A 56,118-nucleotide genomic window follows, 5' to 3' on the forward strand; every position below is an offset into this window, starting at 1 on the left:
TCAACAGGATCACGAGCGACAGCGCGGCCTTGCGGCCCGCGCGGTCCGCGTACAGCCCGAACACGATGCCGCCGATCGGGCGCATGAAGAACGCGACGCCGAACGTCGCGGTGGTGAGCAGCAGCGACGAGTATTCGCTGGTGGTCGGGAAGAACAGCTCGGCGATCACGACCGTCATGAAGCCGAACACCGTGAAGTCGTACCACTCGAGCGCATTGCCGATCACGGCGGCCACCACCGCGCGCCGGTTCAGCGCACGCTCGGGCCGGGTCGCTTTCGTTGAATTCGCAATCGTCGCCATGCGTGCCTCGTCCTCGTGGATACGCCGTGTCGGGCGGTTCGGCGCGCGCGGTGCCGCGGCGCGCTGGTGTGCAGCGAGTGTAGAAAGCGGCGGAACCGTTTTCAAGCAATAAAAAACGCCCGCCATCGAACGACAGCGAGCGTGTTGCGGTTTTCGCCACAATGCGGCATCGCACGACGCCGCACGGGCCTCAACCCATCTTCGAGAAAGCGCTGCACCAGCCCTTCGCCGACACCTGCTTGCCGGGGAACGCGCCGCACGGGCCCGCAGCCGAGCCCTTCTTGCCCTGATACAGCATGCAGGCCGCGCAATCCTGGCCCGCTGCGTATTTCGGGTACTTCGTCTTGTCGACCTTCGTGGCATCGGCCTTGTAGCCGAGCGCCGTCGCGGTCGGATCGGTTTCCGACAGCATCGGCGCATCGGCCAGCGCTTCGCGCGACAGCGCCAGCGCGGACACGGCGCCAATGCTCGTAATCAGGAAACTCCGACGGGATGTTTTCATGGGGGACTCGCTCCAACGTTATCGGTTTGAAAGCCGTTCTGGCGACGGCGTACGACAGAATAACGCCCAAGCGGATAAATGTGCGCGCCGAAATGCCGGAGATAAGGGATTTCACACGGGCTCGTCCGGCCGGCCCGCGCGGCGGCGGGCCGTGCGTCACGCGCGCGACACCATGTCGCCGACGCGCTGCGCGAGCGCGAGCGCGGCGGTGAGCCCCGGCGACTCGATGCCGAACAGGTTCACGAGCCCGCGCACGCCGTGCTGCGCGGCGCCCTGCACGATGAAGTCGGCCGGCGGCTCGCCGGGCCCCGCGACCTTCGGCCGGATGCCCGCGTACGCCGGCTGCAGCGCATCGTCGGGCAGGCCCGGCCAGAATGCGCGAATCGACGCGTAGAACGCGCCCGCGCGCGCCGGATCGACTTCGTAGCGCAACGAATCGCACCACTCGACGTCCGGGCCGAAGCGCGCCTGCCCGCCGAGATCGAGCGTCAGGTGCACGCCGAGCCCCGCGCGATCGGGCATCGGATAGATCAGGTGCGAGAACGGCGCACGGCGCGACAGGCTGAAATAATTTCCGCGCGCGAGATAGAGCGGCGGCACCCAGCGCGGATCGAGGCCGCGTGTGCGGCGCGCGAGCGCCTGCGCGCCGAGGCCCGCGCTGTTGATCACGCAGGTGGCGTCGATCTCGGCCGGCGCGGCGCCGCCGGTGCGCACGATGAAGCGCCCGCCGCGCAGCACGTCGATCGCTTCGACCGGCGATTGCAGCGCGCACACGGCGCCGTCGCGCTCCGCATCGCCGAGCAGCGCGAGCATCAGCTGGTGGCTGTCGACGATGCCCGTCGACGGCGAGAACAGTGCCTCCACGCATTCGAGCGCGGGCTCGAGCGTCTGCGCCTCGGCGCGCGTGAGCGGCAGCAGGTCGAGTACGCCGTTTTCGGCCGCGCGTGCGGCGATCGCCTTCAACTGCTTCACCTGCGCGGCGCTCGTCGCGACGAGCAGCTTGCCCGTGCGCCGGTGCGGCACGTGATGGGTGTCGCAGAATTCGTACAGCAGGTCGCGCCCGTGCACGCACGTCACCGCCTTCAGCGACCCGCGCGGATAGTAGAGCCCCGCGTGAATCACCTCGCTGTTGCGCGAACTCGTGCTCGTGCCGATCGCGTCGGCCGCCTCGAGCACGATCGTTTCACGCCCGCGCGCGGCGAGTTCGCGCGCGATCGCCAGACCGACGACACCCGCGCCGATCACGACACAATCCGTCTGCTCCATGGCTTTTCGCGCTGCTCGCGCGTCGAAGGGAGAGAGGGGAATTGTACGTCCCGGTTCGCCCGCTTGCCGAACGCGCGCGCATCGCGGCGCGACGATGCGGCCGACCGCGCAACGAATGCCACGCGCGCACGCCGCAGCCGTGCGCGCGTGGCCGCGTCAGAAGCCGATCGGCCGGCGCTTCGCCGCGCCTTCGTCGGCGCGGATGTCGGCCGGCGCGATCGCGTCGCGGCCGTCGAGCCGCGCGGCGCCGAACGCGTGCAGCAGCGCGCGGCGCATCGTGCGCGGCGGCGTCGCGGCCAGCACGTCGAGCGCGTCGTCGCCGAGCGTATCGGGAAAGCGCCGCCCCCACGCATGCGACGTGCGGATCTCGTCGTAGATCGTCTGCGCGATCCGGCGCGCGCCGGCCGCATCGGGCGGCGCGATCTCGTACACGTTCATCCGGTTGAGCAGCGGCTCGGGGATCGCGTGCGCGTCGTTCGCGGTCGCGATCCAGATCACGTTGCCCGCGTTGATCGGCACTTCCGCGAATTCGTCGACGAACGCGCGCGCGGTGTCGTGCTCGAGCAACGCATACAGCGCGCCGAGCGGATCGTATTGCGCATCGCTGCCGGCCTTGTCGATTTCGTCGACCGCGATCACCGGGTTCGCGTAGCTGCCGTTCACGAGCGCGTCGAACACCTTGCCGGGCTTCGCGTTCTTCCATTGCGACGATGCACCCGACAGGATCCAGCCCGCCGTCAGCGAACTCATCGGCACGTAGTGGTACGCGGTGCCGAGCAGCTGCGCGAGCGCCTTCGCGAAATGCGTCTTGCCGATCCCGGGCGGCCCGAGCAGCAGGATCGGCATCAGTTCGAGCCGGTCGTCCGTTTCGAGACACAGCGCGATCTGCTTGCGTACGTCATCGAGCGGCTCGCCGAAATTCGGCAACGCTTCGCCGAGCGCGTCGAACGACGGCATCCGGTTCGGCTTCACGCAGAAACGCAGATTCCCCGTCTTGAGCATCTTCTCGTAGGTCGAGCGCAGTGCGTCGCTTGCGCTCTCGTTCAGGTCGCCCAGCGCCGTCTCGACCTGCTCGAGGTCGTACACCGTGCTGAAGGACGCCACCGCCAGTTCCTGTTTCACCATCGCCGTCGTCATACCTACCTCGCTGCACTTGCCGTCACATACTCATCAGACCCTTACGATTTCAGTGTAGCGATCCCGCATCGCCATGCAAGCAAGCAGCCGGGTGCGTCTGCTGCTAACAGCGCGCGCACGCTGCACGGCCGCGCGCCGCGGCGTATGATCGAAAGTTCACGAGGCTCGCGCCGGGCTCGCCGACGGCGCCCGCGCGCCGCGCACACGCTGCTGCGCACCTCGCCCGACGCCTCGCCCGAAGGGTTGCCGATGTCCATCCCCGCTGCTTCTCCGCGCGTCGACGCCGACGCGATCCGTTCCGTCGACGCCGCGCTCAAGTCGCGTCGTTCGGTCCGGGCGTTCCTGCCGACGCCCGTGCCGCGCGAGACGATCGAGGCGATCCTCGAAGCCGCGAGCCGCGCGCCGTCGGGCACCAACATCCAGCCATGGCGCGTGTACGTCGCGACGGGCGCCACGCGCGACGCGCTCGCCGCCGCGCTCACCGCGGCCTACGACGATCCGGCGCGCGACGAGAAATACGTTGCCGAATACGACTACTACCCGCGCGAATGGGTGTCGCCGTATATCGACCGGCGCCGCAAGGTCGGCTGGGATCTGTACGGCCTGTTGAACATTCGCCGCGACGAGAAGGCGCGCATGCACGCGCAGCACGCGCGCAATTTCCGTTTCTTCGATGCGCCGGTCGCGCTGTTCTTCACGCTGGACCGGGTCATGACACGCGGCGCGTGGCTCGATTGCGGGATGTTCCTGCAAGGCGTGATGACGGCCGCCCGCGCCCGCGGCCTCGATACCTGCCCGCAGGCCGCGTTCGTGCCGTTTCACCGGATCGTCGCCGACCACCTCGGCATTCCGCCGAACGAACAGTTCGTCTGCGGGATGGCGCTCGGCCATGCGGACCCCGACGCGATCGAGAACCGTCTCGTCACCGAGCGCGCGAGCGTCGCCGAATTCACGCGCTTTTTCGCTTGAAAACGCATGACGCGGCCTTACCTGTCGAGCAGGATCGCATCGTGCTGCGAACCTGCCGCGGCACGTCCCGTCACATCGCGACCGAAATCGATCGGGCGTAAGATGTGCGTCCGTTCCCCGCTATCCCGCGTTTCCGGAGACGTTTCATGCTGAAACACGGCCTGGCCGTCCTGCTTGCGAGCGTCGTGCTCGCCGCCCATGCGCAGAGCCCCGCGCCCGCCGTCGTCGCATGGGAAATCCAGGTGGTGCGCGACGGTCAGACGATCGACACGTTCCAGCAAAACACCACCGTGGGCCAGTCCCGCACCGATACCCATCGCTATCCGGCCGCCGTGCCGGTGGGCTGCGGCAATGCCGCGCGCGTCGTGCCGACCGAGCGCTCGCGCTCGGTGTCGGTCGCCCCGCTCGCCGTCGATGCCAGCGCGAACACCGTGTCGCTCGGGCTCGACGTGCAGGAAACGCTCGACGACGAAAACGCGCGCGGCGATCCGTGCTTGCCCGCGTCGCCGCGGCAAATCGTCGCGAGCCACCCCGGCCTGTCGGTCGGCGGCGACGCCTGGACCGACTGGACGCTCGTCGAGCAGCATCCGCATCTCGTCTACCGCGTGCGCGCGCACGTCGCGAAGGACTGAGCGTCATGTCCGCCGACGCCCTCTCGCTGCCGTTCGCCGAACCGCACGCCGCGCCCGACGAAATCACCGCCGTCAGCTGGAACCTGCACAAGGGCCGCTCGCCGCTCGGCTTCACCGCGTGGAACGCGATGCGCGACTGGATGCAGTCGACGCACGCCGACGTGTATTTCCTGCAGGAAGCGATGGCGCGCCGCATGCCGCGCCCGATGCTCGCCCCGGGCTTCGGCGCGCCGATGGACGACGCGGTCGACGACGTGTGGCATTGCCAGGCCACCGAGATCGCGCAGGCGCTCGACTGGCAGATCGCGCTCGGGCCCAACGTGTTCAAGCCGTCGTGGCGGCACGGCAACGCGATCCTGTCGCCGCATCCGCTCGACCTCGGCGGCCGCTGGGACATCTCCGCGCACCGCTTCGAGCGGCGCGGGCTGCTGGTCGCGCGCGCGACGCTCGCGGGCGCACGCCCGGTCACGCTGCTGTGCGCGCATCTCGCGCTCACGCGCGCCGCGCGGCTGCGCCAGATGCACTGGATCGCGCACTGGATCGTGCGCAACGCGGGCGACGGCCCGCTGATGCTCGCCGGCGACTTCAACGACTGGCGCAACGATTCGGTCGCGCTGTTCGGCGAGATCGGGCTGTCCGAGGTCGCGACGCTGCTCGGCGAATCGGGCCGCACGTTCCCGGCGTTCTCGCCGGCGCTCGCGCTCGACAAGATGTTCGTGCGCGGCCTGACGCCGCTCGAATGGCGCGCGCCGTCCGGCGAGGCCGCATGGCTGTCGGACCATCTGCCGTACATCGCGCGCCTGCGCCTCGATCCGCAGTAAGTTGCCCGGTCGGGCGCGCCGCCGGTCACGGCGCCGCCGGAATGCGCCGGCCTCGGCGCGAAACGGGCGGCCGACCGACGAAAGGTCGTTGAAAGGATATGTTGCGCCAAATCCGCGCGGCCGCGGGGGTCAAGCCCGCGATCCGCGTCAACAGGGTAAAATAACGAGTTCCTCAAACGTCTGTCATCGAGAAGGCGCGTGTCCGACGCGCCGGCCGGCCGATCCGCGATCGGGCCGTCGCACTCGGTTTTTTGCCCGTTTTTGGGCCCGTTACACGCGTTCGCCACGCGCGTCCGTTTTCAAAGCCATGAGCAAATACGACACCGCCACCGTCCAATCCGTCCATCACTGGACCGACACGCTTTTCAGCTTCACCTGCACCCGTGAGGCGAGCCTGCGCTTCAACAACGGCGAATTCACGATGGTCGGCCTCGAAGTCGACGGCAAGCCGCTCGCGCGCGCCTACTCGATCGTCAGCCCGAACTACGAAGAGCATCTCGAATTCTTCAGCATCAAGGTGCAGAACGGCCCGCTGACGTCGCGCCTGCAACACCTGAAGGTGGGCGACAAGGTGCTGATCGGCAAGAAGCCGACGGGCACGCTGGTGGCCGACAACCTGCTGCCGGGCAAGACGCTGTGGATGCTGTCGACGGGCACGGGCCTCGCGCCGTTCATGTCGATCATCCGCGATCCGGACATCTACGACCGCTTCGACAAGGTGATCCTGACCCACACGTGCCGCCTGAAGGGCGAGCTCGCGTACATGGACTACATCAAGCACGACCTGCCCGGCCACGAGTACCTGGGCGACATCATCAAGGAAAAGCTCGTCTACTATCCGACGGTCACGCGCGAAGCGTTCGACAACGAAGGCCGGATCACCGACCTGATCGCAACGGGCAAGCTGTTCACGGATCTCGGCGTGCCGGCGTTCTCGCCGGAAAACGACCGCGTGATGCTGTGCGGCAGCACCGCGATGCTGAAGGACACGACCGACCTGCTGAAGCAGGCCGGCCTCGTCGAAGGCAAGAACAGCGCGCCGGGCCACTACGTGATTGAGCGCGCGTTCGTGGACTGATCGATCCCCCAATTTGCGCGTCATCAAGAACCGGAGCGAAGCTCCGGTTTTTTTTCGTCCCTACTTGGCGAATTCGTAACAAACTGGGACCATTCCATCTCAAATAGTTACATTTTGATACGTCATCGTGGGGTGGTCGGGTGTCAGTGTTTTTCCTACAACACCTTCATTCCGATTATTCACATTTACCCTTAAATGACCGCCTGACATGACCTTTTCGGAAATTTTGAGATATTATTCGGCGCGCGTGGTTGCCGTTCGGATGAGCGTGGAAGGGTCGGATGCAAGTGTTACAAGATGTAACTTTTGTTACCTCGGCATGGAGCGACTCCGTGGCGGCGACCGTCGTCGAAACGGCAGCCAGCCCACGCAGCCAGCCGGTGTCTGAACCGCTTTCTGACAGCAGGGAGAGTCATGGATACGTCGCTTAACGCGCCCTTGGGCGCCCACGCCCCGTTCCCGTCGCGGCAGCGCATGCCCGGCTACGCTGCTACGCCGCCCATGGCCGACGAAGCGTCGGGACGCGACGCGTCCGACGCACGGATCGCGGCACTTTCCGCCCAGCTTCTCGCCGCCGACGAAGCGGCCCGCCGCCATTTGGCCGGCGAGCTGCACGACGGGCTCGGCGCCGAATTGACCGCCGCCCGCTTCGCGCTGGCAAACGTTCAAACATGGCTGCCGGCCGATGCGCCGGAAGCCTGCCTGCGCGCACTGACGCTGGCGCAGCAGGCGCTCGACGCCGCGACCGACGCGAATCGCCGGCTCATCGACGAACGCGCCGCGCCGGCGCTCGACGCCGGCATGGTCGGCGCGCTGGCGTCGTGGATCGACACGCATGCGGCGCGCACCGGCCTGCGCACGAGCTTCGTGTGCGCGGCCGACGCACGCCTGACGCAGCTCGCCGGCGCAGGCGCGCTCGCGGTGTTCCGCGTCGCGCAGGAGGCGCTGTCGAACGTCGCGAAACACGCGCGCGCGACGGCGGTCGACGTCCGGATCGTCACCGACGGCACGCATCTGTCGCTGAGTGTCGCCGACGATGGGACCGGTTTCGCCCGGTGCCGCCGCAACGGCTACGGCCTGGCCGGCATGCGCGCCCGCTGCGAGGCGTTCGGCGGTAGCTTCGAGACGGCCACGCCAGCAACCGGGCGCGGCACGCGCGTCACCGCGCGCTTCGCGTGGGCTTCGCTGCTCGCGGTGTCCGGCGCAGCACGCCGCACGTCGCTTTCGTGAGGTCGCGATGAGCCTGAACATCCTGCTCGTGGACGATCACGCGATCGTCCGGCAAGGGATCCGCCAGTTGCTGATCGATCGCGGCGTCGCGCGCGACGTGACCGAGGCCGAGAGCGGCGGCGACGCGATGGCCGCCGTCGACAAACAGGAATTCGACGTGATCCTGCTCGACATCTCGCTGCCCGACACGAACGGCATCGAGGTGCTCAAGCGCCTCAAGCGCAAGCTGACGCGCACGCCGGTGCTGATGTTCTCGATGTACCGCGAGGACCAGTACGCGGTGCGCGCGCTGAAGGCCGGCGCAGCCGGCTACCTGTCGAAGACGGTCAACGCCGCGCAGATGATCGGCGCGATCCAGCAGGTCGCGGCCGGCCGCAAGTACGTGAGCCCCGCGATGGCCGAGGCGCTCGCCGAATACGTGTCGTTCGAGAACGAGCCGCTGCCGCACGAGAAGCTGTCCGATCGCGAATACCAGACGCTCTGCATGCTCGCGTCGGGCAAGCGGCTCACCGATATCGCGAACACGCTGTCGCTGTCGGTGAAGACGGTGAGCGTGTACCGGTCGCGGCTGCTCGAGAAGATGCGGCTGTCGAACAACGCGGAACTCACGTTCTACGTGATGAGCAACCGGCTCGTCGACATGGCGCCCGCGGCCGGCGCCTGATCCGATCCCCGGCCCACTCGAATTCGTCCGATCCGGCGACGCGGCGCATGCCGCGCCGCGCTCGACCGCACCCGTTTCGCGCACAAACGCTTGTTTTATCGGACGATTTCGCGGCGCCCCGCTGCGCCGCAGCGGGGCTTGTACGCCAAATCGGCTAAAATCATGGGTTTTCACTTAGTTGGCGCGCCGTGCCTGCGCGTGCTGGCGATTCATCCGCAATGTCCCTCTTCCGCAAGAAAAACGTCGATCGCATGATCGCCGGCGCGCAAGCCGCCGGGCTCAAGAAAGCGCTCGGCGCGATCGACCTCACCTTCCTCGGCATCGGCGCGATCATCGGCACCGGCATCTTCGTGCTGACCGGCACCGGCGCCGTCCAGGCCGGGCCGGCGCTGATGCTGTCGTTCGTGATCGCCGCGATCGCGTGCGGCCTCGCCGCGCTGTCGTACGCGGAGTTCGCGTCGACGATCCCCGTCGCCGGCTCGATCTACACGTATTCGTACGCGACGCTCGGCGAGCTCGTCGCGTGGATCATCGGCTGGGACCTGATGCTCGAGTACGGCCTCGCGTCGTCGGCCGTGTCGGTCGGCTGGTCGGGCTACCTGCAGTCGCTGCTGCAAGGCTTCGGGCTCACGCTGCCGACCGTGCTCACCGCCGCGCCCGGCGCGGTGCCGGGGGTCGTCACGTGGTTCAACCTGCCCGCGTTCCTCGTGATGATCGTGATCACGACGCTGCTGTCGATCGGCATCCGCGAATCGACCCGCATCAACAACATCATGGTGTTCATCAAGGTCTCGGTCGTGCTGCTCGTGATCGCGGTCGGCCTGTTCCACGTGACGCCCGCGAACTGGAAACCGTTCATGCCGCACGGCTGGAACGGCGTGTTCGGCGCGGCCGCCGTGATGTTCTTCGCGTTCATCGGCTTCGACGCGGTGTCGTCGGCGGCCGAGGAAGTGAAGAACCCGAAGCGCGACCTGCCGATCGGCATCATCGCATCGCTCGCGGTGTGCGCGGTGCTGTACGTGACGGTCGCCGCGGTCGCGACCGGCATTGTGCCGTCCGCGCAGTACGCGAGCATCTCGCACCCGATCTCGTACGCGCTGCAGATCGCCGGCGAGAAATGGGTGGCGGGCTTCATCGACCTCGGCGCCGTGCTCGGCATGCTGACCGTGATCCTCGTGATGAGCTACGGCCAGACCCGCATCATCTTCGCGATGTCGCGCGACGGCCTGCTGCCGGCGGCGCTGTCGCGTGTGCATCCGCGCTTCGCGACGCCGTTCCTGACGACCTGGCTGGTCGGCCTGTTCTTCGGGCTGATCGCCGCGCTGGTGCCGCTCAACGTGCTCGCCGAGCTGATCAACATCGGCACGCTCGCGGCGTTCTCGATGGTGTCGATCGCCGTGCTCGTGCTGCGCCGTACGCACCCCGAACTGCCGCGCGCGTTCCGCTGCCCGGGCGTGCCCGTGGTGCCGATCCTCGCGGTCGCGTCGTGCCTGTTCCTGATGCTGAACCTGCAGCCCGTCACGTGGGCCGCGTTCGGCATCTGGCTCGTGATCGGCCTCGCGATCTACGCGCTGTACTCGCGGCACCATTCGAAGCTCGCGCACGGCCACCCCGACGCGCACTGAGCATCCGTGATGGCGCGCCTTCCGCGGTGCGCCATCACGAGAACCCCACGCGGGGCCGGCACCGGCTCCGCACGTCCGTCTCTCCCGAACCTTCGGCCACCGCGCGATCGCTGTCCGATCGTCGCAATCTCTTGCCCGATTCTCCGGATTTGCCTGCCCGGCCGGCGCGCCGCCTGCACGCGCGCGCCGGGCGGTTCATAATCCCGCCATCGAACGACGGCGCCGCCCGACGGGCCGTCCGGCAACAGGAAAAAACGATGGAAAGCGTCGATCTCGATGTACTGAAATCCAGCGCGCGCTGGCTCGAAGAAGGGCGTCGCGTGCTGCTCGTGACGGTCGTGAAGACGTGGGGCTCGTCGCCGCGCCCCGAAGGCGCGATGCTCGCGGTGCGCGAGGACGGCCTGGTGGTCGGCTCCGTGTCCGGCGGGTGCATCGAGGACGACCTGATCGCCCGCGTGCATGCGAGCGGCATCGCGGCCGATGCGCGCCCGGAAGCGCTCAAGTACGGCGTGACGGCCGAAGAAGCGCACCGCTTCGGCCTGCCTTGCGGCGGCACGATCCAGCTCGTGCTCGAACCGCTCACGCGCGATAGCGGAATCGCCGCGCTGTGCGCAGAAGTCGAGGCCGGCCGCCTCGTCACGCGCACGATGACGCTCGCGACCGGCCGCGCGTCGCTGTCGCCCGCGCAGGCGACCGACGGGCTCGCCTTCGACGGCGAACGGCTCGTGACGATCCACGGGCCGCGCTACCGGATGCTCGTGATCGGCGCAGGACAGTTGTCGCGCTACCTGTGCCAGATCGCGGTCGGGCTCGACTACCAGGTGACGGTCTGCGATCCGCGCGAGGAATACACGGACGCGTGGGACGTGCCGGGCACGCGCGTCGTCCGCACGATGCCCGACGATACGGTGCTCGACATGAAGCTCGATGCGCGTTCGGCCGTGATCGCGCTCACGCACGACCCGAAGCTCGACGATCTCGCGCTGATGGAAGCGCTGAAGACGCCCGCGTTCTACGTGGGCGCGCTCGGCTCGCGACGCAACAACGCGGCGCGGCGCGAGCGGCTGCGCGAATTCGATCTGAGCGAAGCGGAGCTGGCCCGGCTGCACGGGCCGGCCGGCATCTACATCGGCAGCCGGACGCCGCCGGAAATCGCGATCTCGATCCTCGCGGAGATCACCGCCGCGAAGAACAACGTGTCGCTGCCGACGATCCTGCAGGTCGAAGGCGCGAAGGCCGCACGCGAAATCGCGGCGAACGGCGGCGCGGCCTGCGGCCTCTGACCGGCGGCGGCGGGCGGTAACGCTCCCGCCGGGCGCCGGCGCCGGCCGGCGCGAACGTCGATCAGCTCAGGCCGGCCGCCAGCGCGGCGGCAACCGAACCGACCACCAGCACGACGCCGACCGTACGGCGCTTGTTCAGCTCGGTCCACAGCAGCACGCCCGTCAGCGACAGCAGGATCAGCGAGCCTGCGATCGTGTCCATCAGCAGCACCCAGCCGAGATTCATCCCGACGCCGCGATGCAGGTTGTTCAGCGTGGTCAGGAACGTGTTGCCCGTACGTTTCACGGACACGTAGCCGTTGCCGACCCAGTACTCGCCCTGCAGGTTCTGGTGCGGCCCGAACACGCCGAATTGCCAGTGCTCGGGCTGCATCACGCGCTTGTCGCCCCACGCGACGGCCTGCGCAGGCTCCTTGCGCATGCGGCCCGGCTTGCCGTCGAAATGCAGCTCCTGCTGCAGCCATTTCGTCATCGCGGCGGGCGTCTTCGGCACCGGATCCGGCAGCGCGATCTGCATTTCCTCGACCTGCGGCTCGCCGGTCGAAATCTTCAGCGGCGGCGCGCGGTGATTCAGCAGCACGCCCGTCACGCCGAACAGCAACCCGAGCACCGCGCCCCACAGCCCGACCCAGCCGTGCACCTTGCGCAGCCACTTGATGAAGGTCGCGCGGCGCGAGCGCTGGCGGCGCGCGGCCAGTTCGTCGTCGGTCAGCGGGCGGCCCGCCGGGTGCAGCACGGTGACGCCGGCGCGCGGCAGGCCCGTCTTGGGCGGGTCGATCGTTTCGGGCGCGTTCACGCGAAAGTATCCATTCGTTCAAAACGACGGGCGGCGCGCAAGATGTACGCGCCGCCCGGGCAGCATGAAAATGAGAATGGATATCATTACATAAATCGCAAGCCGGCTCAATCCGTACGCGCACGAAGCGGGAGGTCCGGTGTACGCGCAAACGCGGAAGAAGGCATGCGTTGCAATCCGATGACGAACGATAGACGAAAAATACCGGCAGAACGATCCCGCAAGCCACGGACAGCCGTTCGTAAGAACCCGCCCGTCGGCTGACCGTTCAGCGCAACGGCGGCAGCGGAAAACGCGGCGCGGCGTCGTCCGGCGCGGGGTCGGCGCGATCGAGCGCGTACAGCCACGCGAGCAGGTCCGCGACCGCCTGGTAAAGCTGCGGCGGAATCCGGTCGTCGAGATCGACCTGCATCAGCAGCGACACCATCTCCGGCGCCGTATGCACGTACAGCCCGGCCTCGTGCGCGCGCGCGACGATCATCTCGGCGAGCACGCCGTAGCCCTTCGCCACCACGCGCGGCGCCGCATCGCCGCCTTTCGGATCGTAGACGAGCGCGGCCGCGCGCTTGCGGGACGTCATGCTCATGGCAGCGCCTCGTCATCGTCGCCCGGCACCGGCGCGTCGGGGCCGCCGGCCGCGCCGCGCGCGTATGCGGCGGCGGCGGCCTGCGCGGCGAACAGGTCGAAGCCGTCCGGCCCGTCGTCGACCGCGCGGATCGACAGCCCACCGACCCTGAGCCCCGATCCTTCGAGCCGCTGCCGCAGCGCGGCTTCGTGGCGCGTGAGACGGTCCGCGCCCGTCTGGTTCGCGCGCAGCCGCGCGACGAGCTGCGCGCCGTTCAGCACCAGTTCGGCATCGACCGTGCCGAGCGACGGCAGCGTCAGCGTCAGGCGCGTGCGCCACGCGATGCCGTCGCCCGGGTCGTCGCCGCCGCGCGGGGCGCGATGGCCCGGCTCGTCGGGTTCGATCGTCCAGTCGAGCCGCGCGCCCGGCCACGCCTCGCCGGTCCAGCGAAACTGGTCGGTCGCGAGTGCGTCGAGCTGCTGCCGAACGAGCGGCACGGCGGCCGGATGCACGGTCGCGAGCGGCTGCGCCTGCGGCTCGGACGATGCGGCGGCCAGCTCGGCCCGCGCGGGCGGCCAGCGCGTATCGGTGGGTGCAGCCAGCGGATCGGCGGGGTCGAGCGGCAACGATGCGCTCTGCCGGGCGGCCGCCGGCGCGGCCTGCGCGGGATCGCGCGCAGGCGCGCCGCCCTGGGCCGGCGGGAGCGCGCTCGCCCGCGCGGCGGCCGGCAGCGACGGGCGCTGCGCGAGCAGCTCGTCGAGCACGTCGGTCGACGCGTGCGGAACGGCTTCCGGGTCGGCCGGCGCGAGCGCGGTCGCGAGGCGCGCCTGCGGTTCGCGCAGCAGCGCCGCGAGCGGACGCTGGCCGGCCAGCCACTGCGCGAGATGGGATTCGTAGAAGAGGCCGCTTTCGCTCACGGCCTGCGCGAGCGCCGCGCGCAACGCCGCGACCGGCGGCGGCACGGCGGTTTCGCGCGCCGCCGCGGCGGACGACGCTTCAGCCGAAGCCGGCGTGGAGGACGCCGCGGGACCGGACGCAGCCGACGCGCGCGCCGGCATGGGCGTATCGGTGAGCAGCACCGCAGGATCGGCCAGCAGCGGCAGCCGACCGACGATCGCCGGCGTCGCATCGCCGCCCGAGCGCGAAATCGCGTCGAGCGTGCGCCCGACCTCGGACAGCGCGGTCTGCGTGGAAGCCGGCGGCGCGGCGGGCGGGCTGCCGGCCGGCGGCGAGGACGACGCGCCGGCCCCCGGCGTGCCGACCTGCGAGGTCGCGCCGCCGCCGGCGGGCGCCGATACGGTGCCGGTCAGCAAGCTGTCGAGGCGGCTCGCCAGCAGCGCGGCCGCAACGGAGTCGATACCGGTCATGATCGGAACCTGCTCACCTTGGGTCCGTTTGCATATGCAAACGGACGCTACACATCGTTGCGAATCCGGCGCGGCACGCCGGCGCCGCCCGCGGGAACGGCGCGCGCCACGTGCGGCACCGGGCCGGGGCGCCCGCCTCCCGGAACACGGCCCTACCCGCGCGCGCGATAGAGATCGGTCAATACCTGGGTCGAGCGCCGCGCCTCGAACAGCGCGGACAGCCGCGCGACGTCCGGGCTCGCGAGATCGCGGATCGCGGCGTCGTCGGCCAGGATGCGGCGGATCAGGTCGAGCTTGCGGCCGAGATCCGATTCGTCGAGCGCGACGCCCGGATCGGCCTCCTTCAATCCGTCCACGAGCTGCATGAATTCGGCCTGCAACCCCGGCAACGCGTTCCAGTCGGCGCCGCGCGCGGCGCACAGCATCCGGCTCGACACGGCGGCAAGCGCCTCGTAACGCGCGAAGTATTCGGCCTTGTGATTCATCGTGATGCTTCCGCTACCTGTTGCGCGGCCATCCGCGCGACTTCCGGGGCGATGCCCGTCCATGCTTCCTCGAGCGTCGCGAGCAAGCCGTCGACCTCGACCAGCATCGCGTCGCTCGCCTGCGCGTTCGCTTCCAGCAGGCGCCGGCCGATATACGCATACAGCGCATCGAGCCGGTCGGCGATCTCTCCGCCCGCGTCGCGGTTCAGCGACGCCTGCAGGCCGCTCTCGACGATCCGGATCGCCTTGCCGATCGCTTCGCCGCGCCCGGCTACGTTGTCCTGCTGCAAATGCATGCGCGCCAGCGCGATCGCCTGCCGCGCCCCCTGGTACAGCATCGCGATCAGTCGATGCGGGGAGGCGCCCATCACCCCGGTCTCGACGCCGACACGCGCGTACGCACTGGCTCCAGCGTGTCCTGGGGAAAACATGCGCTTCTCCTTTATTTGCCTTGGCTATGCGGGAGCCGCCGCCGTGCGTCGCACGGCGCGGCCTTCACCGGAGTTATCGGAAGGGATTTGAAAAGCTTTAGGTGCGCCGGAGCTGCCGCCGGGCAAGCGATGCCGGCCCCATTCAGCAAGCACAGAACCGTCCCGGGATGCCCGTCGTCGGATAGCCGCCCCCGGATGCCCGTCGTCGGATAGCCGCCCCCTCACACCGACATCTGCATGATGTCGTTGTAAGCGCTCACTAGCTTGTTGCGGACCTGGAGCCCGAACTGGAAGCCGATATTGGCCTTCTGCATGTCGACCATCACGTCGTTCAGCGAGATGTTCGGCGCGCCGACCTCGAACGCCTTCGCCTCGCCGAGCGCGCGCTGCTGGTCGCCGCTGATCTTGTCGAGCGACGCCTTCATCGCGCTCGCGAACGTGCCGGCCGTCGCCGCGCCCGAGCCGGCCAGCGCCGCCGTCGGGCTCGCGACGCCGCCGGACGCCTGCGCGGCCATCGACTGCATCTGTTGCAACACCGAACCGATTCCGCTGACGTTCGCAGTCATGCTGTCCCCAGACATAGAGAAGAGACCCGGACGCACCGGGCGATCCGCCGGCGCCGCACCACGCGCACCATGCCGGATCGCGAAAAAGGATAGCAGCGCGGCGCGCGTCAAAGCCGAGAAAGTACGGGGGAAACCCCGCTCTTTTCGGTCGATCGGAGTACGCCGCGGGTCACGATAATCGCATCGTGTCATTGTCCGCCCGCTCGCCCGAGCGAGCTCAGTCGCCCCGCTCCGGAGAAACTCGACGCATGGATTCGCAGGCCAACTCGCTGATCAACCCAGACGCCCGCGCGGGCCTCAGCCCGGCGTCCGGCGCCGCCGCGGCCGCCGCGTTGCCGGGCGCGGGCGGCGCAGGCGCGGACTTCGGGCTGGGCGGCTTCGCCGAACGCATTCCCGGCATCTCGCGAATGAAGGGCAACCCGAAGCTGCCGTTCGTGATCGCCGTCGCGTTCGCGATCGCCGCGATCACCGCGCTCGTGCTGTGGAGCCGGGCGCCCGACTACCGCGTGCTGTACAGCAACCTGTCCGACCGCGACGGCGGCGCGATCATTGCCGCGCTCCAGCAGGCAAACGTTCCGTACAAGTTCGCCGATGCCGGCGGCGCGATCCTCGTGCCGTCGAACCAGGTGCACGAAACGCGGCTGAAGCTCGCCGCGATGGGGCTGCCGAAGGGCGGCTCGGTCGGCTTCGAGCTGATGGACAACCAGAAATTCGGCATCAGCCAGTTCGCCGAGCAGATCAACTACCAGCGCGCGCTCGAAGGCGAGCTGCAGCGCACCATCGAATCGATCAACGCCGTGCGCGGCGCCCGCGTGCATCTCGCGATCCCGAAGCCGTCGGTGTTCGTGCGCGACAAGGAAGCCCCGAGCGCGTCGGTGTTCGTCGACCTGTACCCGGGCCGCGTGCTCGACGAGGGCCAGGTGCAGGCGATCACGCGGATGGTGTCGTCCGGCGTGCCCGACATGCCGGCGAAGAACGTGACGATCGTCGATCAGGACGGCAACCTGCTGACCCAGACCGCGTCCGCTTCCGGCCTCGACGCGAGCCAGCTCAAGTACGTGCAGCAGGTCGAACACAACACGCAGAAGCGCATCGACGCGATCCTCGCGCCGATCTTCGGCGCCGGCAACGCGCGCTCGCAGGTCAGCGCGGATCTCGATTTCTCGAAGATCGAGCAGACGTCGGAAAGCTACGGCCCGAACGGCACGCCGCAGCAGGCCGCGATCCGCAGCCAGCAGACCAGCAGCGCGACCGAACTCGCGCAGGGCGGCGCGTCGGGCGTGCCGGGCGCGCTGTCGAACACGCCGCCGCAGCCGGCTTCCGCGCCGATCGTCGCCGGCAACGGCCAGAACGCGCCGCAGACGACGCCCGTCAGCGACCGCAAGGACCAGACGACCAACTACGAGCTCGACAAGACGATCCGCCATACCGAACAGCCGATGGGCAGCGTGAAGCGGCTGTCGGTCGCGGTCGTCGTCAACTACCAGCCGGTCGCCGACGCGAAGGGCCACGTGACGATGCAGCCGCTGCCGCCCGCGAAGCTCGCGCAGGTCGAACAGCTCGTGAAGGACGCGATGGGCTACGACGCGAAGCGCGGCGACTCGGTAAACGTCGTGAACAGCGCGTTCTCGACCGCGAGCGACCCGTACGCCGACCTGCCGTGGTGGCGCCAGCCCGACATGATCGCGATGGCGAAGGAAGCCGCGAAGTGGCTCGGCATCGCGGCGGCCGCGGCGGCGCTCTACTTCATGTTCGTGCGCCCGGCGATGCGCCGCGCGTTCCCGCCGCCCGAGCCCCCCGCGCCGGTGCTCGCGGCGCCGGACGAAGCGGTCGCGCTCGACGGCCTGCCCGCGCCGGAAAAGGCGGCGGAGGAAGCCGATCCGCTGCTGCTCGGTTTCGAAAACGAGAAGAACCGCTACGAACGCAACCTCGACTACGCGCGCACGATCGCCCGCCAGGATCCGAAGATCGTCGCCACCGTCGTGAAGAACTGGGTGTCCGATGAACGCTGAAGGCTTGACCAAGAGCGCGCTGCTGCTGATGTCGATCGGCGAGGAAGAGGCCGCGCAGGTATTCAAGTTCCTCGCGCCGCGCGAGGTCCAGAAGATCGGCGCCGCGATGGCCGCGCTGAAGAACGTCACGCGCGAGCAGGTCGAGGACGTGCTGCAGGAGTTCGTGAAGGAAGCCGAGCAGCACACCGCGCTGTCGCTCGATTCGAGCGAGTACATCCGCTCGGTGCTGACGAAGGCGCTCGGCGAGGACAAGGCCGGCGTGCTGATCGACCGCATCCTGCAGGGCAGCGACACGAGCGGCATCGAAGGCCTCAAATGGATGGATTCGGGCGCGGTGGCCGAACTGATCAAGAACGAGCACCCGCAGATCATCGCGACGATCCTCGTGCACCTCGACCGCGACCAGGCCTCGGAAATCGCGTCGTGCTTCACCGAACGGCTGCGTAACGACGTGCTGCTGCGGATCGCGACGCTCGACGGCATCCAGCCGGCCGCGCTGCGCGAGCTCGACGACGTGCTCACGGGCCTGCTGTCCGGCAGCGACAACCTGAAGCGCAGCCCGATGGGCGGCATCCGCACGGCGGCCGAGATCCTGAACTTCATGACGAGCGTGCACGAGGAAGGCGTGCTCGAAAGCGTGCGCCAGTACGACGCCGATCTCGCGCAGAAGATCATCGACCAGATGTTCGTGTTCGAGAACCTGCTCGACCTCGAGGACCGCGCGATCCAGATGGTGCTGAAGGAAGTCGAGTCGGAAACGCTGATCGTCGCGCTCAAGGGTGCGCCGCCGGCGCTGCGCCAGAAGTTCCTGGCGAACATGTCGCAGCGCGCGGCCGAGCTTCTCGCCGAGGATCTCGACGCGCGCGGCCCGGTGCGCGTGTCCGAAGTCGAGACGCAGCAGCGCCGCATCCTGCAGATCGTGCGCAACCTCGCCGAGAGCGGCCAGATCGCGATCGGCGGCAAGGCGGAAGACGCGTATGTCTGATTCGGCGAGCGATCGCGTGGGCACCCTCACCGCGTACCAGCGGTGGGAGATGGCGTCGTTCGACCCGCCGCCGCCCCCGCCGCCGCCCGACGATGCGGCGGCGGCCGCCGCCGCGCTCGCCGAGGAACTGCAGCGCGTGCGCGACGCCGCGCACGCCGAAGGCCATGCGGCCGGCCACGTCGAAGGCCAGGCGCTCGGCTACCAGGCCGGTTTCGAGCAGGGCCGCGAACAGGGCTTCGAGGCCGGCCAGGCCGATGCCCGCGAACAGGCCGCGCAGCTCGCGGCGCTCGCCGCGTCGTTCCGCGAAGCCGTATCGGCGGTCGAACACGATCTCGCGTCCGAGCTCGCGCAACTCGCGCTCGACATCGCGCAGCAGGTCGTGCGCCAGCACGTGAAGCACGACCCGGCCGCGCTGGTCGCCGCCGTGCGCGACGTGCTCGCGGCCGAGCCCGCGCTGTCCGGCGCGCCGCATCTCGCGGTGAATCCGGCCGACCTGCCCGTCGTCGAAGCGTATCTGCAGGACGAGCTCGACACGCTCGGCTGGAACGTGCGCACCGACGCGTCGATCGAGCGCGGCGGCTGCCGCGCGCACGCCGCGACCGGCGAGGTCGACGCAACGCTGCCCACCCGCTGGCAGCGCGTCGCCGCCGCGATCGGCAAGGTGAGCACGTGGTGACGCGCTTGCCCGACGCGCTCGCGCACGACGGCATGACGCCGCTCGAACGCGAGCTCGCGCTCGCGTCGTTCGGGCCGGCGGCCGCGCACGATCCCGCCCACGACACCGCGCCGCATCCAGCGGCCTCGGCCGCCGCCCCGCGCGCGCCGCACAATCCGCATCTCGCACACTGGCGCACGCACCTGAACGGGCTCGCCGCGCGCAGCCACCACGCGTTGCCGCTGCGGCCATGCGGACGCCTCACGCGCGCGGCCGGCCTCGTGCTCGAGGCGATCGGGCTGCGCCTGTCGGTCGGCGCCGAATGCACGATCGAACTGCCGCCCGGCAGCACGCTGTCGCACGCGGAAGCCGAAGTCGTCGGTTTCGCCGGCGACCGCCTGTTCCTGATGCCGACCACCGACGTCGCCGGCGTCCTGCCCGGCGCACGCGTGTGGCCGCGCGAAAGCGCGCCCGTCACCGATCCCCTCGCGGGTGCGAAGCGGCTGCCGGTCGGCTGGGAGATGCTCGGGCGCGTCGTCGACGCGTCGGGCCGCCCGCTCGACGGCCTCGGCCCGCTCGCGTCGAAGGTCGACGCGCCGCTGTCGGCGCCGTCGATCAACCCGCTCGATCGCGAGCCGATCCATCACGTGCTCGACGTCGGCGTGCGCGCGATCAACGCGCTGCTCACCGTCGGCCGCGGCCAGCGGATGGGCCTGTTCGCGGGCTCCGGCGTCGGCAAGTCGGTGCTGCTCGGCACGATGGCGCGCTACACGAGCGCGGAAGTGATCGTGATCGGCCTGATCGGCGAACGCGGCCGCGAAGTAAAGGAATTCATCGAACAGATCCTCGGCGAGGACGGGCTCGCGCGCTCGGTCGTCGTCGCGGCCCCGGCCGACGTGTCGCCGCTTCTGCGAATGCAGGGCGCCGCGTACGCGACGTCGCTCGCCGAGTATTTCCGCGATCAGGGCAAGCACGTGCTGCTGCTGATGGATTCGCTCACGCGCTACGCGATGGCGCAGCGCGAGATCGCGCTGGCGATCGGCGAGCCGCCCGCGACGAAAGGCTATCCGCCGTCGGTGTTCGCGAAGCTGCCCGCGCTCGTCGAGCGCACCGGCAACGGGCCCGAAGGCGGCGGCTCGATCACCGCGTTCTACACGGTGCTGACCGAAGGCGACGACCAGCAGGACCCGATCGCGGATTCGGCGCGCGCGATCCTCGACGGCCACATCGTGCTGTCGCGTGCGCTCGCCGAGGCCGGCCACTATCCCGCGATCGATATCGAGGCGTCGATCAGCCGCGCGATGACCGCACTGATCGACGAAACGCATCTCGACCACGTGCGGCAGTTCAAGCAGATGCTGTCGCGCTACCAGCGCAATCGCGACCTGATCGCCGTCGGCGCCTACGCACCCGGCCGCGACGCGCAACTCGACCGCGCGATCGCGCTCTACCCGCGCATCGAGGCATTCCTGCAGCAGGGCTTTCGCGAATGCGCGCCGTTCGCATCGAGCCTCAGCGCGCTCGATGCGCTGTTCGACGCTTACGGAGGCTGATCCCGATGGCCCACGGCTTTCCCCTTCAGTTGCTGCTCGAGCGCGCGCAGGAAGACCTCGATTCGGCCGCGAAGCAGCTCGGCACCGCGCAGCGCGATCGCACCGCGGCGGCCGAACAGCTCGACGCGCTGCTGCGCTATCGCGACGAATATCACGCGCGCTTCGCGCAATCGGCGCAGAGCGGGATGCCGGCCGGCAACTGGCGCAATTTCCAGGCGTTCATCGACACGCTCGATGCGGCGATCGCGCAGCAACGCACCGTGCTCGCCGCGGCCGAAGTCCGCATCGACGAGGCGCGCCCGAACTGGCAGCAGAAGAAACGTACCGTCGGCTCGTATGAAATCCTGCAGGCGCGCGGCATCGCGCAGGCAGCGCAGCGCGACGCCCGGCGCGAACAGCGCGACGCCGACGAACACGCCGCGAAGATCCTGCGCATGCGGGCCGACGCGGCCCGTTCGTCGTAACCGACCACCGCATTCGAACGAGAGAACCGCCATGCCTCCCCTGCCCCTGCTCGGTGCGCTGCTCGACACCGCCGGCGCCGCACTCAAGGCCGCCCGCGGCTCGGGTGCGTCCGCCGCCAGCGATGCGTCGGCCACCGCGAGCGCCGTGCCGTTCGCGCAGACGCTGAAGCAAAGCGTCGCCACGCGCGGCGATACGGCCAACGCCGGTACACCGGACGTGTCGACCCAACAGGTTTCGTCTAAGCCGGCCGCCGGCGCGAAGCCGTCCGGCACGAACGACGACGACGCGACCGACGATACGACCGCGAACGCCGCCGCCAACCCCGATGCCGCAGCACTCGCGGCCGCCGCCGCCGTACAGGCGCAACTGCAGGCACGCCCGGACCCTGCGACGCCGGCCGACGCGGCGAGCGCCGCTGCCGCCGCTGCCACGACGCAAAAGACGGTCGTGTCCGGCCAGCCGGACGCCACGGCGATGCTCGCCAGCCACGCAACCCAGGACGCGGCCACCGAGCCGAGCGACCCGGCATCGAGCCGCGACGCGCTGCAAGCGACGCTCGCCAGGCTGACGGGTGGCGCGGGCGCGATCGCGATGCCGGCGACCGGCTCGGCCGCCTCCACCGCGCCGACGGCGCCGGCAGCGACCGCGTCGAACGCCGCCGCGCCGCTGACGCCGAAAGTGCCGACCTTCGACCGCACGCTCGCCGACGCGAAAGGCGCGCTCGCCTCCCAGCCGACGCCGGCTCAGGTCACGCCGCAAACGCTGCAGGCCGACGCGAATGCGCAATCCGGCACCCAGCACGCGCTCGCGGCGGCCGGCAACGCGACGGACCCGGCCGCCAGCGCGACGCTCGCGGCCGGCGCAACGGCCGCCGCCGCCGCGCAGGCGAACCTGCAACTGTCGCCGGCCGCCGGCGCGATCGCCGCCGCCAACGCGCACGTGCTCGCACCGCACGTCGGCACGGCCGACTGGACGGATGCGCTGAGCCAGAAAGTGGTGTTCCTGTCGAATGCGCACCAGCAGAGCGCCGAGCTGACGCTCAACCCGCCCGATCTCGGGCCGCTGCAGGTCGTGCTGCGCGTCGCGGACAATCACGCGCACGCGCTGTTCGTGTCGCAGCACGCTCAGGTGCGCGATGCGGTCGAAGCCGCGCTGCCGAAGCTGCGCGAGGCGATGGAAGCGGGCGGGCTCGGGCTCGGCAGCGCGACCGTCAGCGACGGCGGCCTCGCCTCGCAACAGCAGCCCAACCCGCAGCAGGCCTTCGCCGGCGGCCAGTCGTCGCGACGCGGGAACGGCGGACCGTCAGCCGTCGAGGCACCCGCCGACGCCGCGCCATCCGCACCGGTCGCCGCACGCGCGAGCCGCGCCGGCCTCGTGGATACGTTTGCCTGAGCATGACCGCCGCCGTGCGCGCCGCGTCTAGCGGCCGTGCACCGCGGCAGCCGCCTCGCCGCGCGGCACGCCGCCCCGACGCGCCGCGACGATGAAGTCGGCCGCGCGTTCGCCGATCATCACCGACGGCGCATTCGTGTTCCCGCCGATCAGCGTCGGCATCACCGACGCATCCACCACGCGCAGCGCGTCGACGCCGCGCACGCGCAGTTGCGGATCGACGACCGCGCGCGCATCGGCGCCCATCCGGCAGGTGCCGACCGGGTGATAGATCGTGTCCGCATGCGCGACGATCGTCGCGCGCAGCTCCGCTTCGCTCTGGTCCGGCCGCGTGTACAACTCGCGCCCGCCCTGCGACGCGAGCGGCGCCTGCGACAGGATGCGCCGCATCGCCTGCGCGCCGCGCACCAGCAGGTCGAGATCGCGCGAATCGCTGAAGAAGCGCGGATCGATCAGCGGCGCGTCGCGCGCGTCGCCGCTCGCGAGCGCGACCGTGCCGCGGCTGAACGGCCGCAATGCGCACACGTGCAGCGAATAGCCGAAACCCCAGTGCATCTTGCGGTTGTGATCGTCGACGAGCGCCGTGCAGAAATGCAGTTGCAGGTCGGGACGCTCGAGCGACGGATCGCTCTTGATGAAGCCGCCGGCCTCCGCGACGTTGCTCGTCATCATCCCCGTGCGGCTCGAGAAATAGCGAGCAAGCGCCGGCGTCATCTTCGCGATGCCGCGCAGGCACACGCCGACCAGCTCCGACGAATTCACGCGCGTGTTGATGATGAAGTCGATGTGATCGATCAGGTTCGTGCCGACGTCCGGCGCATCCTGCACGACCGCGATCCCGTGCCGGCGCAATTGCTCCGCCGGGCCGATCCCCGAACACATCAGCAGTTGCGGCGAATTGAACGCGCCGGCCGACAGGATCACTTCCGCGCGCGCGCCGAGCGTCTCGATCCGCCCGTTGCGCGACACGACGACGCCGACCGCGCGCTTGCCGTCGAACCCGACGCGCAGCGCCGTCGCATCGGTGATCACGTGCAGGTTCGGCCGGTTGCGGCCGTAGATGTACGCGCGCGCCACGCTGCAGCGCGAGCCGTCGCGATGCGTGACCTGATAGAAGCCGACGCCTTCCTGCTTCGCGCCGTTGAAGTCGTCGTTCAGCGGATAGCCGGCTGCGTGCGCGGCCTGGATGAATCGTTCGGAGAACGGATTGCGAAAGCGCAGATCCGACACCGACAGCGGGCCGTCCGCGCCGTGCCACGCGTCGGCGCCGCGCTCGTTGCCTTCCGCACGACGGAAATACGGCAGCACGTCCTGCCAGCCCCAGCCCGTCGCGCCGAGCTGCGCCCATTCGTCGTAGTCGCCCGGGTGGCCGCGCGTGTAGATCATCGCGTTGATCGCGCTCGAGCCGCCCATCCCGCGCCCGCGCGGCTGATAGCCGCGCCGCCCGCCGAGGCCCGGCTGCGGCACCGTCTCGTAGCCGTAGTTGGTGCCCAGCTTGAACGGCACCAGCGCCGCGATGCCGACCGGCATGTTGACGAGTAGGTTGCGCTCCGTATGCGAGCCGGCCTCGATCAGCGCGATCGTCGCATCGGGGCAGGCATCGGCGAGACGGCCGGCGAGGCTCGAGCCGCCCGAACCGCCGCCGACGATGATGTAGTCGTATTGCATGTCACGTCTCCGTCGTGTCATGGAAGGCGCCCGGCACCGCCGCGCGACCGCGTCTCCTCTTGTGTTCGGGCATTGTAGGAATGGCCGTCGCGTGCGCGGCGCGCGGATTCAAGAGCGATTCCTCTAAACGCCCGCGTGAACTAAATTTAAGATGTACCGATACGCTTCGCGCGATGCACCGGCCACGAGAAGCCGATTCGTCGCGAAACGGGAGGAACGACGATGCAGCGCCCGATTCTGCAGGCCGCGTGTCGACCGGGTGATCCCGAGGTCGCGCGCGCGGCCCGCATTTCATTTCAAACGACGGCCCGCGCGACGATGCACGGCGTCATGCGTGCGGTCGGTCGAAATCGAACGGCGCGTGTCGTCGTCGACCGTTTGGACGGTGTGTCGGCGCCGCCGCACGATGCACGGCGGCCCGCAATCGCATACGCGTCGCATTGCCCTGCTGCGGTGCACCGGCAGACGATCGCAAGACGGCATCGCGTGCCCGCTCGTCACCGTATCGGGTCGCGCGTGCGGGCCGTGCGGCACGATTTTCGGGCGCGCGCACCGTCGCGCGGATACGACGCCCGCCGCGTACCGCAACCGGTTTTCGAGCACCCGTCGCATCCGGCCCCGTGCCGCGCGACACGCATCACCCGATCCGCGTCGCCGCGCTCGCCGAGCGTGCGCGTGCGGCGTGACGGCCGGCCGATCGGCCAGGCCCAACTGGAGGAGACGACATGAAGAACGACCTGCCCGAACTGGCCCCGCAAGCACTGCCGTCGGTCGATGCGCTGACGTCGCTGCTGCACGACCAGCGCGCGGCGTACCTGCGCGCACCGTACCCGGCATGGGACACGCGTGCGCAGCACCTGCGCGCGCTGCGCACGATGCTGATCGACCACGCGGATGCGCTCGCCGACGCGATCAGCGCCGATTTCGGCCATCGCGCGAAACAGGAAGTGCTGCTGTCGGAAATCTGGATGGCGAAGGAAGAGATCGACGACGCGCTGAAGCACGGCAAGCGCTGGATGAAGCCGATCCGCAAGCCGATGAACAAGTGGCTGCGCCCGGCGCGCGCGAAGGTGATACCGCAACCGCTCGGCGTGGTCGGCATCGTCGTGCCGTGGAACTACCCGGTGCTGCTCGCGGCGGGCCCGCTGATCTGCGCGCTCGCCGCCGGCAACCGCGCGATCGTCAAGATGTCCGAACTGACGCCGCGCACGTCGGCGCTGTTCGAGCAGCTCATCGGCAAGACCTTCGCGCGCGACCACGTCGCGGTCGTGAACGGCGACGCGGAAGTCGGCGCCGCATTCAGCGCGCTGCCGTTCGACCATCTGCTGTTCACCGGCTCGACGCACGTCGGCCGCCACGTGATGCGCGCGGCCGCCGACAACCTGACGCCCGTCACGCTTGAGCTCGGCGGCAAGTCGCCGGCGATCGTCGGCCCGAATGCGCGCTTCGACGCGGCCGTCGACGCGATCGTCGCCGGCAAGACGCTGAACGCCGGCCAGACCTGCATCGCGCCCGACTACGTGCTGCTGCCGCGCGGGATGGAAGGCGCGTTCATCGAACGCGCGCGGACCCGCTTCGCGAAGCTGTATCCGGACCTGGCGGCCAACGGCGACTACACGACGATCGTGTCGCCGCGTCACTACGCACGCCTGCAGCAACTCGCGAGCGACGCGCAGGCAGCCGGCGCGCAATTGCATCCGCTGTCCGACGCGCAGTCCGATCCCGCGTCGCGCCGCTTCGTACCGTGCGCGGTCACGCAGGTGCCGGCCGCGTCGTCGCTGATGCAGGAAGAGATCTTCGGGCCGCTGCTGCCGCTCGTGCCGTACGAGCGGCTCGACGAGGCGATCGCGTACGTCAATGCGCGCCCGCGTCCGCTCGCGCTGTACCTGTTCGACGAGGATCGCGGCACGATCGACCGCGTGATGCGCGAAACGGTCTCGGGCGGCGTATCGATCAACGAAACGCTGATGCACATCGCGTGCGGCAGCCTGCCGTTCGGCGGCGTCGGTGCGAGCGGCATGGGCGCGTATCACGGCTACGACGGCTTCGTGACGTTCTCGAAGATGAAGCCGGTGCTCACGCAGGCGCGGCTGAACGCACGCAACCTGCTCGCGCCGCCGTACGGCAAACGCTTCGCCGCACTGATCAAGCTGATGCTGAAATTCTGAGCCGGCCGGGCCGCACGTACGCATCGCGTCGCGGCCGTTGCGGGCCCGACGCGCGGCATCCATGCCGCGCACGCAGCCGTCACACCGGCCAGAGCGGCCCCTCCTGCATCGCGCCGATTTGCTCGCGCAATTCGAGCACGCGCGCTTCCCAGTAACGATGCGTGTTGAACCACGGGAAGGCAGCCGGAAACGCGGGGTCGTCCCAGCGCCGCGCGAGCCACGCCGCATAGTGGATCAGCCGCAGCGTGCGCAGCGCTTCGACCAGATGCAGCTCGCGCGGCTCGAATTCGCAGAAATCCTCGTAGCCGGCGAGCAGGTCCGCCAGCGCGCGCGACGCGCCTTCGCGATCGCCCGGCAGCAGCAGCCACAGATCCTGCACGGCCGGCGCCATCCGGCTGTCGTCGAAGTCGACGAAATGCGGGCCGGCATCGGTCCACAGCACGTTGCTCGGATGACAGTCGCCGTGCGTGCGCAGCAGGCGGATCTCTCCGGCGCGCTCGAACGCGGCCTCGACGCCTTCGAGCGCGAGCGCGACCGCGCTCGCGTACGCCGGTCTTACGTCATCCGGAATGAAATCGTGCGCGAGCAGATAGTCGCGCGGATCGTAGCCGAACGTATCGATGTCCAGCACGGGACGCGCGACATACGGCTGCGTCGCGCCGACCGCATGAATGCGGCCGATGAAGCGGCCGAGCCATTCGAGCGTGTCGCTGCGGTCGAGATCGGGTGCGCGGCCGCCGCGCCGCTCGAAGATCGAGAAGCGGAAACCGTCGAACGCGTGCAGCGTATGGCCGTCGAACGATCGCGCGGGCACCGCCGGAATCTCGCGCGCGGCGAGTTCGGCGACGAACGCGTGTTCTTCGAGAATCGCGTCGTCCGACCAGCGCGCCGGGCGATAGAACTTCGCGACGACCGGCGGGCCGTCTTCGATACCGACCTGGTAGACGCGGTTTTCGTAGCTGTTGAGGGCGAGCAGGCGCCCGTCGGTGCGCAGGCCGGCCGGCATCAGCACGCTGTCGAGCGCGTCGAGCACGCATTCGGGCGTGAGGCCGGCGAACGGCGGGCTGGCGGGAGAAGCGGGAGCGGAAGTGGCGTCTGTCATGCCCCGCATTGTGCCGCCACCCGGGCCGAAAGACGAGCGTCCGGTGCGATGCGCCAGGGCCTGTTCACGCTAATCACGGACTTGCGCTGGCCCCCATGGATGAATTTCTCCAAACGGGGGAACGCGCCTTTCCGCCCGCAGGGCGGCGTCGTTCGTCGTTGCAATAGCTACGGCTATTGCACCTCCTCTCTTCTTGCACGCGCCCGAAGGAAGTCCCCTTGGGGGACGGGCTGAAAGGTGCGTTCGCGAGCCCGTTGCTAACGCGAACAGGCCCTAGTGAAGCGCCGCGCCGGCCGGCAGGACGGATTCGCCGGTGTCGATCAGATCCTCGAGAAAGAACGGCTCGGTGTTGAGTTCTTTCGACTCACCCGGCACGCCCGCGTACCAGGTCACCATGGCCATGTCGCCCAGGATGCGCTGGACGATGCCGCGCGCGCCTTTCGGCACCGCGATATGGGTAGTGCAGACGATCGACCCGATATGCATGATGGTTCCCCACTCTTGAATCTTGAAACCCGGCCCGCTGGCGAGCCGGCAAATGCACGATCCGCGCCGCTCTCGACGGAGCGTTGCGCGTGATCCCATTGTTCACGGTTTATCGAAGCGCGAAAAGAAGAAGAAGCAGGCGAAATGCCGCGAATTCGTCGAATGTCTCCAATCAACCACTGCGCCGGGCTCGTACTTGCCTGCCCGGTTACCCCCATCATACCCTGTCGAATGTGACCGCCCATCGAAACCGCCCGGCGGCGCCGCGCGCACGGAATTGACGCAACGCGCATACCGCTTCGCTTCTTCCGTGCAGGACCATCGGCACACGCCCTGCGATCGGCGCCGACATCGCCTCGCGCGCGTCGCATGTCGATCGCCTTTCGCCGTTTGTCGAATGCTTGCGTGCGCAGCGGCCGGCGCACCGGCGTCGGCCTGCATCGGCGCAACATATCGCCGGCAACATGCAGCCGCCGACAGGAGTTGCGTTCGGCACTTGCCTTGCGGTACCTTAGGCTTTCGTTCGCGTTCACTCGCATTCCGACACGATGCATCCGCTCACGTCCGCCCTTGCCAAATCCCGGCCGCAGTTCGACTCGCGGCCGCAGGCGTGCGCGCATCCGTCGGTCCTTCCCCCTCCTGTCGCACCGCCGCTCGTCAGCGCTGCGCCGCCCCCGCCGGCGGCACGCGCCGGCTGACCGGCCGGCTTCCGTTTTCGTCTTCCATTCGCCTCGTTGGCTGCAGGTGCGTGCGTCGTGACGCACGGCATGTTGCCGCGCGCGCGGATGGAACGTTTCGATCCGTTCGACAGGTGGATTCACATGGTTTCGTTCAAACGCGCGCTTGCCGCGCATGGCGCGACGTCGCTCTTCGTGCTGCTGTGGAGCAGCGGGGCGATCTTCGCTGAACTCGGTCTGCGTCACGCATCCGCGTTCGCCTTTCTCACTGCCCGTTTCGCGCTCGCATCGCTCGTGCTGCTCGCGCTGGCCTTCGTGCGCAAGCGCTGGCTGCCGCCGCACGGCGAGCGGCGCATGGCCGCGCTGACCGGCTTGCTGATGATGGGCGGCTATTCGATCTTCTACCTGCTCGCGCTCGAGCGCGGCATCGCGCCCGGCGTGCTCGCGACGATCCTCGGCGTGCAGCCGATCCTCACGCTCGCGATCGTCGAGCGTCGCTGGCAGCCGCTGCGCATCGCGGGGCTCGCGCTGTCGCTCGCCGGCCTCGCGCTCGTCGTCGGCCGTGGCGTGGGCGGCATGAACGGCGGGAAGGGCGGCCTGTCGGCTGCCGGTATCGCGTGCGCACTCACGGCACTCGTCGCGCTGACCGTCGGCTCGCTGCTGCAAAAACGCGCACGCGCGGCGCCCGCCGACGTGCTGCCGCTGCAGAATGCGATCGGCCTCGCACTGTGCGTCGCGATCGCGCCGTTCCGGCCGGTGTCGTTCGACACGAGCTGGGCGTTCGTCGTGCCGCTACTGTGGCTCGGCATCGTGATTTCGGTGATCGCGCAACTGCTGTTCTACCGATTGATGCAGCGCGGCGATCTCGTGAACGTGACGAGCCTGTTCTATCTCGTGCCCGTCGTCACCACGCTGATGGATGCCGTATGGCTCGGCAATCGGCCCGAGCCGCTCGCGCTCGCCGGCATGAGCGCGATCGTCGCCGGGCTCGCGCTCGTGTTCCGCGCGCCGGCCGCACGATCGCAACCCGAGCGCGCCTGAGCGGCGGGCCGCCGCGCCTGCGGGTGCGGCGGCCCGCATCGGACACGTACGACGATTCCGCGAGAACCGAAAGGAACGGGAAAGATACGTGCAAGGCGTTCGTCTTGCTTGCACGAAAAACGCGTGCTTCCCGCGGCTTTCCGCTGATTTTTAATGGTTCGGATAGCGAAAAGCGCCGCCGGTTGCCTATACTCGAATGGACGGCCCGCACGCAACGGGCCGGACCAACTAGAAACACCCGGCATGGGGCCGGGGTGAGCGCACGCGTGCCGTTTCGGGCCGATATCCCGCAGGGATGGGGCCGCCAAGGCAACACTGAAGCGCCCACTTCGGTCGACACTGGAGACACGCATGACGACCTATTTCACGATCGGCGACTTCATCCTGTTGATTCCGATGGCGCTGGCCGGAGCGCTATTTCTCGGCGCGGTGCCGTGCGCGACCCAATTCCGTCACAACCTGCTGCGCGTACTCGGCGTCATTCTCGGCGTCGGCGTCGCGGTGCTGCTCGTTGAAGGCCTGCCCGCGCTGATCTAGCGCGCCGCCAGCGCGCGACGTGCGTCGCTGCATCGCAGCGACGCGACGTACGGTCCGCGGGTCGGCGACACGGCACGCGACGTTTCGCATGCCGTATCGACTCCCGATCAGATCGCCTGATCGGTGGACGGCTTTTCCCACAGATTGATGCCGCCTTCCGTCGCGTAACGATCGATCTCGGCGAGCTCCTCCGCCGAGAATTCGAGGTTCTTCAACGCCCCGACGTTCTCGCGCACCTGCTCCGCGCGGCTCGCGCCAATCAGCGCGGACGTCACGCGGCCGTTACGCAACACCCACGCCAAGGCCATCTGCGCAAGGCTCTGCCCGCGCCGTTCGGCGATCGTGTTGAGCTTGCGCACATGCTCGAGGTTGTCCGCGCTCAGGTGTTCCTGCTTCAGCGAGCCGCCGCCCGGCTTGTTCACGCGCGCGTCGGCCGGCACGCCATTCAGATACTTAGACGTCAGCAAGCCCTGCGCGAGCGGCGTGAACGCGATGCTGCCCGCGCCGACTTCGTCGAGCGTGCCGAGCAGGTCGCGCTCGATCCAGCGGTTCAGCATGTTGTACGAAGGCTGGTGAATCAGCAGCGGCACCTTGTATTGCGCGAGCAGCTCGGCCATCTCGCGCGTCTTCGCGGCCGAATACGACGAGATGCCGATGTAGAGCGCCTTGCCCTGCTGCACGGCCGACGCCAGTGCGCCCGCCGTTTCCTCGAGCGGCGTGTGCGCGTCGAAACGGTGCGAATAGAAGATGTCGACGTAGTCGAGCCCCATCCGCTGCAGGCTCTGGTCGAGACTCGCGAGCACGTACTTGCGCGATCCGCCGCCGCTGCCGTACGGCCCCGGCCACATGTCCCAGCCGGCCTTCGTCGAGATCAGCAGCTCGTCGCGATACGGCCGGAAATCCTCCTTCAGCAGCCGGCCGAAATTGATTTCGGCGCTGCCGTACGGCGGCCCGTAGTTGTTCGCGAGGTCGAAGTGGTTGATGCCGAGGTCGAACGCGGTGCGCAGAATCTCGCGCTGCGTCGAGATCGGCGTCGAGTCGCCGAAGTTGTGCCACAGACCCAGCGACAGGGCGGGCAGTTTGAGCCCGGATTTGCCGCAGGTGCGGTATTGCATGCCGGCATAACGTTCGGAAGCTGCTTCGTAGGCCATGAGTCTGTTCCGTCAGGACATCGGGGGAAGGGACGCGCGCCGGCCGCGCACATGGCGTGACGGCGGCGAAGGAGTCATACGACGACTATGGTAGCGAAAGCGGCCGGATCGCGCACGGCGGCACGGCGATGGACGCGACCGCGGCCGTCGCCTACACTGCGGCGTCTCGAATCACCGTTTCAGCGAGGTTGGTATGTCCCGGGTCATCTCGGTTGCACTGCTCGTCGGCGGCATCGTGCTGCTGTATTTCGGCGGCCAGTCGTTCCATTCGATCAACGACAACGTGTCGCGCTTCTTCACCGGCTCGCCCGCGACGAAGACGATCCTGCTGATCGTCGGCGGCGCCGTCGCGTCGTTCGCCGGCCTGATCGGCCTCGCGATGCCGGGCAGCAAGCGCTGATCGCTGCGCATCGCGACGCCCGCCCGTCTGCCTCACGCGCGCGCGGGCCGCACCAAGCGAAACGGGCGGCCACGCCGCCCGTTGCTTCATTCGCCATTCGCGCGCGATGCGCCGCATCGCGTGATCGGGGGCGGCAACACCCTGCCGCTCCGCTCCTGACCTAGAACTGCACTTCCGGCTTCGACGCCGAGCGCGTGCCGGGCACCGGCCGGTTGCTTGCGCCGTGATACGTGTACACGAGCGAGAACTTCACCTGGTCGGAACGGTTCTGCCCGGCCGAATGCAGCGTGTTGCAGTGAAAGAACACGACATCGCCCGTCTCCAGCGACGGACACGTGGCCGCGTCGATCATCCTGCGGTTTTCCGGCAGATCGCCACGGAAGAACTTCGCGTCGTCGAACGCTTCCGGCCCGAATTCGGCCGTATGCGAACCCGGCACGAGCCACAACGCGCCGTTCTCGTTGGTTTCAGGCCCAAGGGCGAGCCACACCGACACCATGTCCGGGCGCTCGAACGCCCAGTAGCGGAAATCGCGATGCCAGCCGGTCAGGCTGCCGTACGCCGGGTGCTTCGTCATCATGCAGTTGTGATGCGCGCGCGACAACACGGGCTCTTCACCGAAATACTCGCGCATCCACGCGCCGATTTCAGGGGCCACCGCGCGCTCGGCAAACGCCGGATCGCGCGAATACGCATCGAGCAGCCGCCGCACCGTATGCCCGCCCGGCGCATGCTTCGATTCGGGCGCGCCCGGGTAGCGCAGGTCGGCCTCGAACTCGATCGGCTCGGCGGCCTCCCGCAACTGACGCTCCGCGATCTGCCTGAGCGCCGCGCACTGCTCCTCGCCGACGAGGCCGCGCGCGACGACGAAGCCGCGCTCGCGCAATTCCGCGACCTGCGCGCGGATCGATTCCGACTGCAATGGAGACGACATGGGATGCCAGACGTTTATTGTGTGAATGTGACGATTGTAAATCGGCGCCGGATACCGCGAACAGCACCATTGTCGTGCGCAGGGGCATGCCAATCACGGCTTTGATCCGGGTCAAGGGAACTGTGCGACGCGGCACCTGCCTCAGCGACAGGCGGTATGCGGTACACGCGTTGCAGCACAAGGGTTTATCGCGACTTTTGCCCGTCACGAAACCCCTGTAGCCTGACGCGGCCTGTCAATTCTGGCGGGGGCGGCGCGCAGCGGGATCCGATAAGATCCGTTGTGCCATCCGAGGCCGTTCATACCAGTGCGCTCTTCAGGGCGCCACCCATACAAGCGAAGCATCGTTCACATGCCATTCCGTCTGACTTCCCGTTTCAACCGCGCTGCGAAGCGCGTCGTGCCGTCCACTCCTGCCCGCTCGCTGCGCCATCACCGCGCACGCACGCAGGCGCTGGCCGAGCGTACGCACACGCACAGCCGGCTGGACGGCATCCGTGCGTGGTTCCACGCGTTTTTCTCGATGATGAGCGCGCAGACGTTCGCGCGCCGCGCCGGCCTGCGCTCGCTGCTGCAGAAGCCGTCGTCGCTGCGCGCGCTCGCGCTGCGCCGCACGCTCGGCCCGCAGCGCCGCGTCAACCGCCCGCGCCGCCTCGCGGCGAGCAACGGCTGGTTCGGGTTCGGCGCGCGCTGAGCGAATGCCTGGCGGGCATGGCCCGCACCGATCGCCGCCATTGCATCGGCGACCGAAATCCATAAAAAAACCCCGGCCAGGCCGGGGTTTTTCATTTCAGGCGAACGACGCTTACGCGACGCGTGCCGTCGGCTCCACACCGGCTGCTTCGGCCAGCGCGAGCGCCTTGTCGGTCGCTTCCCACGAGAATTCCGGCTCTTCGCGGCCGAAGTGGCCGTAAGCCGCGGTCTTCTCGTAGATCGGGCGCAGCAGGTCGAGCATCTTGATGATGCCCTTCGGACGCAGGTCGAAATGCTCGCGCACGAGCTTCGTGATCACCGCATCCGACACGCGGCCCGTGCCGAACGTGTTGACCATCACCGAGGTCGGCTCGGCCACGCCGATCGCGTACGACACCTGGATCAGCGCGCGCGACGCGAGGCCGGCGGCAACGATGTTCTTCGCGACGTAGCGGCCGGCATAGGCAGCCGAGCGGTCGACCTTCGACGGATCCTTGCCCGAGAACGCGCCGCCGCCGTGCGGTGCGGCACCGCCGTACGTGTCGACGATGATCTTGCGGCCGGTCAGGCCGCAATCGCCCTGCGGGCCGCCGATCACGAACCGGCCGGTCGGGTTCACGAGGAACTTGATGTCACCCTTGATCAGGTCGGCGGGCAGCGTCGGCTTGATGATTTCCTCGATCACGGCTTCGCGCAGCGCGGGCAGTTCGATGTCCGGCGCGTGCTGCGTCGACAGCACGACGGTGTCGATCGAATCGGGCTTGCCGTCGACATAGCGGACCGTCACCTGCGACTTCGCGTCCGGACGCAGCCATTGCAGGCGACCGTCGCGGCGCAGGCTGGCCTGGCGCTCGACGAGGCGGTGCGACAGGTAGATCGGCAGCGGCATCAGTTCCGGCGTTTCGTCGCACGCATAGCCGAACATCAGGCCCTGGTCGCCCGCGCCTTGATCGAGGTTGTCGTCGTGTGCGCGATCGACGCCCTGCGCGATGTCCGGCGACTGCTTGTCGTACGCGACGAGCACCGCGCAACCCTTGTAGTCGATGCCGTAGTCGGTGTTGTCGTAGCCGATGCGCTTGATGGTGTCGCGCGCGATCTGGATGTAATCGATGTTGGCCGTCGTGGTGATTTCACCGGCCAGCACGACGAGACCCGTGTTGCACAGCGTTTCGGCCGCAACGCGGGAGTATTTGTCCTGCTCGAGGATGGCGTCGAGAATCGCGTCCGAGATTTGGTCCGCGACCTTGTCCGGATGGCCTTCGGAGACGGATTCGGACGTGAAGAGATAATCGTTTGCCACTTTTTCAGGCTCCTGTGTGGTTACGGTTGGTTTCACGTAGCCAGCTTCGTTGGGCCTGAAGCGGCGACGCTTTAGCGGATTACCAGGACCGGGCAGCGCGTGTCGCGCCAGCCGGCTTCGCCCCGCAAGTTGTCAGTTAACTCGGCGAAGCCCGTATTATAGCGGCTTTCCTGAATTGTCACAGAGCGCCGCCCGTGCTGCATCTTCCGCTGTCTTACCACCCTGTTCGCAACGTGCCGGCCAGCCGGCCCTACGGAGCTTCCGCATGCTAGGCCGCCTCGGCACGCACCTCGCCATCGGCTTGCTGAAGCTGCTCGCCCTGCTGCCGTACGGTCTCACCGCACGGTTCGGCGACGGCCTCGGCTGGCTGCTGTATCAGATCCCCAGCCGGCGAAAGCGCATCGTACATACGAATCTGAAACTCTGCTTCCCCGACTGGAGCGACGAGCGGCGCGAGGACGTGGCGGGCCGGCATTTCCGCCATGCGATCCGCAGCTACGTCGAGCGCAGCGTGCAGTGGTTCGGCTCGGAGAAAAAGCTCGCGAAACTGATCCAGGTCGACAGCGCGGTCGATCTCACCGATCCCGACCTGCCGCCGACGCTGTTCCTCGGCCTGCACTTCGTCGGCATCGAAGCCGGTTCGATCTGGCTCAACCGGTCGCTGCAGCGCCGCTGCGGATCGCTGTACCAGCCGTTCTCGAACGCGGTGCTCGAGGAAGAGGCGAAGAAGGCGCGCGGGCGCTTCGACGCCGAGATGGTCGGCCGCGCGGACAGCGCGCGCGTCGTGCTGCGCTGGCTGCGCGACCGCAAGCCAGTGATGCTCGGCGCCGACATGGACTACGGGCTGCGCAATTCGACGTTCGTGCCGTTCTTCGGCGTGCCGGCCTGCACACTGACGGCCGTCGGCCGGCTCGCGAAGACGGGCCGCGCGCAGGTCGTGCCGTTCATCGGCGAGGTGCTGCCGAACTACAAGGGCTACCGTCTGAAGGTATTCAAGCCGTGGGATCACTACCCGACCGGCGACGACGATCTCGACGCGCGGCGAATGAACGAATTCCTCGAGGAACAGATTCCGCTGATGCCCGAGCAGTATTACTGGGTGCACAAGCGCTTCAAGACGCGGCCGCCCGGCGAGCCGAGCCTCTACTGAGCAGCATCGGCCTGCGGGCGCACGGTCATGCGCGCGTCCGCACTCTGGTTACCTTCGGGACGCCTTTCGCGCGTGCCTGCCACAGATCGTAGGCGGATTGCCGCGCGAGCCACAGATCCGCACGGCCGCCATTCTCCTCGCCGAGCCATGCCTCGAGGCGCAGCGCCATTTCCGGCGAGATTCCTGCATGGCCGTGCAGGATGCGCGACAGCGCCGCGCGCGTGACGCCAAGTTGCGCGGCAGCCTCCGTGACAGTCAGGCCCAGCGCCGGTAGCACGTCCTCGCGCAGCACTTCGCCCGGATGCGGTGGATTGAAGATGCGAGTCATGGCTTGAATCACCTCGATGGTAGTCCTGGTAATCGACCAGGACGGCATCGGCTCCGTCGAAGCTGAACGTCAAACGCCAGTTGCTGCTCACGCTCGCCGCGTAATGGCCGTCCAGCCCTCGGGCCAGGCCGTGAAAGCGCCAGCCCGGCACGTTCATGTCGAGCGGCCGGCTCGCAGCGTCGAGACGTGCGAGCTGGCGCCGTAACCTCGGGGCATGGCCGGGCCGGATGCCCGCCTTGTTCCCGCTCGTAAAAAAACGCTTCCAGCCCCTTGTGCTGCCACGACTTGATCATGGATCTCCCACATTCGAGTCGCGATGCCGACAGCATGGCCCATGCGTATAGCCACACTATACGAATCGCTCGATTGCGCTCTCAATTCGACCTGTACGAAAGTGCGCGTCCCGCCCGTCCGCTGTTTTCGCCGAGCCTTGCGCCCGCCGCGACAGGTTCGCCACACCGCATCAATTTGCCCACCCGCCTCGCATGCGACCAGTCGACCGATCGGCAGATACCGCGCCCTGCCCGCCTTCGTCCGCGGTACAAACCGGTCGCCCACGCAGGACGCCCCTGTCGGCTGCATGTATCATTTGCGGTTGAGATCAGCACGACGAACGAGGCCGCCCCGGCGCGGCCACCGGCCGGCCGTGCCGACCGCCTTGTTCGCCATGGAATTCCGGACCCAGTGAAACTCTCGTTCACCAAGATGCACGGCGCGGGTAACGACTTCGTCGTGCTCGACGGCTATTCGCGCGCGCTGCCGCCGCTCACCGATGCGCAGGTGCGCGCGCTCGCCAACCGCCACTTCGGCATCGGCGCCGATCAGTTGCTGCTGGTCGAGAAACCGACCGTCGACGGCGCGGATTTCAAGTACCGGATCTTCAATTGCGACGGCGGCGAGGTCGAGCACTGCGGCAACGGCGCGCGCTGTTTCGTGAAGTTCGTCAGCGACCGCGGCCTGACCGACAAGCGCAGCGTGCGCGTGCAGGTCATGAAGGGCCTGATCACGCTGACGATGCAGGACAACGGCGAAGTCGTCGTCGACATGGGTGCGCCCGTGTTCGCGCCGGCGCAGGTGCCGTTCGATGCATCGGGCCTCGACGGCCGGACCGACGGCAACGACACGCTGTGGCCGCTCGACGTCGGCGGCGCGACGCGCTGGATCTCGACGGTGTCGATGGGCAACCCGCACGCGGTGCAGGTCGTCGACGACGCCGAAGCGTATCCCGTGCTGGAAGAAGGCCCGCTGATCGAGCGCCATGCGCGCTTCCCGCAGCGCGTGAACGCCGGTTTCATGCAGATCGTGTCGCGCCGCGAAGTGAAGCTGCGCGTGTATGAACGCGGCGCGGGCGAGACGCTCGCGTGCGGCACCGGCGCGTGCGCGGCGGTCGCGGCCGGCATCCGGCGCGGCCTGCTCGATTCGCCCGTGACCGTGCACACGCACGGCGGCACGCTGACGATCGGTTGGGACGGCGCGCGCGACGAAGCCGCCGCGCTGACGATGGCCGGCCCTGCCGCGACCGTGTTCGAAGGCGAGATCGACCTGATCGCCTGACCCTGCAACGTCCTTGATAACTGAACGCTCCAGCCACATGAACGATCGCGAAGTCGCCGACTACCTGCTCGCCAATCCCGAATTCTTCGCGCAGCACGCCGAGCTGCTCGCGACGATCCGTCTCGCGAACCCGCACGGCAAGGCCGCGATCTCGCTGCAGGAGCGGCAGATGGAGATGCTGCGCGACAAGAACAAGCACCTCGAACGCCGGCTCGCCGAGCTCGTGCGCTACGGGCACGAGAACGACAGCCTGTCCGCGAAGTTCAGCCGCTGGACCGCGCGCGTGATCGCGGAGCGCGATCCGTACGCGCTGCCGCGCACGATCGCCGACGGCATCGCCGACGTGTTCGACGTGCCGCAAACGGCGCTGCGCGTGTGGGATGTGGCCGACACCTACGCGCAAGCCGACTTCGCACGCCAGGTCGGCGAGGAAGTGCGCCTGTTCACGAACGGCCTGTCGACGCCGTACTGCGGCGCGAACACGGGCTTCGAGGCCGCCCAGTGGCTCGCGCCCGCGCTCGCCGCCCCGGCCGCGAGCGCGGCGGAAGGCGCCGAGGCCGCGCCGGCCGGCGACGGCTCGGCCGCGTCGGTCGCGCTGCTCGCGCTGCGCCCGCCGCTCGCCGGCAACGACGCGCCCGCGTTCGGCCTGCTGGTGCTCGGTTCGCCCGATCCGCGCCGCTTCCACGACGGGATGGCCACCGACTTCCTCGCGCAGATCGCGACGCTCGCGAGCGCCGCGCTCACGCGCCTGCTGCCGCACTGATTCGCCGCACGCGATGACCGACGATCCGATCGCCGCCTACCTGTCGAACCTGCAGCACGTCAGGCAGTTGTCGGAACACACGCTGCGCGGGTACGCGCACGAACTCGACGAACTGAAGAAGCTCGCGGCCGGCCGGCCGCTCGAAGCATTGACTGCCGCCGACATGCGCGGCGCGGTCGTGCGCGCGCACGCGGCCGGGCTGTCCGCGCGCTCGATCTCGCACCGGCTTTCCGCATGGCGTGCGTTCTATCGCTGGTTCGCGCAGCGCATCGAGATGCCCGCGAATCCCGTGGCCGGGGTACGCGCGCCCAAACGCGAGAAATCGCTGCCCAAAGCGCTGTCGGTCGACGATGCGGTCGCACTCATGGATACGCCGCTGCCCGAAACGACCGAAGGCATCCGCGACCACGCGATCCTCGAGCTGTTCTATTCGTCGGGGCTGCGCCTCGCCGAACTGGTCGGGCTCGACGTCGGGTACGCGCAGGCCGACGGCTACCGCTCGGCCGGCTGGCTCGATCTCGCCGAAGCCGAAGTCACCGTGCGCGGCAAGGGCAACAAGGAGCGCAAGGTGCCGGTCGGCCGCAAGGCGATCGACGCGCTGAACGCGTGGCTCGCGGTGCGCGGCGAATTCGTGAAGCACGATCCGCATCCACTGTTCCTGTCGGTGCGTGGCAACCGGATGTCGCCGGGCGTCGTGCGCGAACGCGTGAAGCGCGCGGCGCTCGCCGCCGGCATCCCCGCCAACGTCCACCCGCACGTGCTGCGCCACTCGTTCGCGACGCACGTGCTGCAGTCGAGCGGCGACCTGCGTGCGGTGCAGGAACTGCTGGGCCACGCGAGCGTCGCCGCGACGCAGGTCTATACGTCGCTCGACTTCCAGCATCTCGCGAAGATTTACGACAGCGCGCATCCGCGCGCGAAGAAGCGCGACTGACGCGCGTCCCGTGTTACCCGCCGCGCGCGGCGGCCGGCATCGGCCGGCGTCGCGCCCGGCCCATTTCGATCTCATCATGCAAACCGTCACCCTCAAGCCGTCCAAGGAAAAATCGCTGCTGCGCCGCCATCCGTGGATCTACGCCAATGCGATTGACCGCGTCGACGGCAAGCCCGCGCCCGGCGCGACCGTGCTCGTGCGCGCGCACGACGGCCGCTTTCTCGCGCGCGGTGCGTACAGCCCGCAGTCGCAGATCCGCGTGCGGGTGTGGAGCTTCGACGAGAGCGAGCCGATCGATCACGCGTTCTTCAAGCGCCGCGTGCAGCGCGCGGTTGCGCACCGCACGACGATGGTGTCGGGCACGGGCGCGGTGCGGCTCGTGTTCGGCGAGGCCGACGGGCTGCCGGGGCTGATCGTCGACTACTACATCGCGGACACGGCCGAGCCGGGCGCCGCGCCGCGCGGCCAGCTCGTGTGTCAGTTCATGGCGGCCGGCGTCGAAGCGTGGAAGGACGCGATCGTCGCGGCGCTCGTCGGCGCGACCGGCTGCCCGAACGTGTACGAGCGCTCGGACGTGTCGATCCGCGACAAGGAAGGGCTCGAGCAGACGACTGGCGTGCTGGCCGGCGACGCGCCGCCCGCGACGCTGATCGCGAACGAAAACGGCGTGCGCTATCACGTCGACGTGCCGAACGGCCACAAGACGGGCTTCTACGTCGACCAGCGCGACAACCGCGCGCTCGTCGCGCAGTACGCGGCCGGCCGCGACGTGCTGAACTGCTTCTGCTACACCGGCGGCTTCTCACTCGCGGCGCTCAAGGGCGGCGCGAAACGCGTCGTGTCGATCGACTCGTCGGGCGACGCGCTCGCGCTCGCGCAGCAGAACGTCGTGGCCAACGGCTTCGACGCCGAACGCGCGACCTGGCTCGACGCCGATGCGTTCAAGACGCTGCGCCGCCTCGTCGACGAAGGCGAGCGTTTCGACCTGGTCGTGCTCGATCCGCCGAAGTTCGCGCCGACCCGCGACAGCGTCGATCGCGCGGCGCGCGCGTACAAGGACATCAACCTGAGCGGCTTCAGGCTGCTGCGCCCGGGCGGCCTGCTGTTCACGTACTCGTGCTCGGGCGCGATCGACATGGACCTGTTCCAGAAGATCGTCGCGGGCGCGGCCGCCGACGCGAAGGTCGACGCGCGCATCCTGAAGCGGCTCGGCGCGGGCGTCGACCATCCGTTGCTCGCCGCGTTCCCGGAGGGCGAATATCTGAAGGGCCTGCTGTTGCAAATCGTCTGATCGCCCCGATCTAGCGCGGACAACCGCGCCCACCCGCCGTTGGCGGCACAGTGCTTTCGCCTGTCGTCCGGACGACGGGCGGGGGCTTGACAGGTATGTTTCAATGGATGGTTGTGCGCCCCGGCTCGCAGCGCGAGGGCGCGACGCACATCCTGGTTTTGACCCCGATTCACGAACCACAGGCGACCGACATGGCCACTCCCGTCACCATCCTTACCGGCTTCCTCGGCAGCGGCAAGACGACGCTGCTCAAGCGCATCCTGAACGAACAGCACGGCATGAAGATCGCCGTGATCGAGAACGAGTTCGGCGAAGAGAACATCGACAACGAAATCCTCGTGCAGGATTCGAACGAGCAGATCATCCAGATGAGCAACGGCTGCATCTGCTGCACGATCCGCGGCGACCTTGCCCGCGCGCTCGGCGATCTGGCCGCGAAAAAGCGCGAAGGCAAGCTCGACTTCGACCGCATCGTGATCGAGACGACCGGCCTCGCGAACCCGGGCCCCGTCGCGCAGACGTTCTTCATCGACAGCGAAATCGCCGACGATTTCCTGCTCGATGCCGTCATCACGCTGGTCGACGCGAAGCACGCGAACGCGCAGCTCGACGAACACGAAGTGGTGCAGCGCCAGGTCGGTTTCGCCGACCGCCTGTTCATCACGAAGTCGGACCTGGTCGACGACCAGACCGTCGCCGGCCTCAAGCACCGCCTGATGCACATGAACCCGAAGGCCGCGATCAAGATCGTCAATTTCGGCGAAGCGGACATCAAGGAAATCTTCGACCTGCGCGGCTTCAACCTGAACGCGAAGCTCGAGATCGATCCCGATTTCCTCGCCGAGGACGATCACGCGCACGCCCACCACGATCACGACCATGATCACGATCACGCCGGTTGCGACCACGATCACGGCCAATGCGCGCACGATCACGGCCATGGCCATGGCCATGGCCATGGCCACCACGATCACCACCACGCGCACCATGACGACAAGATCAAGTCGTTCGTGTACCGCAACGACCGCCCGTTCGACCCGAACAAGCTGGAAGACTTCCTCGGCGGCATCCTGCAGATCTACGGCGAGCGGATGCTGCGCTACAAGGGCGTGCTGTACATGAAGGGCGTCGACCGCAAGGTCGTGTTCCAGGGCGTGCACCAGATGATGGGCAGCGATCTCGCGGCCAAGTGGCTGCCGGCCGAGAAGAAGACCAACAAGATGGTGTTCATCGGCGTCGACCTGCCGCAGGACCTGATTACCGACGGCCTCGACGCCTGCCTCGCCTGACCCGCGCGGGCGCCTGCCGCCCCCGCTGCCCGGCCGCCTTCGCAGGCGGCCGCGGCAGTCGCGCGGCGCCTTTTCCGGGCAGGGTTTCGTCGTCATCGCTTTTTCGCGATTTGCGCGTTATATTTTCTAGATATTGGCGTGGCCGACGGGGATCGACCCGATACGGCGCCCGCTTGCGATTCAGTTACAATACGTGCCCGCTGGAGTACGGCAACAAACAGGCCCGGTTCTTGCTGAACCAGTTATCCGGGCATCGCAACCGCGCCGGATCGCCCATCCGCCTCCCGGCCGCGGCCGATGCGATCTGCCGCGCAGCACACCGGTTCGCAGCGCGCGCAAATCAGCGCCAGGCCTATCCTGGTATTTGAGAACCGGTTTCCAGAGGCTTTCGGCCCCGCGGCGGCAAATCGCAAATGATTGCAAGCGCGGTTGCGGGTAATCCCAAAGTGCAGGCACTATCTCTTGATTTGCCGCACATTGAAGAAGCAAGCAGATGACGAAGAAACTCTTGACCGAAGCCGAAATCCTGAAGATGAGCGACAAGGATTACATGAATGAGGATCAGCTCGCCTTCTTCAAAAATCGGCTCGAACAGTTGCAGGCGGACATCCTCAAGAATGCAGGCCAGACGACCGAGAACCTGCGCGAGACGGTGATCGTCCCCGATCCCGCCGACCGCGCGACGATCGAGGAGGAGCACGCGCTCGAGCTGCGTACGCGCGATCGCGAACGCAAGCTCCTCAAGAAGGTTCAGCAGTCGCTCGCCCGCATCGATTCCGGCGATTACGGCTGGTGTGAGGAAACCGGCGAGCCGATCGGCATTCCGCGCCTGCTCGCGCGTCCGACCGCCACGCTGTCGCTCGAGGCGCAGGAGCGCCGCGAGTTGCGCCAGAAGCTGTTCGGCGACTGATCGAGCGGCATTCCGCTCAGACACGCTGCTTCCCGGAAGCGCGCGGCCTGCCGCGCGCTTTTTGTTTTTCCGGCGCCGGCTCCCGGCCGCCGGCCGATTTGCCTCCCCCTCTTGATATCCCGGCGCCCGCCCTAAAATGAAACGAATGTGCGCCGGGCCGCTTCCCGGCGCACCGCGGATTCACGCGGCGGCCCCTCGCGCCGCCCGACTCTTCCCCGTTTTTCTCAAGGAACGCAGATGGAGCAATTTCACGGCACGACCATCGTTTCGGTCCGGCGCGGCGACAAGGTCGCGCTCGGCGGCGACGGCCAGGTAACCCTCGGCAACATCGTCATGAAGGGTGGCGCGCGGAAAGTGCGGCGGATCTACAACAACCAGGTTCTGGTCGGATTCGCGGGCGGCACCGCCGATGCGTTCTCGCTGCTCGACCGCTTCGAGGCGAAGCTCGAGAAGCACCAGGGCAATCTCACCCGCGCGGCCGTCGAGCTCGCGAAGGACTGGCGCACCGACCGGATGCTGCGCCGCCTCGAGGCGATGCTGATCACGGCCGATGCGACCACCACGCTCGTGATCACCGGCAACGGCGACGTGCTCGACCCGGAAGGCGGGATTTGCGCGATCGGCTCGGGCGGCGCGTACGCGCAGGCGGCGGCCCGCGCGCTCGCCGAGAACACCGAGCTGTCGCCGCGCGAGATCGTCGAGAAATCGCTCGAGATCGCCGGCGACATGTGCATCTACACGAACCACAACCGCATCATCGAAACGATCGAGTAAGGACCGCACCATGAGCACCATGACCCCTGCCGAGATCGTCTCGGAACTCGACAAGCACATCATCGGCCAGGCGAAGGCGAAGAAGGCCGTCGCCGTCGCGCTGCGCAACCGCTGGCGCCGCCAGCAGGTCGCCGACCCGCTGCGCCAGGAAATCACCCCGAAGAACATCCTGATGATCGGGCCGACGGGCGTCGGCAAGACCGAAATCGCGCGCCGCCTCGCGAAGCTCGCCGATGCGCCGTTCATCAAGATCGAAGCGACCAAGTTCACCGAAGTCGGCTACGTCGGCCGCGACGTCGACAGCATCGTGCGCGACCTGATCGAGATCTCGGTCAAGCAGACGCGCGAATCCGAAATGCGCAAGGTGCGCAGCAAGGCGACCGACCAGGCCGAAGACCGCATCCTCGACATCCTGCTGCCGCAACCGCGCGCGGTGGGCTTCGGCGGCAATGCCGAGCACGCGAACGACGACAACAACGCGACGCGCCAGACCTTCCGCAAGCGCCTGCGCGAAGGCCAGCTCGACGACAAGGAAGTCGAGCTCGACCTCGAACAACCGACCGTCGGCATGGACATCATGGCGCCGCCGGGGATGGAAGAGATGACCGAGCAGATCCGCTCGATGTTCTCGAACCTCGGCAGCGGCAAGAAGCAGCGCCGCAAGGTGAAGATCAAGGAAGCGCTGAAGCTGCTGACCGACGAGGAAGCGGCGAAGATGCTGAACGAAGAGGAAGTGAAGACGAAGGCCGTGCAGAACGTCGAGCAGAACGGCATCGTGTTCCTCGACGAGATCGACAAGATCACGTCGCGCAACAACGAAGGCAGCGGCGGCGAAGTGTCGCGCCAGGGCGTGCAGCGCGATCTGCTGCCGCTCGTCGAGGGCACGACGGTCAACACGAAGTACGGGATGGTGAAGACCGATCACATCCTGTTCATCGCGAGCGGCGCATTCCACCTCGCGAAGCCGAGCGACCTGATTCCCGAACTGCAGGGGCGCTTCCCGATCCGCGTCGAGCTCGATTCGCTGTCGGTCGAAGACTTCGAGGCGATCCTCGATGCGACCGACGCGAGCCTCGTCAAGCAGTACCAGGCGCTGCTCGCCACCGAGGACGTGCAGCTCGAATTCGCCGACGACGGTATCCGGCGCCTCGCCGAGATCGCGTTCGCGGTCAACGAGAAAACCGAGAACATCGGCGCGCGCCGGCTGTACACGGTGATCGAGAAGCTGCTCGAGGAAGTGTCGTTCTCGGCCGGCAACCACGCCGGCGAGCGCGTGACGATCGACGCGCAGTACGTCGACCGCGCGCTCGGCGAAGTGTCGCAGGACGAAGACCTGTCGCGCTACGTGCTGTAACGCGCGCGGCGGTGAAAGCGAAACGGGCGGCCCGCGGGCCGCCCGTTTTCGTTGGCGCGCCGGTTCGATGGGGCGACGGGCAACCGTGCGGCGGCAGCCGCGCACGGCCTGCCCGCATCGGGCAGCGCGCCCGCCGCGCCGCTTACTGCCGAACCGGCTTCTTCGCGAGCTTGCGCTGCAGCGTGCGGCGGTGCATGTTCAGCGCCCGCGCGGTCGCCGAAATGTTGTTGTTGTTCTCGGCCAGCACGCGCTGGATGTGCTCCCATTCGAGCCGGTCGACCGACAGCACGACCGGATTCTCGAGCGCCTCGTCGGCCTGCACTTCGGTCGCGTTGGTCTGCAGCGCGGCCAGGATCGACTCGACGTTCGCCGGCTTCGCGAGGTAGTTGTCGGCACCCTCCTTCACGGCCTGCACGGCGGTCGCGATGCTCGCGTAGCCGGTCAGCACCAGGATCCGCGCATCGGGCTGCAGATCGCACAACGGCGCGATCAGGCTCAGCCCCGAATCCTCGCCGAGATGCAGGTCGACGGTGATGAACTGGAACTTGCCGCCCGCGGCGAGCCGAAGCGCCGCCTCCTTGTCGTGCGCCTGCTGGACCGCGTAACCGCGGCGCTCGAGGCCGCGCGCGAGCGTGCCCGCGAACACCTCGTTGTCGTCGATCACCAGGAAATTGTTCTCGCTCATGGGGTTTCTCCGTCTACGTGTTGGTTGAAGCAGCCGGCATCGCGACACGCGCGACCGGCAGGCGCAGCACGGCCCGCGTGCCGCGCCCGGCCGCGGCGCCGGCCGGTCGGCCGTCCGGCGTGCCGGCTGGCCGTTCGGCCGCACGGGCACCCGTGCGTTGTCCCGATGCGGCCGCCGCGTGGCCGTTCGCCGCACCTGCGGCCCGCCCGTTGCCGCCGGCCGCACGCGGCGCGACATCGGACAGTTCGATCTCGCCGCCCAGCCGCGCGGCCGCACTGAACGCGAGATACAGGCCGACGCCGTGCCCGCCCTGCGTGCTGTCGACCGGCATCGCGCCGAGCGATTCGCGCAGCGCGGCCGGAATGCCGGGCCCGTCGTCGCATACCTCGAATTCGATTTCGTCGGTCGCACGGTCGTGCGCGACCTTTGCGGCGAGTGTCACGCGCTGCGGGCTCGCGCGCGCGGCGTTGTCGAGCAGGATCGTCAGGATCTGGCCAGCCGCGACCGTATCGTCGAGCGCGACGCCCGACGGGCGCGCGCCGAGCAGTTCGAACTGCACGTGCGGATGCCGCAGGCGCCAGTGCTCGACGAACGTGTCGAGCCAGTCGTCCACCGGCTGGCGGCTCGCCGGCGCACTCGCGCGGCTGCGCAAGCGCGCGAGCGCCGACGTGCAGAGCGTCATCTGTTCCTCGAGCACCTTCAGGTCGGCCTCGTAGCGCGCCAGCCCCGGATCGGCGCGCGCCGCGTCGCGCAATTCCTCGGCGAGCATCGCGATCGTCGACAGCGGCGTGCCCATTTCGTGCGCGACGGTGGCGGCCTGCACGCCGAGCGCGACGGCCCGCTCGTCGCGCAGCAGGTGCTGCTGCGCCTCGCCGAGCGCCGCGTCGCGCTGGCGCAGCGCATTCGACATGCGCGCGACGAACCACGCGATCAGCCCGACGCTGACCATGAAGTTCGCCCACATGCCGGTCCGGTAGTAATCGAACAGGTTCGCCGGGTTGTCCATGTTGAGCGGCACCGAATCGAAGCCGAGCGCCGCGTAGCACGCGACCGCGAACGCCGCGAGCCAGATCATCAGGTGCCACGGCAGCACGGCTGCCGCGATCGCGAGCGACGGCAGGTACAGCGACACGAACGGGTTGGTCGTGCCGCCCGACAGGAACAGCAGCGCGGACAGCGCGCCGAGGTCGACCCACAGCTGGCCGAGCAGCTCGAAATTGGTCTCGGGCCGCGCGCGCAGCACGCGCACCCAGGTCAGCGCGTTGAAAACGATTTCGAGCGCGATGACCATCAGCATCGCCGGCAACGGCAAATGCACGCCGAAATAGGTCTGCACGACGCCGATCGTCACGAGCTGGCCGATGATCGCGAGATTGCGCAGCCAGAACAGGTGACTGAGGTTGACGCGCCCGGTGGTGGTGATTCGTTGCATCCGGGCAGTTTACCCGTTTAGCGCCCGGCGCCTCCAGCGGGGCCGGATCCGCGCGTGCGAACGGGCGAGCCGCGTCAACCGGCCGCGCCGGCCATGCGCTGCGCGATTTCGTCGGCCAGGCACTCGGGGCATCGGCACCGCGCACCGGCCGCGGGCGGCGTGCCGTCGGGCAGCAGCGGCATCGACGCGCACCAGCAGTCGAACGGCTGCGTGTGCGCGCCGCAGTCGAAGCCGCGCCCGCAGTGCGGGCAGCGCGCACGGCGCGGGACGGAACGGGCGTCGGCGGCGGAATCGGTCATGGCGCAATCGCGAAAGCGGGCGGGACATCGCCCCACGCGACAAGCATAGCGCGGCGGCTGAATTTTGCACGCCGGCCGCCCGGCCGCGGTCGGCCGCCAACGCACGCGCGCCCGCCCGCCGGTGCCACCCGCGCGACGGCGCCCCGAATCGTGCCGCGCCATAGCCGGCGGGCCGCCGCGTGCGATGCCGCGCCGCGCCGCCGGCGTTCCGGCCGGCCCAAAAACCCGATGCTGCGCTGCGCCACTCCTGTACAATTCGCCCTGTTTCAACCGTTCCCAGCCAGAGCCGCCGCCATGTCCGAGCCCATCGACCTCTCGCAGATCGCCCCCACGCTGAAAGCAGAAATCCTCGCGGAGGCGCTGCCGTACATCCGTCGCTACCACGGCAAGACCGTGGTCATCAAATACGGCGGCAACGCGATGACGGAAGAGCGGCTCAAGCAGGGCTTCGCGCGCGACGTGATCCTGCTGAAGCTGGTCGGCATCAACCCGGTGATCGTCCACGGCGGCGGTCCGCAGATCGATCACGCGCTGAAGAAGATCGGCAAGGCCGGCACCTTCATCCAGGGCATGCGCGTGACCGACGAAGAGACGATGGAAGTCGTCGAATGGGTGCTCGGCGGCGAAGTGCAGCAGGACATCGTGATGCTGATCAACCACTTCGGCGGCCACGCGGTGGGGCTGACGGGCAAGGACGGCGGCCTGATCCACGCGCGCAAGCTGCTGATGCCGGACCGCGACAACCCGGGCCAGTACATCGACATCGGCCAGGTCGGCGAAGTCGAGGCGATCAACCCGGCCGTCGTGAAGGCGCTGCAGGACGATGCGTTCATCCCGGTGATCTCGCCGATCGGCCTCGGTCAGGACGGCCTCTCGTACAACATCAACGCAGACCTCGTCGCCGGCAAGCTCGCGACCGTGCTGAACGCCGAGAAGCTGCTGATGATGACCAACATCCCGGGCGTGATGGACAAGGACGGCAACCTGCTGACCGATCTGTCCGCACGCGAGATCGACGCCCTGTTCGAGGACGGCACGATTTCGGGCGGCATGCTGCCGAAGATCTCGTCGGCGCTCGACGCCGCGAAGAGCGGCGTGAAGTCGGTGCACATCGTCGACGGCCGGATCGAGCATTCGGTGCTGCTGGAGATCCTGACCGAGCAGCCGTTCGGCACGATGATCCGCTCGCATTGAGCGCGCGCCGCCCGCCTGCCGGCCCCGCTCTGCCGGCCCCGCTGCGGCGCCGGCGCATCTCTCGCAGCCGGCCGCGCGCCGGCGCACCCGTCTGGCTGTTCGATCTCGACAACACGCTGCACCATGCGTCGCACGCGATCTTTCCCGAGATCAACCGTGCGATGACGCAATACATCGTCGACGCGCTGCAGGTCGGGCGCGCCGAAGCCGACCGCCTGCGCAACGGCTACACCGAGCGCTACGGCGCCGCGCTGCTCGGCCTGACCCGCCATCACCCGATCGACCCGCACGACTTCCTGCGCGTGGTCCACACGTTTTCCGACCTGCCCGCGATGGTGCGCGCCGAGCGCGGCCTCGCGCGCATCGTCGCCGCGCTGCCGGGTCGCAAGCTGGTGCTGACCAACGCGCCGGAGAACTACGCGCGCGCGGTGCTGCGCGAGCTGCGCATCGAGCGGCTGTTCGAGCGCGTGATCGCGATCGAGCACATGCGCGACCGACGTGCGTGGCGCGCGAAACCCGACCATGCGATGCTGCGCCGGATACTGCGCGCCGCGCATGCGCGCGCGGCCGACGCGATCCTGGTCGAAGATACCCGCAGCCATCTGAAGCACTACAAGCGTCTCGGCATCGGCACGGTATGGATCACGGGGCACCTGCCCGGCCATCTGCCGGCAACCGGACGCCCTCATTATGTCGACCAGCGCATTCGTTCGTTAAAATCGCTGCGACTGGGCACACGATCGGGGCGACAAAAATGCAGCCGACTTACCCGCAGGACCAAGCCGTAACGGAAAGCCACGCCACACCGTCCCGCCCGCGCCCGAAGCCGGGCGAGCGCCGCGTCATGATCCTGCAGACGCTCGCGACCATGCTCGAGGCCCCGAAACCCGAGAAAATCACGACGGCCGCGCTCGCGGCCCGGCTCGACGTGTCGGAAGCCGCGCTGTACCGGCATTTCGCGAGCAAGGCGAAGATGTACGAAGGGCTGATCGAGTTCATCGAGCAGGCACTGTTCGGGCTCGTCAACCAGATCGTCGCGAAGGAGCCGAACGGCGTGTTGCAGGCGCGCACGATCGCGCTGACGATGCTCAATTTCGCCACAAAGAACCCCGGGATGACGCGCGTGCTGACCGGCGAGGCGCTGGTCGGCGAGGACGAGCGCCTGACCGAACGCGTGAACCAGTTGCTCGACCGGATCGAGGCGACGGTCAAGCAATGCCTGCGGGTCGCGCGCACGGAAGCGGGCGCGCCCGACGGCGCGGCGCCGTTCGTGCTGCCGGCCGATTACGATCCGGCCGCGCGCGCGAGCCTGCTCGTCAGCTACGTGATCGGCCGGTGGCATCGCTTCGCGAAGGGCGGATTTCAGAAACCGCCGAGCGAACAGGCCGATGCGCATTTGCGGCTGATCCTCCAGTGACCGCCATCTGACGCGCACACACCGGCGCCGCTCGCGATCCGCCGCTGCTCCGGCCACATCGCAATTCGAACTTGTCCAATTTCGCGCTTCTCCCAATCACGCCAATTTCCACTGGCTCGGAATACAAACGGGAGTGAACGGCGTGAATCGCGGGTTTTCGGCGTTGCGTCGCCACCACGTCCCCGGCCGGACGGCGGCAACGGACAGGTCGGTGGCGCGCACGGGCGGCACGAATCCGTTCATGGCCGAATCGGTCTGCCGACGCTCCGATATGCCGACCAGTGCCGGCGCGTCGCGACGATCGCCCGACAGGACCGCCAAACGCATCATCCTTCACGCAGCCAGCGAACGAGCATCCCTGCCGACGCATAGCCGCGCAACGTCGCCGCATACCCGTCGAACCGATACGCGACTTCGCTGACGCGATTGTTGTAGTAATCGCTCTCCGCGATCAGCACGTCGAGCAACGAGCGCCGCCCGAGTTGATGCCATTGATCGAAAAACGCGCTGCGCACGCGATCCGACTCCGCCGTCAGATCGTGATACTGGTCTGCGCGCGCTTCGAATGCACGCGCGTCCTGATCGGCGCTGCGGACCTGATACTCGAGATCCAGCCGAGTCTGTTCAACGTCGTGCCATCCTGCCAACGCCCGGTATGCGGCTGCGTCGGCCTCCGCCGTCGCCGCACCGCCGGTGAACGCGTTCCAGCGCAGCGTGAGCATCGTTTGCCATGGCATCCGGCGTCCCAGCGCGTCGCGCCCGGTACTCGTACTGACGACCCAGTCGAGTTGCGGGCGGGACGATGCCCGCACGGCGTCTCGGTTCAGGTCGGCGGCGGCGGCTTCCGCGCGTGCCTGCTGAATGCGCGGACTCTCGTCGAGCGCCGACATCAGCCGCTCGAGCCTGCCGGGTTGCAACGGCCAGCTCGCGGCCGCCGGAATCGGTACCGGCCGTTCGCCCACCAGCTTGCGCAGGTTCAATTGGGCATCGCGATATCTGGCGAGTGCGGTGTCGCGGCTCGCCTGTGCCTGCAGCAGTCGGGCCTTCGCCTGCGTCAGTTCGCTGCCGCGGCCACGATCGACTGCGACTATTTCGTCGAGCATGTTCACGAGCTGCGTCATGCGGTCGACGAACTGCTGGCTCAGCATCGCGATATTGCGTTGCTTCGCGAGTTCCACGAGCGTGCTCGACACCTGATAGGCGGAATCCTCCATCTGCAGGACGTAGCGCTCCTGATTCGCACTGGCACGCTCGCGGCGGCTACCGATCAGCTTGTCGGTGCGCCCCCAGTCGAACAGCGTCGTCGTGAGATCGGCATTGACCGAGTTGCCCGGATCGTAGCCGATGCCCGCATTCGAGCCGAACTGCGCCGAACGCGTTCGCCCGCTCAATTGCAATTGCGGCCAGCGCGCACCCTTCGCCTGGTCGACGTCCGATTGCGCAGCCTGATATTCCGCGTAAAGCCGCCGCACCTGCGGGCTCGTGTCGATAGCCGCCTCGGCGGCCGCGTACAGGAGCCGCCTCACATCGGCCTCGGTCGCGAACGATCGCTCGGACAATACGCTCCGGTCGCCGGATTCGCCCGGTAGCGCGGGGGCCGGTTGCGTCGGCTCCGCCCCGGGATCGACGCGTGCCGACTGAAGAGCGGCCGCGGGCCGCACGATGCCGGTCACGGCAGCGTCGCTCGCGGCTGCGAACACGAAGGCCGGCACGGCTGCAAGGAGTGCGGCCGACAGCGATGCGAACGGATGCGCCAGACGCACCCGGCGCCCGAAATTCCGATGACTCATGCTCAGCGCTCCCGGAAAGCCTCGCGGGCCTTGAAGATCGGTTTCAGCAGATAGTCGAGCACCGTCTTCTCGCCGGTCCGGACATCGACCGTCGCCTGCATCCCCGGCAGGATCGGCAGCCGCTTGCCCGCCACCTCAAGCGCGTTCGCGTCCGTCTCGACCATCAGCCGGTAATACGTTGCATCGGGGCGGCCCGCGGCGGCCCGCTGCTCGTCTTTCACCGCATCCGGCCCGACGCTGACGACGTGCCCCGAAAGCCCGCCGTAGATTGCGAAATCGTATGCGCTGACCTTCACGAGCACCGGCAAGCCTGGATGCAGGAATGCAATGTCGGAAGGCTTGATGCGTGCCTCGATCAGCAGCCTGTCGTCAGCCGGCGCGATCTCCATGATGTGCTCGCCCGGCTGCACGACGGCACCACGCGTGTGGACCCGTATGTTCTTCACGACGCCGCGCATCGGTGCGACGACATCCGTCCGATCGAGCACGTCGGCACGGCCGACGAGCGACTCGCTCGCCTGGGCGAGCTCCGGCTCGAGCCGCGCCAGCTCCGTGCCGGCATCCGACCGGTAGCGATTCCGGCGCTCGACGATCTGCGCGTCGAGCTCCGCGGCCTGCCGCTGCATGCGCAGGATTTCAACCTCCGAGATCAGCCCTTTCGAGGCCAGCGGCGCGGACATTGCCACCTCGCGCGACACGAGCGCCCGGCTTTGCCGCAACGCGGCGATCCCTTCGTCGAGCAAGCGCCGGCGCGCCAGATAGGCCGCCGTTTCCTGCCGGACGAGTTCCGGTTCGCGCGTCACCTCGTCGGGAAACGCGAGCGGCGTACCGTATGCTTCGGCACGCAATCGCGCGAGCGTCGCCTTCAGACCGAGTTCTTTCGACCGCAGCTCACGATAGCTGGAAGCCGCCCGCGTCGGATCGATCTTGGCAAGCAGTTGCCCTTTCTCGACGAGCTCGCCTTCGCGCACGGCAACCTCCTCGACGATTCCGCCTTCCAGGCTCTGTATCACCTGCTCGCGGCTCTGCGATACGACGGTCGCCTCGCCGCGCGTGACCTCCTCGACGCGCGCGAAACCGGCCCATGCGAGTCCCACGCATAACACGGCGGCCACGACATACAGCACGCTTTGCGCGCCGACGGACGACCGCACGAGCAGCGCTTCGCGGATGTCGTCCATGAATGCGGCATCCTGCACGAGCAGCTTCGGTTGCCGCTCGCGCCGTCGGAATATCGATCGAAAGTTCATCGCTCCGCCTCCATCGCCGGAGTGGCCGATGCGTCGTCGGCCGCGCCTCCGGACGCGGACGGTCGCGGCGTGACGGTCATCCGTCCTGCCGGCGCCTGCGCCACCGGCTCCGCGGACGCGCGCTCGGCCGATGACGTCTCGCCCGACAGCGCCGCGAGCACGTGTGCCTTCGGCCCATCCATCACGATCCTGCCCTGATCGACGATCACGATGCGATCGACGAGCGCGAGCAACGGCGCCCGGTGCGTGACGACGACGAGTGCCTGGCCTGCCGTCGCCCGCCGCAGGTGTTCGATGAACAACGCCTCCGTCTGCGTGTCCATTGCGCTCGTCGGCTCGTCCAGCAGCAACACGCGCGGTCGCGCAATCAGGCTGCGCGCGAGCGCGACGAGCTGCCGCTGGCCGCCCGACAGCTCGCTGCCGTTTTCGCCGACCGGAAGATTGATGCCGAGCGGGTGACGCGCCACCAGCGCGTCGAGCCCGGTCAGCCTCAATGCTTCCAGCAGGATGTCGACGGTCGCGTCGGGGCGGCCGATCGTCAGGTTCTCGCGCAGCGTGCCGTGGAACAGACGGCTGTCCTGAGCCACGTAGCCGAACGTTTTCCGCCAGTCGGCCGGTGCGATCTGCTCGCCGTCGAGACCGTCCGCGAGCAGCTTGCCCTCGGTGGGCCGGTACAGGCGCGCGAACAATCGCAGCAGCGTCGATTTGCCGCTACCGATCCGGCCGAGGATCGCGATGCGCTCGCCGGCCTGAATCTCGATCGAAACGCCGGTCAACACCGGGGCGCTCTGCTGCATCGGCGGCGCCGGATAAGCGAACGACGCATTGTCGAGCTTCAGGTGACCGGTCAGCGGCGGGCGCGCGAGATATTCCCGTGCCGGATCGTGGTCGACCGGCATCGCCATCAGCTCGTCGAGCGAATTCAGCGCGGCCTTCGCCTGCTGAAAGCGCAGTGCGAGCCCCATGACCATGCCAAGCGGCGCGGTCGCGCGGCCGGCCAGCATGACCGCACCGATCAAGGCGCCTTGCGTGAGCTCGCCCGCGCCGATCAGGTAGACGCCCGCGATCACGATCACCACGGTCTGCATCTGCTGCAGGAACGCAACGGCGCTCGTCGCCATGCTGGAGAGCTGTCGCGACTTCATCGACGATGCGGCAGCCTTCGCGCTGAAGGTATCCCAGCGATGACGCATCGCGCCTTCCCCGCCGACCGCCTTGAGCGTCTCCAGCCCTTCGATCGATTCGATCAGCACACCTTGCTTGAGCGACGCTTCGCGCAGGTTCTCGCGCATCGCGCGTGCGAGCGGCCATTGCACGGCCACGCCAATGCCGATGATGATCGGGATCATCAACAGCGGAATCCAGCCGAGCGGGCCGGCGACGGCGAAGATCACGCCGACGAACAACAGCACGAAAGGCAGGTCCGACACCGCGGACAGCGTGGCCGACGTCGCGAAATCGCGCACCGACTCGAATTCGCGCAGCCGATGCGCGAACGAGCCGGCCGAGGCCGGCCGCCGCTCCAGCCGGATCGCCAATGCCTGACGAAACAGCAGGCTGCCGAGCACGAGATCGGCCTTCTTGCCGGCCGTGTCGAGCACATGCGCACGCACGTGACGCGAGACGGCTTCGAGCAGCATCGCCAGCGCGACGCCGATCGCCAGCGACCACAGCGTCACGTAGGCCTGATTCGGCACGACGCGGTCGTATACGTTCATCGTGAAGAACACGCTCGCGAGGCCGAGCACGTTGATCAGGAATGCGCCGAGGGCCGCGCTCGCGTAGTAGCTGCGGTAGCGCCACAGCGTGCGCAACAGCCAGTGCCCGGCCGGCTCGGGAAGCGGATCGCCGTCCCGGCCGTCGGTTTTCGCGATCGGCTTGACGAGGAGCGCGTATCCCGAATACGAGCTCGAGATTTCTTCCTCGCGGCACTCGACAGGCTTCGCACCGAGCTCGGGCATCATCACCCGGAAAACGACGCGCGCGCTTCCCGGTTCGGTCCGATCGACACGGCGGCCAAGCAACACGCATGCACCGCCATCCCGTCGCAGCAGCACGATCGGCATGAGCGCGTCGGGCAGCAGCGACAGTTTGCGTTCGACCAGCGTCGCGGTCAGCCCGGCTTGAGTGAGCAACTCGAGTGCAAGCGACGGCGTCAGACACGCGGACATCGCGAGCCCGGCCGTCAACGCATCGCGCGTGCGGCCATGGCCGTAGTAGTCACAGATCCAGGATGCGGCATCCAGCAGACTGTCACGTTCGATCGTTTCGGGCAACACGGTATCGCTGCGCTGCTCGGTATCGCTATCAGTTGTTCGGGAGTTCATGAGGTCGGTCATTAAAGGGGCGGCCGGCAGGATGTCGCCGCGTTCGCATGGACCGGGTTGCCCGGACGATTCGCAACGCGCGATCGCGGCGGCGTTTCGGACCGCGCTCACGATGCGTTGCATCTCGGTGACGGCTATGCAGGCGAGGGAAATTGCATACGCTGTTCGTCACCACACCAGGCAATCGACACGGCGCCAGCGTCTTTATGTCGAAAGATCTCGACTGTACGGAAGGCCTAAGTGACGCGACATATGAAGAGTCCTAAAGTCGGATCAAAACCATTAGGACAAGATCGAAACGTCGAAATGACACAGGGGAGCGTCCACCGTGTCTCCGTGACTGGCGACACCGGTCGAATGCACCGCCAGGAGAAACGGCGGAGGTACGGCGACGAGCAAATCGGACAAGGATGCGCCGACAGGCGCGCATGACGGCGTTT

Annotated in this window: 55 protein-coding genes and 1 pseudogene (1 of these 56 cut by a window edge); 31 read left to right on the forward strand and 25 right to left on the reverse strand. The window is 68.3% G+C overall.

Annotated features, from left to right (window positions below; translation table 11 throughout):
* From WT24_RS07400 to WT24_RS07415, 4 genes are all read right to left on the reverse strand, one after another.
* Positions 1-301 carry the 5' end (the start) of an MFS transporter gene (locus WT24_RS07400; protein ID WP_034208629.1) on the reverse strand. 1,007 nt of this gene lie to the left of the window's left edge, so the window shows 301 of its 1,308 coding nt (coding positions 1-301); the start codon lies at positions 299-301; its stop codon lies off the left edge, out of view.
* Between the two features lie 190 nt (positions 302-491).
* Positions 492-803, reverse strand: coding sequence for a high-potential iron-sulfur protein (locus WT24_RS07405; RefSeq protein WP_059500616.1), 312 nt, complete (start codon positions 801-803; stop codon positions 492-494).
* Positions 804-959: 156 nt separating this feature from the next.
* Positions 960-2,069 carry an NAD(P)/FAD-dependent oxidoreductase gene (locus WT24_RS07410; protein WP_059500615.1) on the reverse strand — a complete coding sequence of 370 codons (1,110 nt, stop codon included), beginning with the start codon at positions 2,067-2,069 and terminating at the stop codon, positions 960-962.
* 156 nt (positions 2,070-2,225) lie between these two features.
* On the reverse strand, positions 2,226-3,206 hold the full coding sequence (locus WT24_RS07415) for an AAA family ATPase (protein WP_034208632.1): 981 nt from the start codon (positions 3,204-3,206) through the stop codon (positions 2,226-2,228).
* A gap of 249 nt (positions 3,207-3,455) precedes the next feature.
* Between WT24_RS07415 and WT24_RS07420 the strand changes: the two genes are divergently transcribed.
* From WT24_RS07420 to WT24_RS07455, 8 genes are all read left to right on the forward strand, one after another.
* A complete protein-coding gene (locus WT24_RS07420; protein WP_059500614.1) occupies positions 3,456-4,175 on the forward strand; it encodes a nitroreductase in 720 nt (239 codons plus the stop codon).
* 146 nt (positions 4,176-4,321) lie between these two features.
* Positions 4,322-4,807, forward strand: a complete 486-nt coding sequence (locus tag WT24_RS07425; RefSeq protein WP_059791028.1) for a hypothetical protein — start codon at positions 4,322-4,324, stop codon at positions 4,805-4,807.
* A 5-nt stretch (positions 4,808-4,812) separates the two neighbouring features.
* Complete coding sequence (locus WT24_RS07430) at positions 4,813-5,628, forward strand: endonuclease/exonuclease/phosphatase family protein (RefSeq protein ID WP_034208635.1); 816 nt, start codon at positions 4,813-4,815, stop codon at positions 5,626-5,628.
* Positions 5,629-5,935: 307 nt separating this feature from the next.
* Complete coding sequence (locus WT24_RS07435; protein ID WP_059500612.1) at positions 5,936-6,706, forward strand: ferredoxin--NADP reductase; 771 nt, start codon at positions 5,936-5,938, stop codon at positions 6,704-6,706.
* 414 nt (positions 6,707-7,120) lie between these two features.
* Positions 7,121-7,936: a quorum system sensor histidine kinase RqpS gene (gene rqpS, locus WT24_RS07440; protein ID WP_060032289.1), complete on the forward strand. Its 816-nt coding sequence runs from the start codon at positions 7,121-7,123 to the stop codon at positions 7,934-7,936.
* A gap of 7 nt (positions 7,937-7,943) precedes the next feature.
* Complete coding sequence (rqpR, locus tag WT24_RS07445) at positions 7,944-8,600, forward strand: response regulator transcription factor RqpR (protein WP_059500610.1); 657 nt, start codon at positions 7,944-7,946, stop codon at positions 8,598-8,600.
* A gap of 218 nt (positions 8,601-8,818) precedes the next feature.
* The gene (locus tag WT24_RS07450) at positions 8,819-10,225 is read left to right on the forward strand and encodes an amino acid permease (RefSeq protein ID WP_059500609.1); all 1,407 of its coding nucleotides are present in this window, start codon (positions 8,819-8,821) and stop codon (positions 10,223-10,225) included.
* 257 nt (positions 10,226-10,482) lie between these two features.
* On the forward strand, positions 10,483-11,508 hold the full coding sequence (locus WT24_RS07455) for an XdhC family protein (RefSeq protein ID WP_034208640.1): 1,026 nt from the start codon (positions 10,483-10,485) through the stop codon (positions 11,506-11,508).
* 61 nt (positions 11,509-11,569) lie between these two features.
* On the opposite strand, the gene WT24_RS07460 is transcribed toward WT24_RS07455, so the two are convergent.
* From WT24_RS07460 to fliE, 6 genes are all read right to left on the reverse strand, one after another.
* Positions 11,570-12,304, reverse strand: coding sequence for a PepSY-associated TM helix domain-containing protein (locus WT24_RS07460; protein ID WP_059791030.1), 735 nt, complete (start codon positions 12,302-12,304; stop codon positions 11,570-11,572).
* Positions 12,305-12,572: 268 nt separating this feature from the next.
* Entirely contained in the window at positions 12,573-12,890 is a 318-nt protein-coding gene (locus WT24_RS07465) for an EscU/YscU/HrcU family type III secretion system export apparatus switch protein (RefSeq protein ID WP_059791033.1), read from the reverse strand.
* A complete protein-coding gene (locus WT24_RS07470) occupies positions 12,887-14,236 on the reverse strand; it encodes a flagellar hook-length control protein FliK (protein ID WP_060032291.1) in 1,350 nt (449 codons plus the stop codon). The genes WT24_RS07465 and WT24_RS07470 overlap by 4 nt, the downstream gene beginning before the upstream one ends.
* A gap of 152 nt (positions 14,237-14,388) precedes the next feature.
* Complete coding sequence (locus WT24_RS07475) at positions 14,389-14,721, reverse strand: flagellar protein FliT (protein ID WP_059791037.1); 333 nt, start codon at positions 14,719-14,721, stop codon at positions 14,389-14,391.
* Complete coding sequence (fliS, locus tag WT24_RS07480; protein WP_059500604.1) at positions 14,718-15,152, reverse strand: flagellar export chaperone FliS; 435 nt, start codon at positions 15,150-15,152, stop codon at positions 14,718-14,720. Before fliS ends, WT24_RS07475 begins: the two co-directional genes overlap by 4 nt.
* 221 nt (positions 15,153-15,373) lie before the next feature.
* The gene (gene fliE, locus WT24_RS07485; protein ID WP_034208646.1) at positions 15,374-15,718 is read right to left on the reverse strand and encodes a flagellar hook-basal body complex protein FliE; all 345 of its coding nucleotides are present in this window, start codon (positions 15,716-15,718) and stop codon (positions 15,374-15,376) included.
* 248 nt (positions 15,719-15,966) lie between these two features.
* Between fliE and fliF the strand changes: the two genes are divergently transcribed.
* Genes fliF through WT24_RS07515 form a run of 6 tightly spaced genes read left to right on the forward strand, consistent with a single transcriptional unit; the run spans position 15,967 to position 22,780 of the window.
* A complete protein-coding gene (gene fliF, locus WT24_RS07490) occupies positions 15,967-17,730 on the forward strand; it encodes a flagellar basal-body MS-ring/collar protein FliF (RefSeq protein WP_060032295.1) in 1,764 nt (587 codons plus the stop codon).
* Complete coding sequence (gene fliG, locus WT24_RS07495) at positions 17,720-18,715, forward strand: flagellar motor switch protein FliG (RefSeq protein ID WP_034208648.1); 996 nt, start codon at positions 17,720-17,722, stop codon at positions 18,713-18,715. Before fliF ends, fliG begins: the two co-directional genes overlap by 11 nt.
* Entirely contained in the window at positions 18,708-19,391 is a 684-nt protein-coding gene (fliH, locus tag WT24_RS07500) for a flagellar assembly protein FliH (protein ID WP_059500602.1), read from the forward strand. The genes fliG and fliH overlap by 8 nt, the downstream gene beginning before the upstream one ends.
* 32 nt (positions 19,392-19,423) lie before the next feature.
* Positions 19,424-20,923: a flagellar protein export ATPase FliI gene (fliI, locus tag WT24_RS07505; RefSeq protein ID WP_373557118.1), complete on the forward strand. Its 1,500-nt coding sequence runs from the start codon at positions 19,424-19,426 to the stop codon at positions 20,921-20,923.
* A 5-nt stretch (positions 20,924-20,928) separates the two neighbouring features.
* The gene (gene fliJ, locus WT24_RS07510) at positions 20,929-21,387 is read left to right on the forward strand and encodes a flagellar export protein FliJ (protein ID WP_059500600.1); all 459 of its coding nucleotides are present in this window, start codon (positions 20,929-20,931) and stop codon (positions 21,385-21,387) included.
* Between the two features lie 31 nt (positions 21,388-21,418).
* Positions 21,419-22,780 carry a flagellar hook-length control protein FliK gene (locus WT24_RS07515; RefSeq protein WP_060032298.1) on the forward strand — a complete coding sequence of 454 codons (1,362 nt, stop codon included), beginning with the start codon at positions 21,419-21,421 and terminating at the stop codon, positions 22,778-22,780.
* 27 nt (positions 22,781-22,807) lie between these two features.
* Here WT24_RS07515 and WT24_RS07520 read toward each other — a convergent pair whose 3' ends face one another.
* Entirely contained in the window at positions 22,808-24,448 is a 1,641-nt protein-coding gene (locus WT24_RS07520; RefSeq protein ID WP_059500598.1) for a GMC family oxidoreductase, read from the reverse strand.
* 725 nt (positions 24,449-25,173) lie between these two features.
* Here WT24_RS07520 and WT24_RS07530 point away from each other — a divergent pair.
* Complete coding sequence (locus WT24_RS07530; protein WP_059500596.1) at positions 25,174-26,616, forward strand: coniferyl aldehyde dehydrogenase; 1,443 nt, start codon at positions 25,174-25,176, stop codon at positions 26,614-26,616.
* Positions 26,617-26,695: 79 nt separating this feature from the next.
* Here WT24_RS07530 and WT24_RS07535 read toward each other — a convergent pair whose 3' ends face one another.
* Positions 26,696-27,718, reverse strand: a complete 1,023-nt coding sequence (locus WT24_RS07535) for a serine/threonine protein kinase (RefSeq protein ID WP_082742120.1) — start codon at positions 27,716-27,718, stop codon at positions 26,696-26,698.
* Positions 27,719-27,991: 273 nt separating this feature from the next.
* Positions 27,992-28,204: a hypothetical protein gene (locus WT24_RS07540; RefSeq protein WP_006477514.1), complete on the reverse strand. Its 213-nt coding sequence runs from the start codon at positions 28,202-28,204 to the stop codon at positions 27,992-27,994.
* 821 nt (positions 28,205-29,025) lie between these two features.
* Here WT24_RS07540 and WT24_RS07545 point away from each other — a divergent pair.
* Together WT24_RS07545 and WT24_RS07550 are read left to right on the forward strand one after the other, a co-directional pair.
* The gene (locus tag WT24_RS07545; RefSeq protein WP_059791146.1) at positions 29,026-29,922 is read left to right on the forward strand and encodes a DMT family transporter; all 897 of its coding nucleotides are present in this window, start codon (positions 29,026-29,028) and stop codon (positions 29,920-29,922) included.
* Positions 29,923-30,273: 351 nt separating this feature from the next.
* Complete coding sequence (locus WT24_RS07550) at positions 30,274-30,459, forward strand: hypothetical protein (protein WP_006482800.1); 186 nt, start codon at positions 30,274-30,276, stop codon at positions 30,457-30,459.
* Between the two features lie 107 nt (positions 30,460-30,566).
* Here the strand turns inward: WT24_RS07550 and mgrA are convergent, their stop codons facing one another.
* Positions 30,567-31,610: an L-glyceraldehyde 3-phosphate reductase gene (gene mgrA, locus WT24_RS07555; RefSeq protein WP_059791052.1), complete on the reverse strand. Its 1,044-nt coding sequence runs from the start codon at positions 31,608-31,610 to the stop codon at positions 30,567-30,569.
* Between the two features lie 193 nt (positions 31,611-31,803).
* On the opposite strand from mgrA, the gene WT24_RS07560 reads away from it, so the two are divergent.
* The gene (locus tag WT24_RS07560) at positions 31,804-32,010 is read left to right on the forward strand and encodes a DUF3185 family protein (protein WP_034208658.1); all 207 of its coding nucleotides are present in this window, start codon (positions 31,804-31,806) and stop codon (positions 32,008-32,010) included.
* A gap of 160 nt (positions 32,011-32,170) precedes the next feature.
* On the opposite strand, the gene WT24_RS07565 is transcribed toward WT24_RS07560, so the two are convergent.
* A complete protein-coding gene (locus WT24_RS07565; protein ID WP_059791054.1) occupies positions 32,171-32,944 on the reverse strand; it encodes a phytanoyl-CoA dioxygenase family protein in 774 nt (257 codons plus the stop codon).
* 352 nt (positions 32,945-33,296) lie between these two features.
* Between WT24_RS07565 and WT24_RS07570 the strand changes: the two genes are divergently transcribed.
* Positions 33,297-33,638, forward strand: coding sequence for a hypothetical protein (locus WT24_RS07570; protein ID WP_060032307.1), 342 nt, complete (start codon positions 33,297-33,299; stop codon positions 33,636-33,638).
* A gap of 111 nt (positions 33,639-33,749) precedes the next feature.
* Here WT24_RS07570 and metK read toward each other — a convergent pair whose 3' ends face one another.
* On the reverse strand, positions 33,750-34,937 hold the full coding sequence (gene metK / locus WT24_RS07575) for a methionine adenosyltransferase (RefSeq protein WP_006482984.1): 1,188 nt from the start codon (positions 34,935-34,937) through the stop codon (positions 33,750-33,752).
* A gap of 265 nt (positions 34,938-35,202) precedes the next feature.
* Here metK and lpxL point away from each other — a divergent pair, with 265 nt between their 5' ends.
* Complete coding sequence (gene lpxL / locus WT24_RS07580; protein WP_059791056.1) at positions 35,203-36,087, forward strand: lauroyl acyltransferase LpxL; 885 nt, start codon at positions 35,203-35,205, stop codon at positions 36,085-36,087.
* 25 nt (positions 36,088-36,112) lie between these two features.
* On the opposite strand, the gene WT24_RS07585 is transcribed toward lpxL, so the two are convergent.
* Together WT24_RS07585 and WT24_RS32345 are read right to left on the reverse strand one after the other, a co-directional pair.
* Complete coding sequence (locus WT24_RS07585; protein ID WP_060032310.1) at positions 36,113-36,415, reverse strand: HigA family addiction module antitoxin; 303 nt, start codon at positions 36,413-36,415, stop codon at positions 36,113-36,115.
* 16 nt (positions 36,416-36,431) lie between these two features.
* Positions 36,432-36,708, reverse strand: a pseudogene (locus tag WT24_RS32345) (type II toxin-antitoxin system RelE/ParE family toxin); the annotation flags it as partial.
* Between the two features lie 391 nt (positions 36,709-37,099).
* Between WT24_RS32345 and dapF the strand changes: the two are divergent.
* From dapF to hslU, 8 genes are all read left to right on the forward strand, one after another.
* Positions 37,100-37,969 carry a diaminopimelate epimerase gene (gene dapF / locus WT24_RS07590; RefSeq protein ID WP_060032314.1) on the forward strand — a complete coding sequence of 290 codons (870 nt, stop codon included), beginning with the start codon at positions 37,100-37,102 and terminating at the stop codon, positions 37,967-37,969.
* Between the two features lie 37 nt (positions 37,970-38,006).
* Complete coding sequence (locus WT24_RS07595) at positions 38,007-38,732, forward strand: DUF484 family protein (RefSeq protein ID WP_060032316.1); 726 nt, start codon at positions 38,007-38,009, stop codon at positions 38,730-38,732.
* A 13-nt stretch (positions 38,733-38,745) separates the two neighbouring features.
* The gene (gene xerC, locus WT24_RS07600; RefSeq protein WP_059500588.1) at positions 38,746-39,666 is read left to right on the forward strand and encodes a tyrosine recombinase XerC; all 921 of its coding nucleotides are present in this window, start codon (positions 38,746-38,748) and stop codon (positions 39,664-39,666) included.
* A 76-nt stretch (positions 39,667-39,742) separates the two neighbouring features.
* Positions 39,743-40,957 (forward strand): class I SAM-dependent rRNA methyltransferase, encoded by a 1,215-nt coding sequence (locus WT24_RS07605; RefSeq protein ID WP_060032319.1) that lies wholly within the window; start codon positions 39,743-39,745, stop codon positions 40,955-40,957.
* A 191-nt stretch (positions 40,958-41,148) separates the two neighbouring features.
* Entirely contained in the window at positions 41,149-42,246 is a 1,098-nt protein-coding gene (locus WT24_RS07610; protein WP_060032342.1) for a GTP-binding protein, read from the forward strand.
* 493 nt (positions 42,247-42,739) lie between these two features.
* Positions 42,740-43,156, forward strand: a complete 417-nt coding sequence (dksA, locus tag WT24_RS07615) for an RNA polymerase-binding protein DksA (protein WP_006477498.1) — start codon at positions 42,740-42,742, stop codon at positions 43,154-43,156.
* 237 nt (positions 43,157-43,393) lie between these two features.
* Positions 43,394-43,930, forward strand: coding sequence for an ATP-dependent protease subunit HslV (gene hslV / locus WT24_RS07620; protein ID WP_006760749.1), 537 nt, complete (start codon positions 43,394-43,396; stop codon positions 43,928-43,930).
* A gap of 10 nt (positions 43,931-43,940) precedes the next feature.
* Positions 43,941-45,284, forward strand: coding sequence for an ATP-dependent protease ATPase subunit HslU (hslU, locus tag WT24_RS07625; RefSeq protein WP_059500585.1), 1,344 nt, complete (start codon positions 43,941-43,943; stop codon positions 45,282-45,284).
* 142 nt (positions 45,285-45,426) lie between these two features.
* Here the strand turns inward: hslU and WT24_RS07630 are convergent, their stop codons facing one another.
* The 3 genes from WT24_RS07630 to WT24_RS07640 form a co-directional block, all read right to left on the reverse strand.
* Complete coding sequence (locus tag WT24_RS07630; RefSeq protein WP_021156278.1) at positions 45,427-45,969, reverse strand: response regulator transcription factor; 543 nt, start codon at positions 45,967-45,969, stop codon at positions 45,427-45,429.
* A 13-nt stretch (positions 45,970-45,982) separates the two neighbouring features.
* The gene (locus WT24_RS07635; RefSeq protein ID WP_059500584.1) at positions 45,983-47,401 is read right to left on the reverse strand and encodes an ATP-binding protein; all 1,419 of its coding nucleotides are present in this window, start codon (positions 47,399-47,401) and stop codon (positions 45,983-45,985) included.
* 74 nt (positions 47,402-47,475) lie between these two features.
* Positions 47,476-47,700, reverse strand: coding sequence for a cysteine-rich CWC family protein (locus WT24_RS07640; protein ID WP_059791067.1), 225 nt, complete (start codon positions 47,698-47,700; stop codon positions 47,476-47,478).
* A gap of 294 nt (positions 47,701-47,994) precedes the next feature.
* Here WT24_RS07640 and argB point away from each other — a divergent pair, with 294 nt between their 5' ends.
* The 3 genes from argB to slmA are packed head-to-tail and all read left to right on the forward strand — an operon-like array spanning position 47,995 to position 50,311.
* On the forward strand, positions 47,995-48,894 hold the full coding sequence (argB, locus tag WT24_RS07645; protein ID WP_027785735.1) for an acetylglutamate kinase: 900 nt from the start codon (positions 47,995-47,997) through the stop codon (positions 48,892-48,894).
* Positions 48,891-49,682 (forward strand): pyrimidine 5'-nucleotidase, encoded by a 792-nt coding sequence (locus WT24_RS07650; RefSeq protein WP_059791069.1) that lies wholly within the window; start codon positions 48,891-48,893, stop codon positions 49,680-49,682. The genes argB and WT24_RS07650 overlap by 4 nt, the downstream gene beginning before the upstream one ends.
* Positions 49,649-50,311 carry a nucleoid occlusion factor SlmA gene (slmA, locus tag WT24_RS07655; protein ID WP_060032322.1) on the forward strand — a complete coding sequence of 221 codons (663 nt, stop codon included), beginning with the start codon at positions 49,649-49,651 and terminating at the stop codon, positions 50,309-50,311. The genes WT24_RS07650 and slmA overlap by 34 nt, the downstream gene beginning before the upstream one ends.
* A 96-nt stretch (positions 50,312-50,407) precedes the next feature.
* Here the strand turns inward: slmA and WT24_RS07660 are convergent, their stop codons facing one another.
* Genes WT24_RS07660 through WT24_RS07675 form a run of 4 tightly spaced genes read right to left on the reverse strand, consistent with a single transcriptional unit; the run spans position 50,408 to position 55,678 of the window.
* A complete protein-coding gene (locus WT24_RS07660) occupies positions 50,408-50,632 on the reverse strand; it encodes a hypothetical protein (RefSeq protein WP_156441765.1) in 225 nt (74 codons plus the stop codon).
* A 5-nt stretch (positions 50,633-50,637) separates the two neighbouring features.
* Positions 50,638-52,101, reverse strand: coding sequence for a TolC family protein (locus tag WT24_RS07665; RefSeq protein WP_060032328.1), 1,464 nt, complete (start codon positions 52,099-52,101; stop codon positions 50,638-50,640).
* 2 nt (positions 52,102-52,103) lie between these two features.
* Positions 52,104-53,351 (reverse strand): HlyD family type I secretion periplasmic adaptor subunit, encoded by a 1,248-nt coding sequence (locus WT24_RS07670; RefSeq protein WP_060032331.1) that lies wholly within the window; start codon positions 53,349-53,351, stop codon positions 52,104-52,106.
* Positions 53,348-55,678 carry a type I secretion system permease/ATPase gene (locus WT24_RS07675; protein ID WP_060032344.1) on the reverse strand — a complete coding sequence of 777 codons (2,331 nt, stop codon included), beginning with the start codon at positions 55,676-55,678 and terminating at the stop codon, positions 53,348-53,350. The genes WT24_RS07670 and WT24_RS07675 overlap by 4 nt, the downstream gene beginning before the upstream one ends.
* Between the last annotated feature and the right edge of the window lie 440 nt (positions 55,679-56,118).

It is taken from the genome of Burkholderia sp. MSMB1078WGS (assembly GCF_001528895.1).
In the GTDB taxonomy this organism is placed as follows: Bacteria; Pseudomonadota; Gammaproteobacteria; order Burkholderiales; family Burkholderiaceae; genus Burkholderia.

Bases quoted from the DNA above. Each gene is read 5' to 3' on its own strand.
- WT24_RS07405 (WP_059500616.1), bottom strand. From the start codon at position 803: ATGAAAACATCCCGTCGGAGTTTCCTGATTACGAGCATTGGCGCCGTG.
- WT24_RS07410 (WP_059500615.1), bottom strand. From the start codon at position 2,069: ATGGAGCAGACGGATTGTGTCGTGATCGGCGCGGGTGTCGTCGGTCTG.
- WT24_RS07415 (WP_034208632.1), bottom strand. From the start codon at position 3,206: ATGACGACGGCGATGGTGAAACAGGAACTGGCGGTGGCGTCCTTCAGC.
- WT24_RS07420 (WP_059500614.1), top strand. From the start codon at position 3,456: ATGTCCATCCCCGCTGCTTCTCCGCGCGTCGACGCCGACGCGATCCGT.
- WT24_RS07425 (WP_059791028.1), top strand. From the start codon at position 4,322: ATGCTGAAACACGGCCTGGCCGTCCTGCTTGCGAGCGTCGTGCTCGCC.
- WT24_RS07430 (WP_034208635.1), top strand. From the start codon at position 4,813: ATGTCCGCCGACGCCCTCTCGCTGCCGTTCGCCGAACCGCACGCCGCG.
- WT24_RS07435 (WP_059500612.1), top strand. From the start codon at position 5,936: ATGAGCAAATACGACACCGCCACCGTCCAATCCGTCCATCACTGGACC.
- rqpS (WP_060032289.1), top strand. From the start codon at position 7,121: ATGGATACGTCGCTTAACGCGCCCTTGGGCGCCCACGCCCCGTTCCCG.
- rqpR (WP_059500610.1), top strand. From the start codon at position 7,944: ATGAGCCTGAACATCCTGCTCGTGGACGATCACGCGATCGTCCGGCAA.
- WT24_RS07450 (WP_059500609.1), top strand. From the start codon at position 8,819: ATGTCCCTCTTCCGCAAGAAAAACGTCGATCGCATGATCGCCGGCGCG.
- WT24_RS07455 (WP_034208640.1), top strand. From the start codon at position 10,483: ATGGAAAGCGTCGATCTCGATGTACTGAAATCCAGCGCGCGCTGGCTC.
- WT24_RS07465 (WP_059791033.1), bottom strand. From the start codon at position 12,890: ATGAGCATGACGTCCCGCAAGCGCGCGGCCGCGCTCGTCTACGATCCG.
- WT24_RS07470 (WP_060032291.1), bottom strand. From the start codon at position 14,236: ATGACCGGTATCGACTCCGTTGCGGCCGCGCTGCTGGCGAGCCGCCTC.
- WT24_RS07475 (WP_059791037.1), bottom strand. From the start codon at position 14,721: ATGAATCACAAGGCCGAATACTTCGCGCGTTACGAGGCGCTTGCCGCC.
- fliS (WP_059500604.1), bottom strand. From the start codon at position 15,152: ATGTTTTCCCCAGGACACGCTGGAGCCAGTGCGTACGCGCGTGTCGGC.
- fliE (WP_034208646.1), bottom strand. From the start codon at position 15,718: ATGACTGCGAACGTCAGCGGAATCGGTTCGGTGTTGCAACAGATGCAG.
- fliF (WP_060032295.1), top strand. From the start codon at position 15,967: ATGGATTCGCAGGCCAACTCGCTGATCAACCCAGACGCCCGCGCGGGC.
- fliG (WP_034208648.1), top strand. From the start codon at position 17,720: ATGAACGCTGAAGGCTTGACCAAGAGCGCGCTGCTGCTGATGTCGATC.
- fliH (WP_059500602.1), top strand. From the start codon at position 18,708: ATGTCTGATTCGGCGAGCGATCGCGTGGGCACCCTCACCGCGTACCAG.
- fliI (WP_373557118.1), top strand. From the start codon at position 19,424: ATGACGCCGCTCGAACGCGAGCTCGCGCTCGCGTCGTTCGGGCCGGCG.
- fliJ (WP_059500600.1), top strand. From the start codon at position 20,929: ATGGCCCACGGCTTTCCCCTTCAGTTGCTGCTCGAGCGCGCGCAGGAA.
- WT24_RS07515 (WP_060032298.1), top strand. From the start codon at position 21,419: ATGCCTCCCCTGCCCCTGCTCGGTGCGCTGCTCGACACCGCCGGCGCC.
- WT24_RS07520 (WP_059500598.1), bottom strand. From the start codon at position 24,448: ATGCAATACGACTACATCATCGTCGGCGGCGGTTCGGGCGGCTCGAGC.
- WT24_RS07530 (WP_059500596.1), top strand. From the start codon at position 25,174: ATGAAGAACGACCTGCCCGAACTGGCCCCGCAAGCACTGCCGTCGGTC.
- WT24_RS07535 (WP_082742120.1), bottom strand. From the start codon at position 27,718: ATGACAGACGCCACTTCCGCTCCCGCTTCTCCCGCCAGCCCGCCGTTC.
- WT24_RS07540 (WP_006477514.1), bottom strand. From the start codon at position 28,204: ATGCATATCGGGTCGATCGTCTGCACTACCCATATCGCGGTGCCGAAA.
- WT24_RS07545 (WP_059791146.1), top strand. From the start codon at position 29,026: ATGGTTTCGTTCAAACGCGCGCTTGCCGCGCATGGCGCGACGTCGCTC.
- WT24_RS07550 (WP_006482800.1), top strand. From the start codon at position 30,274: ATGACGACCTATTTCACGATCGGCGACTTCATCCTGTTGATTCCGATG.
- mgrA (WP_059791052.1), bottom strand. From the start codon at position 31,610: ATGGCCTACGAAGCAGCTTCCGAACGTTATGCCGGCATGCAATACCGC.
- WT24_RS07560 (WP_034208658.1), top strand. From the start codon at position 31,804: ATGTCCCGGGTCATCTCGGTTGCACTGCTCGTCGGCGGCATCGTGCTG.
- WT24_RS07565 (WP_059791054.1), bottom strand. From the start codon at position 32,944: ATGTCGTCTCCATTGCAGTCGGAATCGATCCGCGCGCAGGTCGCGGAA.
- WT24_RS07570 (WP_060032307.1), top strand. From the start codon at position 33,297: ATGCCATTCCGTCTGACTTCCCGTTTCAACCGCGCTGCGAAGCGCGTC.
- lpxL (WP_059791056.1), top strand. From the start codon at position 35,203: ATGCTAGGCCGCCTCGGCACGCACCTCGCCATCGGCTTGCTGAAGCTG.
- WT24_RS07585 (WP_060032310.1), bottom strand. From the start codon at position 36,415: ATGACTCGCATCTTCAATCCACCGCATCCGGGCGAAGTGCTGCGCGAG.
- WT24_RS07595 (WP_060032316.1), top strand. From the start codon at position 38,007: ATGAACGATCGCGAAGTCGCCGACTACCTGCTCGCCAATCCCGAATTC.
- xerC (WP_059500588.1), top strand. From the start codon at position 38,746: ATGACCGACGATCCGATCGCCGCCTACCTGTCGAACCTGCAGCACGTC.
- WT24_RS07605 (WP_060032319.1), top strand. From the start codon at position 39,743: ATGCAAACCGTCACCCTCAAGCCGTCCAAGGAAAAATCGCTGCTGCGC.
- WT24_RS07610 (WP_060032342.1), top strand. From the start codon at position 41,149: ATGGCCACTCCCGTCACCATCCTTACCGGCTTCCTCGGCAGCGGCAAG.
- dksA (WP_006477498.1), top strand. From the start codon at position 42,740: ATGACGAAGAAACTCTTGACCGAAGCCGAAATCCTGAAGATGAGCGAC.
- hslV (WP_006760749.1), top strand. From the start codon at position 43,394: ATGGAGCAATTTCACGGCACGACCATCGTTTCGGTCCGGCGCGGCGAC.
- hslU (WP_059500585.1), top strand. From the start codon at position 43,941: ATGAGCACCATGACCCCTGCCGAGATCGTCTCGGAACTCGACAAGCAC.
- WT24_RS07630 (WP_021156278.1), bottom strand. From the start codon at position 45,969: ATGAGCGAGAACAATTTCCTGGTGATCGACGACAACGAGGTGTTCGCG.
- WT24_RS07635 (WP_059500584.1), bottom strand. From the start codon at position 47,401: ATGCAACGAATCACCACCACCGGGCGCGTCAACCTCAGTCACCTGTTC.
- WT24_RS07640 (WP_059791067.1), bottom strand. From the start codon at position 47,700: ATGACCGATTCCGCCGCCGACGCCCGTTCCGTCCCGCGCCGTGCGCGC.
- argB (WP_027785735.1), top strand. From the start codon at position 47,995: ATGTCCGAGCCCATCGACCTCTCGCAGATCGCCCCCACGCTGAAAGCA.
- slmA (WP_060032322.1), top strand. From the start codon at position 49,649: ATGCAGCCGACTTACCCGCAGGACCAAGCCGTAACGGAAAGCCACGCC.
- WT24_RS07665 (WP_060032328.1), bottom strand. From the start codon at position 52,101: ATGAGTCATCGGAATTTCGGGCGCCGGGTGCGTCTGGCGCATCCGTTC.
- WT24_RS07670 (WP_060032331.1), bottom strand. From the start codon at position 53,351: ATGAACTTTCGATCGATATTCCGACGGCGCGAGCGGCAACCGAAGCTG.
- WT24_RS07675 (WP_060032344.1), bottom strand. From the start codon at position 55,678: ATGAACTCCCGAACAACTGATAGCGATACCGAGCAGCGCAGCGATACC.